Annotated in this window: 51 protein-coding genes (2 of these 51 running past the window's edge); 37 read left to right on the forward strand and 14 right to left on the reverse strand. The window is 63.1% G+C overall.

Annotation, left to right across the window (positions count from 1 at the left end; all coding sequences use genetic code 11):
• A protein-coding gene (locus N4G42_RS09435) for an FAD-dependent oxidoreductase (protein ID WP_108498907.1) crosses the window boundary here: on the reverse strand, positions 1-44 show its start. 1,189 nt of this gene lie to the left of the window's left edge; only the first 44 of its 1,233 coding nucleotides appear in the window; the start codon lies at positions 42-44; its stop codon lies beyond the left edge, outside the window.
• A 52-nt stretch (positions 45-96) separates the two neighbouring features.
• Positions 97-1,452, reverse strand: coding sequence for an amidase (locus N4G42_RS09440; protein ID WP_260666973.1), 1,356 nt, complete (start codon positions 1,450-1,452; stop codon positions 97-99).
• Between the two features lie 187 nt (positions 1,453-1,639).
• On the opposite strand from N4G42_RS09440, the gene rpsB reads away from it, so the two are divergent.
• The 20 genes from rpsB (at position 1,640) to N4G42_RS09540 (ending at position 22,555) form a co-directional block, all read left to right on the forward strand.
• Positions 1,640-2,392 (forward strand): 30S ribosomal protein S2, encoded by a 753-nt coding sequence (gene rpsB / locus N4G42_RS09445; RefSeq protein WP_056067188.1) that lies wholly within the window; start codon positions 1,640-1,642, stop codon positions 2,390-2,392.
• A gap of 106 nt (positions 2,393-2,498) precedes the next feature.
• Positions 2,499-3,425 (forward strand): translation elongation factor Ts, encoded by a 927-nt coding sequence (tsf, locus tag N4G42_RS09450; RefSeq protein ID WP_015013552.1) that lies wholly within the window; start codon positions 2,499-2,501, stop codon positions 3,423-3,425.
• Between the two features lie 56 nt (positions 3,426-3,481).
• Complete coding sequence (gene pyrH / locus N4G42_RS09455) at positions 3,482-4,204, forward strand: UMP kinase (protein ID WP_008906712.1); 723 nt, start codon at positions 3,482-3,484, stop codon at positions 4,202-4,204.
• Positions 4,205-4,253: 49 nt separating this feature from the next.
• Positions 4,254-4,814, forward strand: a complete 561-nt coding sequence (frr, locus tag N4G42_RS09460) for a ribosome recycling factor (protein ID WP_260666974.1) — start codon at positions 4,254-4,256, stop codon at positions 4,812-4,814.
• 23 nt (positions 4,815-4,837) lie between these two features.
• On the forward strand, positions 4,838-5,569 hold the full coding sequence (uppS, locus tag N4G42_RS09465) for a polyprenyl diphosphate synthase (protein ID WP_260666975.1): 732 nt from the start codon (positions 4,838-4,840) through the stop codon (positions 5,567-5,569).
• A gap of 27 nt (positions 5,570-5,596) precedes the next feature.
• Complete coding sequence (locus N4G42_RS09470; RefSeq protein WP_260666976.1) at positions 5,597-6,451, forward strand: phosphatidate cytidylyltransferase; 855 nt, start codon at positions 5,597-5,599, stop codon at positions 6,449-6,451.
• A complete protein-coding gene (gene ispC, locus N4G42_RS09475) occupies positions 6,451-7,629 on the forward strand; it encodes a 1-deoxy-D-xylulose-5-phosphate reductoisomerase (protein WP_260667106.1) in 1,179 nt (392 codons plus the stop codon). The genes N4G42_RS09470 and ispC overlap by 1 nt, the downstream gene beginning before the upstream one ends.
• 29 nt (positions 7,630-7,658) lie before the next feature.
• On the forward strand, positions 7,659-9,023 hold the full coding sequence (gene rseP / locus N4G42_RS09480; RefSeq protein ID WP_056743620.1) for an RIP metalloprotease RseP: 1,365 nt from the start codon (positions 7,659-7,661) through the stop codon (positions 9,021-9,023).
• A 45-nt stretch (positions 9,024-9,068) separates the two neighbouring features.
• Positions 9,069-11,366, forward strand: coding sequence for an outer membrane protein assembly factor BamA (bamA, locus tag N4G42_RS09485; protein ID WP_056067201.1), 2,298 nt, complete (start codon positions 9,069-9,071; stop codon positions 11,364-11,366).
• Positions 11,366-11,887 carry an OmpH family outer membrane protein gene (locus tag N4G42_RS09490; RefSeq protein ID WP_056067203.1) on the forward strand — a complete coding sequence of 174 codons (522 nt, stop codon included), beginning with the start codon at positions 11,366-11,368 and terminating at the stop codon, positions 11,885-11,887. Before bamA ends, N4G42_RS09490 begins: the two co-directional genes overlap by 1 nt.
• 24 nt (positions 11,888-11,911) lie before the next feature.
• Positions 11,912-12,895: a UDP-3-O-(3-hydroxymyristoyl)glucosamine N-acyltransferase gene (lpxD, locus tag N4G42_RS09495; protein WP_260666977.1), complete on the forward strand. Its 984-nt coding sequence runs from the start codon at positions 11,912-11,914 to the stop codon at positions 12,893-12,895.
• Positions 12,896-12,911: 16 nt separating this feature from the next.
• Complete coding sequence (gene fabZ, locus N4G42_RS09500; protein WP_056067207.1) at positions 12,912-13,352, forward strand: 3-hydroxyacyl-ACP dehydratase FabZ; 441 nt, start codon at positions 12,912-12,914, stop codon at positions 13,350-13,352.
• Between the two features lie 21 nt (positions 13,353-13,373).
• Complete coding sequence (lpxA, locus tag N4G42_RS09505) at positions 13,374-14,162, forward strand: acyl-ACP--UDP-N-acetylglucosamine O-acyltransferase (protein ID WP_056743616.1); 789 nt, start codon at positions 13,374-13,376, stop codon at positions 14,160-14,162.
• Positions 14,163-14,172: 10 nt separating this feature from the next.
• A complete protein-coding gene (lpxB, locus tag N4G42_RS09510) occupies positions 14,173-15,336 on the forward strand; it encodes a lipid-A-disaccharide synthase (protein WP_260666978.1) in 1,164 nt (387 codons plus the stop codon).
• Positions 15,302-15,934, forward strand: a complete 633-nt coding sequence (gene rnhB / locus N4G42_RS09515) for a ribonuclease HII (RefSeq protein WP_108498900.1) — start codon at positions 15,302-15,304, stop codon at positions 15,932-15,934. The genes lpxB and rnhB overlap by 35 nt, the downstream gene beginning before the upstream one ends.
• A 20-nt stretch (positions 15,935-15,954) precedes the next feature.
• Positions 15,955-16,728 carry an RNA methyltransferase gene (locus N4G42_RS09520; RefSeq protein ID WP_260666979.1) on the forward strand — a complete coding sequence of 258 codons (774 nt, stop codon included), beginning with the start codon at positions 15,955-15,957 and terminating at the stop codon, positions 16,726-16,728.
• Between the two features lie 265 nt (positions 16,729-16,993).
• Positions 16,994-18,157: a glutamine-hydrolyzing carbamoyl-phosphate synthase small subunit gene (gene carA, locus N4G42_RS09525; protein WP_260666980.1), complete on the forward strand. Its 1,164-nt coding sequence runs from the start codon at positions 16,994-16,996 to the stop codon at positions 18,155-18,157.
• Entirely contained in the window at positions 18,157-21,402 is a 3,246-nt protein-coding gene (carB, locus tag N4G42_RS09530; RefSeq protein ID WP_116749504.1) for a carbamoyl-phosphate synthase large subunit, read from the forward strand. Before carA ends, carB begins: the two co-directional genes overlap by 1 nt.
• Positions 21,403-21,603: 201 nt before the next feature.
• Positions 21,604-22,080, forward strand: a complete 477-nt coding sequence (gene greA, locus N4G42_RS09535) for a transcription elongation factor GreA (protein WP_056067220.1) — start codon at positions 21,604-21,606, stop codon at positions 22,078-22,080.
• 28 nt (positions 22,081-22,108) lie between these two features.
• A complete protein-coding gene (locus tag N4G42_RS09540; RefSeq protein WP_056743714.1) occupies positions 22,109-22,555 on the forward strand; it encodes a DUF4149 domain-containing protein in 447 nt (148 codons plus the stop codon).
• Between the two features lie 79 nt (positions 22,556-22,634).
• Here N4G42_RS09540 and N4G42_RS09545 read toward each other — a convergent pair whose 3' ends face one another.
• Both N4G42_RS09545 and N4G42_RS09550 read right to left on the reverse strand, forming a co-directional pair.
• Positions 22,635-23,366 (reverse strand): glycosyltransferase, encoded by a 732-nt coding sequence (locus tag N4G42_RS09545; protein WP_369804336.1) that lies wholly within the window; start codon positions 23,364-23,366, stop codon positions 22,635-22,637.
• 44 nt (positions 23,367-23,410) lie between these two features.
• Positions 23,411-23,884 (reverse strand): YhbY family RNA-binding protein, encoded by a 474-nt coding sequence (locus N4G42_RS09550; protein WP_056067223.1) that lies wholly within the window; start codon positions 23,882-23,884, stop codon positions 23,411-23,413.
• A gap of 105 nt (positions 23,885-23,989) precedes the next feature.
• Here N4G42_RS09550 and N4G42_RS09555 point away from each other — a divergent pair, with 105 nt between their 5' ends.
• From N4G42_RS09555 to glmM, 4 genes are all read left to right on the forward strand, one after another.
• Positions 23,990-24,655: an RlmE family RNA methyltransferase gene (locus N4G42_RS09555; RefSeq protein ID WP_056067225.1), complete on the forward strand. Its 666-nt coding sequence runs from the start codon at positions 23,990-23,992 to the stop codon at positions 24,653-24,655.
• Between the two features lie 171 nt (positions 24,656-24,826).
• A complete protein-coding gene (gene ftsH / locus N4G42_RS09560) occupies positions 24,827-26,746 on the forward strand; it encodes an ATP-dependent zinc metalloprotease FtsH (RefSeq protein ID WP_056067227.1) in 1,920 nt (639 codons plus the stop codon).
• Between the two features lie 123 nt (positions 26,747-26,869).
• Entirely contained in the window at positions 26,870-27,700 is an 831-nt protein-coding gene (gene folP, locus N4G42_RS09565; RefSeq protein WP_260666981.1) for a dihydropteroate synthase, read from the forward strand.
• A 90-nt stretch (positions 27,701-27,790) separates the two neighbouring features.
• Positions 27,791-29,125, forward strand: coding sequence for a phosphoglucosamine mutase (glmM, locus tag N4G42_RS09570; RefSeq protein WP_116749507.1), 1,335 nt, complete (start codon positions 27,791-27,793; stop codon positions 29,123-29,125).
• A gap of 62 nt (positions 29,126-29,187) precedes the next feature.
• Here glmM and N4G42_RS09575 read toward each other — a convergent pair whose 3' ends face one another.
• The 3 genes from N4G42_RS09575 to N4G42_RS09585 form a co-directional block, all read right to left on the reverse strand.
• Complete coding sequence (locus N4G42_RS09575; protein ID WP_146872343.1) at positions 29,188-31,419, reverse strand: EAL domain-containing protein; 2,232 nt, start codon at positions 31,417-31,419, stop codon at positions 29,188-29,190.
• 188 nt (positions 31,420-31,607) lie between these two features.
• Positions 31,608-34,559: an EAL domain-containing protein gene (locus tag N4G42_RS09580; protein WP_146872344.1), complete on the reverse strand. Its 2,952-nt coding sequence runs from the start codon at positions 34,557-34,559 to the stop codon at positions 31,608-31,610.
• Positions 34,560-34,574: 15 nt separating this feature from the next.
• Positions 34,575-34,757: a hypothetical protein gene (locus N4G42_RS09585; protein ID WP_143227256.1), complete on the reverse strand. Its 183-nt coding sequence runs from the start codon at positions 34,755-34,757 to the stop codon at positions 34,575-34,577.
• On the opposite strand from N4G42_RS09585, the gene N4G42_RS09590 reads away from it, so the two are divergent.
• The 5 genes from N4G42_RS09590 to sixA all read left to right on the forward strand — a co-directional run bounded on the left by N4G42_RS09590 (position 34,756) and on the right by sixA (position 40,252).
• On the forward strand, positions 34,756-35,595 hold the full coding sequence (locus tag N4G42_RS09590) for a GNAT family N-acetyltransferase (RefSeq protein WP_056067235.1): 840 nt from the start codon (positions 34,756-34,758) through the stop codon (positions 35,593-35,595). The genes N4G42_RS09585 and N4G42_RS09590 overlap by 2 nt on opposite strands.
• A gap of 3 nt (positions 35,596-35,598) precedes the next feature.
• Complete coding sequence (locus N4G42_RS09595) at positions 35,599-36,468, forward strand: UDP-2,3-diacylglucosamine diphosphatase (RefSeq protein ID WP_260666982.1); 870 nt, start codon at positions 35,599-35,601, stop codon at positions 36,466-36,468.
• A complete protein-coding gene (locus N4G42_RS09600; RefSeq protein WP_260666983.1) occupies positions 36,465-37,556 on the forward strand; it encodes a glycosyltransferase family 1 protein in 1,092 nt (363 codons plus the stop codon). The genes N4G42_RS09595 and N4G42_RS09600 overlap by 4 nt, the downstream gene beginning before the upstream one ends.
• Before the next feature lie 174 nt (positions 37,557-37,730).
• On the forward strand, positions 37,731-39,791 hold the full coding sequence (gene ppk1, locus N4G42_RS09605; protein WP_260667107.1) for a polyphosphate kinase 1: 2,061 nt from the start codon (positions 37,731-37,733) through the stop codon (positions 39,789-39,791).
• A complete protein-coding gene (sixA, locus tag N4G42_RS09610) occupies positions 39,788-40,252 on the forward strand; it encodes a phosphohistidine phosphatase SixA (RefSeq protein ID WP_056067241.1) in 465 nt (154 codons plus the stop codon). Before ppk1 ends, sixA begins: the two co-directional genes overlap by 4 nt.
• A 64-nt stretch (positions 40,253-40,316) precedes the next feature.
• Here sixA and N4G42_RS09615 read toward each other — a convergent pair whose 3' ends face one another.
• Complete coding sequence (locus tag N4G42_RS09615; RefSeq protein ID WP_260666984.1) at positions 40,317-40,844, reverse strand: hypothetical protein; 528 nt, start codon at positions 40,842-40,844, stop codon at positions 40,317-40,319.
• A 52-nt stretch (positions 40,845-40,896) separates the two neighbouring features.
• The gene (locus tag N4G42_RS09620) at positions 40,897-42,375 is read right to left on the reverse strand and encodes a Ppx/GppA phosphatase family protein (RefSeq protein WP_260666985.1); all 1,479 of its coding nucleotides are present in this window, start codon (positions 42,373-42,375) and stop codon (positions 40,897-40,899) included.
• Between the two features lie 264 nt (positions 42,376-42,639).
• On the opposite strand from N4G42_RS09620, the gene pstS reads away from it, so the two are divergent.
• The 7 genes from pstS (at position 42,640) to phoR (ending at position 49,453) form a co-directional block, all read left to right on the forward strand.
• A complete protein-coding gene (gene pstS, locus N4G42_RS09625; protein ID WP_260666986.1) occupies positions 42,640-43,662 on the forward strand; it encodes a phosphate ABC transporter substrate-binding protein PstS in 1,023 nt (340 codons plus the stop codon).
• Between the two features lie 109 nt (positions 43,663-43,771).
• Positions 43,772-44,761, forward strand: a complete 990-nt coding sequence (gene pstC / locus N4G42_RS09630; protein ID WP_369817010.1) for a phosphate ABC transporter permease subunit PstC — start codon at positions 43,772-43,774, stop codon at positions 44,759-44,761.
• 41 nt (positions 44,762-44,802) lie between these two features.
• Positions 44,803-45,657, forward strand: coding sequence for a phosphate ABC transporter permease PstA (pstA, locus tag N4G42_RS09635; protein WP_056067253.1), 855 nt, complete (start codon positions 44,803-44,805; stop codon positions 45,655-45,657).
• A gap of 61 nt (positions 45,658-45,718) precedes the next feature.
• Positions 45,719-46,501 carry a phosphate ABC transporter ATP-binding protein PstB gene (gene pstB, locus N4G42_RS09640; RefSeq protein WP_056067255.1) on the forward strand — a complete coding sequence of 261 codons (783 nt, stop codon included), beginning with the start codon at positions 45,719-45,721 and terminating at the stop codon, positions 46,499-46,501.
• An 11-nt stretch (positions 46,502-46,512) separates the two neighbouring features.
• Positions 46,513-47,214, forward strand: a complete 702-nt coding sequence (gene phoU / locus N4G42_RS09645) for a phosphate signaling complex protein PhoU (protein WP_010457902.1) — start codon at positions 46,513-46,515, stop codon at positions 47,212-47,214.
• 21 nt (positions 47,215-47,235) lie between these two features.
• Entirely contained in the window at positions 47,236-47,943 is a 708-nt protein-coding gene (phoB, locus tag N4G42_RS09650) for a phosphate regulon transcriptional regulator PhoB (RefSeq protein WP_015013590.1), read from the forward strand.
• Between the two features lie 166 nt (positions 47,944-48,109).
• Positions 48,110-49,453: a phosphate regulon sensor histidine kinase PhoR gene (phoR, locus tag N4G42_RS09655; protein ID WP_260666987.1), complete on the forward strand. Its 1,344-nt coding sequence runs from the start codon at positions 48,110-48,112 to the stop codon at positions 49,451-49,453.
• On the opposite strand, the gene N4G42_RS09660 is transcribed toward phoR, so the two are convergent.
• The 5 genes from N4G42_RS09660 to trxA all read right to left on the reverse strand — a co-directional run bounded on the left by N4G42_RS09660 (position 49,407) and on the right by trxA (position 54,803).
• Positions 49,407-50,774: an MATE family efflux transporter gene (locus N4G42_RS09660; RefSeq protein ID WP_260666988.1), complete on the reverse strand. Its 1,368-nt coding sequence runs from the start codon at positions 50,772-50,774 to the stop codon at positions 49,407-49,409. The two genes, phoR and N4G42_RS09660, sit on opposite strands and share 47 nt — an antisense overlap.
• The gene (locus N4G42_RS09665; RefSeq protein ID WP_260666989.1) at positions 50,774-52,474 is read right to left on the reverse strand and encodes a hypothetical protein; all 1,701 of its coding nucleotides are present in this window, start codon (positions 52,472-52,474) and stop codon (positions 50,774-50,776) included. Before N4G42_RS09665 ends, N4G42_RS09660 begins: the two co-directional genes overlap by 1 nt.
• Before the next feature lie 109 nt (positions 52,475-52,583).
• The gene (locus N4G42_RS09670; protein ID WP_015013594.1) at positions 52,584-52,838 is read right to left on the reverse strand and encodes a type B 50S ribosomal protein L31; all 255 of its coding nucleotides are present in this window, start codon (positions 52,836-52,838) and stop codon (positions 52,584-52,586) included.
• Between the two features lie 92 nt (positions 52,839-52,930).
• Entirely contained in the window at positions 52,931-54,193 is a 1,263-nt protein-coding gene (gene rho / locus N4G42_RS09675; RefSeq protein ID WP_056067265.1) for a transcription termination factor Rho, read from the reverse strand.
• Positions 54,194-54,470: 277 nt separating this feature from the next.
• Positions 54,471-54,803, reverse strand: coding sequence for a thioredoxin TrxA (gene trxA, locus N4G42_RS09680; RefSeq protein ID WP_008906761.1), 333 nt, complete (start codon positions 54,801-54,803; stop codon positions 54,471-54,473).
• Between the two features lie 110 nt (positions 54,804-54,913).
• Here trxA and N4G42_RS09685 point away from each other — a divergent pair, with 110 nt between their 5' ends.
• Positions 54,914-57,216 carry the 5' portion of a PD-(D/E)XK nuclease family protein gene (locus N4G42_RS09685; RefSeq protein ID WP_260666990.1) on the forward strand. Its footprint extends 316 nt past the window's final position, so only the first 2,303 of its 2,619 coding nucleotides appear in the window; it begins with the start codon at positions 54,914-54,916; its stop codon lies off the right edge, out of view.

The following is a 57,216-nucleotide window of genomic DNA, read 5'->3' on the forward strand; positions in this document are numbered from 1 at the left end:
GTGGTGACGCCGACAATGCCGGCGCCCACGATAGCAATCTTCATGAATTTGGGTGTTTTTGGCTTGTAGCGCTAGTGAATCATGCGCTGGTAGCTATTATTTTTGTAGTGTTTGCTCGATCTGCAGGCTGATGTTGAGCACCGTGTCATCCCTGAGCGCCCCGTGCCAGACCATCAGCCCGACCGGGAGTTCCCCTTGCACGTGGCAGGGGAGCGACAGCGCACAGCCGTCCAGCAGATTGACCACACTGGTGTTGCGCAGCAGCAGGTTGTTGACGCGGAAGAACTCGGCATCGCGGGCGGCGTCCCGGGCCTTGTCCGCACCATCTGCAGGAGCGACATCGGACAGCAGTGGCGCCAGGATGGGCACGGTGGGGGACAGCAGGGCGTCGTACGGCTCCATGTCGGCGATCATGCGTGCAATCCATTGCTGGCGCGCCTGCAGCAGGTCGATGTATTCCCAGGCCATCAGCGTGGCCCCTTTTTCGATGCGCATGCGCACCCGGGGGTCGTAGCGGTCGCCTGCGCGCTGCAGCAGCTCGCGGTGCCAGGCGTAGGCTTCTGGGGCGGCAAAGCCGTAGGCGGGCTGCTCCAGCACAGCGGGCAGGGCGATGGTGTCGATCTGTGCGCCCGCCTGGCGCAAGGCTTCCACGCTGCGCTCAAAGGCGCGCGCCACGGGGGCGTCGAGCCCTTCCAGGAAGAGGGTGGTCGGCACCGCCAGCCGGTACTGGGACAGCGGCGCCAGGCTGCGCGTCACGCGCCGGGCGGCCAGCACCTCGTGCGCCACGATGGCGTCGCGCACGGTGCGCGTCATGGCGCAGGCGGTGTCCAGGGTGGTGGACAGCGGCACGGCGCCGGCGGTAGGCACCAGCCGGGCGGTGTTCTTGAAACCCACGATGCCGTTGAGCGCTGCAGGAATGCGGATGGAGCCACCGGTGTCCGACCCCAGCCCGATGAACGCTGCGCCAGTGGCCACCGATACCCCGGCGCCGGACGAAGACCCGCCGGGCACGCGGGGCGCGCCGGGCAGGGCGCCAAAGCGGGCATCCCAGGCAGCAGGCGTGCCGTAGTGGGGGTTGACGCCGACGCCAGAGAACGCGAACTCCACCATGTTGGTGCGGCCGATCAGGTTGGCACCTGCTGCGCGCAGGCGGGCCACGGCCGGGCAGTCCTCGGATGCTGTGGGAGCGTCTGCGAGCGCGGTGGAGCCCGCCGGGGTGGGTTGGCCGGCCACGTCAAACAAGTCCTTCACCGACGCCGCCAGCCCGGCCAGGGGCAACTGGGCCACACCCGGCTGCATCGCCGTGGTGCGTGCCTCGTCAAACAGCGTGCGCACAAAGCTGTGGGTGTTGGATGCGGCCTGGGCGGCGTCGATGCAGCGCTCCAGCTCGGCGGGCGCGGTGGTGGCGCCGTCCCGCAGTTGCTCACGGGTGGCGATCAGGTCAGGGAGCATGGGTGTGCTAGAATCTTTGGGTTTTGCTGGGAGCAGTAGCGCAGTGGTGCAAGGTTTGCACAACCGGCGTGGCCGCTGCGGCAAGACCAATCGCAAAGCAGCCCTGTCAAGGTGTTGCAGTGTTCGTGAGGATCACGGCACTGCAAATATTGGGGCTGATTTTAGACCTAACCTTTGGAGTATTTTTATGTCCGTTACCATGCGCGAAATGCTGGAAGCCGGTGTCCACTTCGGTCACCAAACCCGCTTCTGGAACCCCAAGATGGCCCCCTACATCTTCGGCCATCGCAACAAGATTCACATCATCAACCTGGAAAAGTCGCTGCCACTGTTCCAGGAAGCCCAAAAGTTCGCCAAGCAACTGGCTGCCAACCGCGGCACGATCCTGATGGTCGGCACGAAGCGCCAAGCCCGTGAAATCCTGGCCACCGAAGCGCAACGCGCTGGTGTGCCTTTCGTGGACCAGCGCTGGCTGGGCGGCATGCTGACGAACTTCAAGACCGTGAAGACCTCGATCAAGCGCCTCAAGGACATGAAGGCTCAGCAAGAAGCTGGCCTCGAGAACCTGAGCAAGAAGGAGCAACTGACGTTCTCCCGCGAAATCGAAAAGCTCGAAAAGGACATCGGCGGCATCCAGGACATGGCTGCTCTGCCCGACGCCATCTTCATCATCGACGTGGGTTTCCACAAGATCGCCGTGGCCGAAGCCAAGAAGCTGGGCATCCCGCTGATCGGTGTGGTTGATACCAACCACTCGCCCGAAGGCATTGACTACGTGATCCCTGGTAACGACGACTCGGCCAAGGCCGTGACGCTGTACGCCCGTGGCATCGCTGACGCGATCATCGAAGGCCGTGCCAACGCCGTGAATGAAGTCGTGAAGGCTGCAACCGCCGAGAGCACCGACGAATTCGTGGAAGTGCAAGAAGCCGCTGCCTGATAGCCCGGCTGCGCGATCCGTCGCGAACAAAAGCGGGGCCCCTGGTGAGCCCCCTTTTTTTTAGCCCGAATCTGAACTGACTGAACTGAATACTGAAGGAATAAAGATGGCTGCAATTACCGCAAGCATGGTGGCTGAACTGCGTGGCAAGACCGACGCCCCCATGATGGAATGCAAGAAGGCGCTGACCGAAGCCGATGGCGACATGGCCAAGGCGGAAGAGCTGCTGCGCGTCAAGCTGGGCACCAAGGCAGGCAAGGCCGCATCGCGCGTGACTGCTGAAGGCGTGGTCGCCAGCTACATCGACGGCACCACGGGTGCTCTGGTCGAAGTCAACAGCGAAACCGACTTCGTTTCCAAGAACGACAGCTTCATTGCTATGGCCAACGCCGCTGCCAAGCTGGTGGCACTGCACAACCCCGCCACGGTGGAAGCCCTGGGTGCCCTGCCCTACGAGCAAGACAGCTTCGGCCCCACGCTGGAAGATGTGCGCAAGGGCCTGATCGGCAAGATCGGCGAAAACATGTCGTTCCGCCGCTTCAAGCGCTTCAGCGGCTCCAATCTGGCAGCCTACCTGCACGGCTCGCGCATCGGTGTGGTCGTCGAGTTCGACGGTGACGCCACCGCCGCCAAGGACGTTGCCATGCACGTGGCCGCCATGAAGCCCGTGGCCCTGACCAGCGCCGACGTGCCTGCCGATCTGATTGCCAAGGAGCGCTCGGTCGCCGAAGGCAAGGCTGACGAAGCCAACAAGGAACTCGTGGCTGCCGGCAAGCCTGCACAAAGCGCTGAAATCACGGCCAAGCGCATCGACGGCGCGGTGCAGAAGTACCTCAAGGAAGTCTCGCTGGCCGACCAGGTCTTCGTGAAGGCTGCCGACGGCAAGCAAACCGTGGCCCAGATGCTCAAGGCTGCCAACACCAACGTGAAGGGCTTCACCCTGTACGTGGTGGGCGAAGGCATTGAGAAGAAGGTGGACGACTTTGCTGCCGAAGTGGCTGCCCAGGTGGCTGCTGCCAAGGCTGCTGCCTGATCGTTCCCTGTAACCACCCCACCAAAGCCTCGTACCACTTACTGGAGAAATTTCCCATGTCCAACGCTGCACCAGCCCATAAGCGCATTTTGCTCAAGCTGTCTGGTGAGGCGCTGATGGGGGATGACGCCTTCGGTATCAACCGCGCCACCATCGTGCGCATGGTCGAGGAGATCGCCGAAGTGACCCGCCTGGGTGTCCAGGTGGCCGTGGTGATCGGTGGGGGCAATATTTTCCGTGGTGTCGCCGGGGGCTCGGTCGGGATGGACCGTGCCACCGCCGACTACATGGGCATGCTGGCCACCGTGATGAACGCCCTGGCCCTGGCCGACGCCATGGACAAGCAGGGCCTGGTGGCCCGCGTGATGTCCGCCATTGCCATCGAGCAGGTGGTCGAGCCCTATGTGCGCCCCAAGGCGCTGCAGTATCTTGAAGAGGGCAAGGTCGTGGTCTTCGCGGCCGGTACGGGCAACCCGTTTTTCACCACCGACACAGCAGCTGCCCTGCGTGGCGCGGAAATTGGCGCCGAACTGGTGCTCAAGGCCACCAAGGTGGACGGCGTTTATACTGCCGACCCCCAGAAGGATCCCACGGCGACGCGCTACACCAAGCTCAGCTTTGACGAGGCCATGTCCCGCAATCTGGGCATCATGGACGCGACTGCCTTCGCCCTGTGCCGTGACCAGAAGCTGCCCGTGAAGGTGTTCTCCATCATCAAACACGGCGCCTTGAAGCGCGTGGTGATGGGCGAAGACGAAGGTACGCTGGTTTACGCTTGATCACGATGGAAAGGCCTGCATTGCATGCAGGTCGGCCCGAGGAGAAAACATGACGATTGCCGACATCAAGAAGACTGCTGAAACCAAGATGGACCAGTCCATCACCGCGTTCAAGAACAACCTGCAGAAGATTCGCACCGGTCGTGCCAATCCGGCCCTGCTCGATACGGTGCAGGTCGAGTATTACGGCTCCCTGGTTCCACTGAGCCAGGTGGCCAACGTGGCGCTGATCGATTCGCGCACCATCAGCGTGCAGCCCTGGGAAAAGGGCATGGGCGCCAAGATTGAAAAGGCCATCCGCGAAAGCGACCTGGGCTTGAACCCGGCCTCCATGGGCGACCTGATCCGCGTGCCCATGCCTCCCATGAGCGAAGAGCGTCGCAAGGAAATGACGAAGCTCGCGCGCAATGAGGGCGAGAGCGCCAAGATCGCCGTGCGCAACCTGCGCCGCGATGCCAACGAATCCGTCAAAAAAATGGTCAAGGACAAGCTGGCGTCCGAAGACGACCAGAAGCGCGCCGAAACGGAAGTGCAAAAGTTCACCGACAAGCACATCGCCGAGATCGACGCGCTGGTGACCGCCAAAGAGCAGGAAATCATGGCGGTTTGAGCCCCCAGGGCTTGAACATTCCCATGTCTGTATCTCCGGTGGTGCCACACCACATTGCCATCGTCATGGATGGCAACGGCCGCTGGGCTACGCGTCGCTTTCTGCCGCGTCTGGCCGGCCACAAGCAAGGGGTTGACTCACTTCGCCGCTGCGCACGCGCTTGCGTGCAGCGCGGCGTCGGTGTGCTCACGGTGTTTGCGTTCTCTTCCGAAAACTGGAACCGCCCCGCCGACGAGGTCTCCGGCCTCATGGAGCTGCTGGCGATGGCGCTGGCGCGCGAGGTGCCCCAGCTCAAGAAAGACGGCGTGCGTCTTCATTTTGTGGGCGAACGTGGCAGCCTTTCGCCCAAGGTGCGAGACGGCCTGGGTCAGGCAGAGGCCGCCACGGCGGACAACACCCGCCTGGTGCTCAACGTCTGCTTCAACTACGGAGGCCGCTGGGACATCGCGCAGGCGGCTGCATCGCTGGCTGCCCGTGGCGAGCCCATCACCGAGGCCAGTCTGCACAATGCGATGGGATTGGCCCACGTGCCCGACCCCGACCTCGTGATCCGCACCGGGGGAGAAATGCGGATCAGCAACTTTTTGCTCTGGCAATCGGCATACTCCGAGTTCTTCTTCAGCAACCGACTGTGGCCCGATTTCGATGAGTCCGCCCTGGACGAGGCCATCGACGCCTTCAGCCGCCGCGAGCGCCGTTTTGGCAAAACCTCTGAACAGATTCTGTCCGCGCATCCTGATCCGATGCCGGGTTGAGAACCTGAACAGGTTCTGAAAGCCCCCATGCTTCAACAGCGCGTCATCACAGCCCTTGTTCTGCTGGCCATCTTGTTGCCCACGCTTTTCTACGCCAACACCATACCGTTCACGCTGGTCGTGCTGGTTCTGATGGCTGCCGGGGCTTGGGAATGGGGTCGTCTGAGCGGCTTTGGCCAAGCAGGTTCCGTGGCGGTGGGTGTGGCCTGTGTGGCCTTGTGCGCCGGGTCGTGGGCGCTGGGCTGGGTCGATCGCCCGTTGACTGCCCTGTGGGTGGTAGGCGGCGGGCTGTGGGTCCTGGCGGCTGCCTGGCTGCTCAAGGCCGGGGTGCCCGGCTGGCCCCGCATACCGGCCGGTTTGCGCCTGGTCGCTGGGGTGTTGGCCTTGTGGTTGGCATGGCTGGCGGTGGTGCAGGCACGCAATGTGGGCATCAATTTTCTGTTGTCGGTGCTGCTGCTGGTGTGGGTGGCGGATATTTTTGCTTACTTTGCGGGGCGTGCGTTTGGGTTGCGGTTTACCAAGGGCAAGTTGGCACCCTCGATCAGTCCTGGCAAGAGCTGGGAGGGCGTGTGGGGCGGCCTGGCGGGGGTGATGGTGATGGCCTTCGTCTGGGTGGCGGCCGATGCCCGCTGGCAGGCGGCAGTGCCCAGTTTCTACAGCCGTATGGCGCAGCAGGGCTGGTGGTTGCTGGTGATTGCGGCGTTGTTCATGGTGGCCATGAGCGTGTCGGGTGACCTGGTGGAGTCGCTCATCAAGCGCAGTGCCGGTGTCAAGGACAGCAGTGGCCTTTTGCCCGGACACGGCGGTGTGCTTGACCGCGTGGATGCCTTGCTGCCCACACTGCCCCTGGCCATGATGCTCACGCGCCTGACGACCCCATGATGAAACAACGACTCACCGTTCTCGGCTCCACCGGCTCCATTGGGACCAGCACGCTGGATGTGGTGGCGCGCCACCCTGAGCGCTTTGAGGTGTTTGCGCTGAGTGCGGCGACGCAAGTGGATCTCTTGCTGGCGCAGTGCGCGCAGTTTCGCCCGCGTTATGCTGTGATGGCCAGCGCCCCGCACGCTGCTGCCTTGGCTGAAAAATTGCAGGCCAATGGCCTTCCAACGCAAGTCATTCAATCGCAAGATGCTCTTGAAGTGATAGCGTCACACGATGAAGTGGATGCCGTGATGGCTGCCATCGTGGGGGCGGCCGGTCTTGCGCCCTGTCTGGCTGCGGCCCGCGCAGGCAAACGACTGCTGCTGGCCAATAAGGAGGCCCTGGTGGTGGGCGGCGGGTTGTTCATGCAGACCGTGCGCGACGGTGGCGCCACGTTGCTGCCCATTGACAGCGAACACTCGGCCATCTTTCAGTGCCTGCCAGAAGACCCTGCCACTTGGGCTGACCGTGTGGACAGCATCCTGCTCACGGCTTCGGGCGGCCCGTTCCGCCAGCGGGACCCTTCCACTCTGTCGCAGATCACCCCTGACCAGGCCTGTGCGCATCCCAACTTCTCGATGGGACGCAAGATTTCCGTGGATTCGGCCACGATGATGAACAAGGCCTTGGAGGTCATTGAGGCGCGTTGGCTGTTTGATCTGTACCCAGACCAGATCAAGGTGGTCATCCACCCGCAGCAGATCATCCACTCCATGGTGCAGTTCAAGGATGCTTCCATCCTGGCGCAGTTGGGGACGCCCGACATGCGCGTGCCGATTGCCTGCGGCCTGTCCTGGCCCGAGCGCATTACCAGCGGGGCCAGCAAGCTGGATTTCTCGACCCTGAGCGCCCTCGCGTTTGAAGACGCGGACGCCATTCGCTTCCCGGGCCTGCACCTGTCCTGGCAGGCGCTGAAGGCGGCCGAGGGGACCACTGCCGTGCTGAATGCGGCCAACGAGGTGGCGGTGGGCGCCTTTTTGTCGGGTCGGCTGCGTTTTGACCATATTCATGCGGTCAACCTTGCAACTTTGGATGCAGTTTCGCCCTCCAAGCCCGATTCGCTCGCCGCGTTGCTGGATCTGGACACCCAGGCCCGCCATGCGGCTGAACATGTGGCGGGCCGTCTGGCTGCCTGACTGCCGGCCCACTCAGGAACCAACCATCCATGCTGCTTACTATCGCTGCCTTCATCGTCGCCCTCGGTCTTTTGATCGCAGTGCACGAATACGGGCACTACCGCGTGGCGGTGGCCTGTGGGGTCAAGGTATTGCGGTTCTCTGTGGGTTTCGGCAAGCCGCTATTGCGCTGGCAGCCCCAGGGGTCTCCCACGGAGTTTGTGCTGGGAGCCTTCCCATTGGGGGGCTATGTGCGCATGCTGGACGAGCGAGAGGCACCCGTTGCCGCAGAGGAGCGGCATCTGGCCTTCAACACCCAGCCCCTGCGCTCGCGAGCAGCCATCGTTGCGGCTGGGCCCATCGCCAATTTGTTATTGGCAGTGCTGCTGTATTCGGTGGTGAACTGGAACGGTGTCGAGGAGCCCCGGGCCATTCTGGCAAGCCCGGTCGCAGGCTCTGTCGCACACAGTGCCGGTTTGCGGGGCGGTGAACTGGTAGAGCGCGCCGCGTTGGGAGCAGAAGACCTGGAGCCAGTTCGTTCGTTTGAAGACCTGCGGTGGCTGCTGACCCGCGGTGCGCTTGAGGGGCTGAACGTGCGTCTTGACGTCCAGTCCGCCCATGGTGCGGGCCATCGTGAGGTTGTGCTCGACATGTCCCGGATCGACAGCCGTGAGGCTGATGCCCAGCTGTTTCGCAAGGTCGGCATCCTGGGACCTTGGACCCGCCCTGTGTTGGGCGAGGTCATGGCGCAAAGCGCAGCTGAGCGCTCTGGCCTGCGCCAAGGTGATGTGGTGCTCAAGGTGGGGCAGACCGATGTGGTGGACGGCCAGCAATTGCGCGAGTTGATCCGGCAGTCGGTGCGGGGCAACGAGCCATTGGCGCAGCCTTGGCGCGTTGAGCGTGGTGGTCAGGTGATGACACTGGACGTGTTGCCCGAGGCTGTGACCGAACCGGCTAATACGGTGGGGCGCATTGGCGCCTACGTGGGAGCTGCACCAGAATTTGTCACGGTGGACTACGGGCTGGTCGATGGTCTGTGGGGTGGTGTGGTGAAGACCTGGGATGTGTCGCTGCTGACCCTGCGCATGATGGGTCGCATGGTGATCGGCGAGGCGTCGCTCAAGAACCTCAGTGGCCCCTTGACCATTGCCGACTACGCAGGCCGCTCAGCCAGCATGGGGCTGACGCAGTACCTCATCTTTCTTGCTCTGATCAGTGTGAGCCTGGGGGTGCTGAACCTGCTTCCGCTGCCAGTCTTGGACGGTGGGCACCTGATGTATTATCTTTGGGAGGGTGTCACGGGCAGGGGTGTGTCGGACGCATGGATGGAGCGATTGCAGCGTGGAGGCGTTGCTGTCCTGCTTGTCATGATGTCCATAGCTCTGTTCAACGATATCACCCGGCTCTTTGGCTAACACTTTTGCCGCGCTTGCCCTGCAATTGCGGCTCCCGCTTCATTCATGAAAAAACACATCAATCGCCTGGGCGTGCGTACCGCATCGGCCGTTGCAGCCATGATTTTTGCCGCCAATGCGGCATGGGCTCTGGAGCCATTCAAGGTGCAGGACATTCGCGTGGAGGGCTTGCAGCGTGTGGAGCCGGGTACCGTGTTTGCATCCATGCCCCTGCGGGTGGGTGACGACTACAACGACGAAAAAGGCGCCGCAGCAATTCGTGCGCTGTTCGGTCTGGGACTCTTCAAGGATGTGCGCCTGGAGGCCAGCGGCAACGTTCTGGTGGTGGTGGTCGAAGAGCGCCCCACTGTCGCCGACGTGGACTTTGCCGGTGCCCGTGAATTCGACAAAGATGCGCTCAAAAAAGCCATGCGCGAAGTGGGCCTGACGGAAGGGCGTCCTTATGACAAGGCGCTCACCGACCGCGCCGAACAAGAGCTCAAGCGCCAGTACATCAACAAGAGCCTGTACGGCGCGGAGGTGGTGACCACGGTCACACCCATCGAGCGCAACCGCGTGAACCTGACCTTCACGATCACGGAAGGTGAGCCCGCACGCATCAAGGAAGTGCGCATCGTGGGCAACAAGGCGTTCAGTGAATCGACGCTCAAGGGCCTGTTCGACCAGGACACGGGGGGCTGGCTGAGCTGGTACACCAAGTCCGATCGCTACTCGCGCACCAAGCTCAACGCCGACCTTGAAACCCTGCGCTCGTATTACCTGCAGCGCGGCTACCTGGAGTTCCGTGTGGACTCGACGCAGGTCGCCATCTCGCCGGACAAGCAGGACATCTCCATCACTGTCAATGTGACGGAAGGCGAACGGTATGTGGTGTCGGGCGTGAAACTCGAAGGCAACTATCTGGACCGCGAGGACGAGTTCAAGTCGCTGGTGACCATCCGCCCCGGTGAGCCCTACAACGCGGACCAGGTGACCGAAACTACCAAGGCGTTTTCCGAGTACTTTGCCCGCTTTGGTTTTGCATTTGCCCGCGTCGAGGCTGTGCCCGAAATTGATCGCGAGAACAATCGCGTCAATTTTGTGCTGCAAGCCGAACCAGCACGCCGCGCCTACGTGCGCCGTATCAACGTCAGTGGCAACAACCGCACGCGTGACGAAGTCATTCGCCGTGAGTTCCGCCAGTACGAAGCCTCCTGGTACGACGGCGACAAGATCCGCCTGTCCCGCGACCGCGTGGACCGTTTGGGCTTCTTCACGGAAGTGAACGTGGAAACCCAGGAAGTGCCCGGCTCGCCCGACCAGGTCGATCTGGTGATCAACGTGGCAGAAAAGCCCACCGGCTCGTTGCAACTGGGTGTGGGTTTTTCCAGCGCCGAAAAAGCGTCTCTCTCGTTCGGTATAAAGCAGGAAAACATCTTTGGCTCGGGCAACTACCTGGGCATCGACGTCAACACGAGCAAGTACCGGCGCACACTGGTGTTCAGCACCACCAACCCGTACTTCACGCCCGAAGGCATCTCGCGCACGCTCGATGTGTACTACCGCACCGACAAGCCCTATGAAGACCAGGGGGGCAATTACCAGCTGGTCACCACCGGGACCTCCGTGCGTTTTGGCGTGCCTTTCAGTGAGACCGACACGGTGTTCTTTGGCGGTGGGCTGGAGCAGACCCGCATCAAGCCCGGCACGAACATCCCGGCCACCTACCTGTTTTACGCAGACAAGTTCGGCTACAGCAGCACCTCGATTCCATTGACTGTGGGCTGGTCCCGTGACGACCGGGACAGCGCCTTGGCGCCCAACTCCGGCCGGTACCAGCGCCTCAATTCCGAATGGTCTGTGGCAGGCGATGCACGCTACGTGCGGGCCAACTATCAGTACCAGCAGTACATCCCCCTCAACAAGCGCTTCACCATTGCGTTCAACGGCGAGGCCGGTTATGGCAAGGGCTTGAACGGCCGTCCGTTCCCGGTATTCAAGAACTTCTACTCGGGTGGTCTGGGCTCGGTGCGTGGTTTCGACCAGGGCACCCTGGGACCACGTGATGTGACCGGGGCCTCGTTGGGTGGGCCCAAGAAGATCACGCTGAACACCGAGCTGATTGCTCCTTTCCCGGGTGCTGGCAATGACCGGACCCTGCGTGTGTTCACGTTCCTGGACGTGGGCAATGTGTACGGCGAGAACGACAAAGTTACCTTCAGTGACATGCGTGCCTCCGTGGGCCTGGGGCTGAGCTGGATTTCGCCGCTCGGTCCCTTGCGTTTGGCGTTTGCGCAGCCAGTGCGCAAGTTCGCCGGCGATAGAATCCAGAAACTGCAATTCCAGATTGGAACGTCTTTCTAATGAAATCCTTTTCTCGCCATCTCTCCGTGGCCTTGCTGCTCGGCACCGTTGCCATCGCAGCCCCTGCACAAGCGCAAGAGTTCAAAGCCGGTTTCGTCAACACTGATCGCATCTTCCGAGAAGCCACCACAGCCAAGGCTGCGCAGGCCAAGCTGGAGCAGGAGTTCTCCCGTCGCGAGAAAGAACTGGTGGACCTGGGCAACACCCTGAAGACTGCCAGCGACAAGTTTGAGCGTGAAGCACCCACCATGGCGGAGAGCCAACGCACCGCGCGCCAGCGCCAGCTGGTGGACCAGGACCGCGACTTCCAGCGCAAGCGCCGTGAATTCCAGGAAGACCTGAGCGCCCGCAAGAACGAAGAGCTGTCGCAAGTGCTCGAACGCGCCAACAAGGTGGTCAAGCAGGTGGCCGAGGCCGAAAAATACGACGTGATCCTGCAAGAGGCCGTCTACATCAACCCCAAGCACGACATCACCGACAAGGTGATCAAGGCCCTGAATGCCGCTGCTGCAGCCAAGTAAGCCGCTGCGCAAGACAGGTGGCGCGTGAGCAGCTTGCTTCTCGGGCACATTGTTGATGCGCTCGGTGGTTCGCTGGAAGGAGGTGCGCGGGAAACCGTCATCGCCCGCATTGCGCCACTGGAGGTTGCGGGTCCGGGAGACCTCAGTTTCCTGAGCAATCCCCGCTACCAACAGCAACTGGCCGCCTCCCGGGCGGCCTGTGTCATTGTGGCGCCTGCCATGCGCGATACCGCATTGGAGCGCGGCGCATGCATCGTGGCCGACAACCCGTATGTGTACTTTGCCCGCGCCACCCAGTTGTGGCGCCAGCGCAATACACCCGCGCGGACGTCCGGTGTGCACTCCAGCGCAGTGGTTGATCCCTCGGCGCAGGTCCACCCCTCGGCCACCATCGGTCCTCTGTGCGTGATCGAACGGGGGGCCTCGGTGGGCGCAGATACCGTGCTCAAGTCGCGCGTCACCGTGGGCGAGGGCTGCAGCATCGGCGCGCGTTGCATCGTCCATGCGGGCGTGGTCATTGGCGCTGATGGTTTCGGTTTTGCGCCGGAAAACGGGCAGTGGGTCAAGATCGAGCAACTGGGTGCCGTGCGCGTTGGAGATGACGTCGAGATTGGCGCCAACACCTGCATCGACCGGGGTGCGCTGCAGGACACGGTGATCGAAGACGGCGTGAAGCTCGACAACCTGATCCAGATCGGGCACAACGTGCGCATCGGCAAGCACTCGGCCATGGCTGGGTGTGTAGGCGTGGCGGGCAGCGCCACCATCGGGGCGCATTGCACGGTGGGCGGTGGTGCCATCGTGTTGGGGCACCTGGAGCTGGCTGACAACGTGCACATCTCGGCCGCGACGGTGGTCACCCGATCTCTCACGCGGCCTGGCCAGTACACCGGCATGTTCCCCATCGACGACAATGCGCGCTGGGAAAAAAACGCTGCCACACTCAAACAATTGCACAGCCTGCGCGAGCGCATCAAGGCGCTGGAGCTGGCCCTCAAGGCAGCATGAACGGAAGAACAACTCGATGATGGATATTCACGCAATTCTCAAACAACTGCCCCACCGCTACCCGTTTTTGCTGGTGGACAAGGTGATCGAGTTAGAGAGCAACACCCGCATCAAGGCCATCAAGAACGTCACGTTCAACGAGCCCTATTTCATGGGGCATTTCCCTGGCCGTCCGGTGATGCCGGGCGTGTTGATCCTGGAAGCACTGGCCCAAGCTGCGGGCCTGCTGGCGTTCGATGCCATGGGCAAGGTGCCCGATGAAAACAACATTTACTACTTTGTCGGTATCGATGGCGCGCGGTTCAAGCGCCCTGTGGAGCCCGGCGACCAGTTGATCCTGACCATCACCATCGACCGCGTGCGCGGTGGCATCTGGAAGTTCAAGGGCGTGGCGAGCGTGGGCGAAGAGGTGGCCTGCGAGGCCGAACTCATGTGCACCATGCGCAACGTCGGTTGACCGGTTCAGGCCTGTTGGATCGTGAGCAATATTCACCCCACAGCCATTGTTGCGGACGGCGCCCGCCTGGACCCTACGGTCACGGTGGGGCCCTACACGGTCATTGGCGAGCATGTGTCCATCGGCGCGGGCACCACAGTTGGCGCGCATTGCGTGATCGATGGGCGCACCACGATTGGCGCTGACAACCGCATTTTCCAGTTCAACTCCATCGGCGCCATCCCGCAGGACAAGAAGTACGCAGGCGAGCCGACCGAGCTGGTCATCGGTGACCGCAACACCATCCGCGAATTCTGCACGCTGAACCTGGGCGTGCCCCAGGCCGGCGGCATCACCACTGTGGGCCATGACAACTGGATCATGGCGTACACCCACATCGCGCACGATTGCCATGTGGGCAACCACACCACGCTGGCGAACAACACCACGCTGGCAGGGCATGTGCACCTGGGCGACTGGGTAACGGTGGGCGGACTCACGGGCATTCACCAGTTCGTCAAGATTGGTGCGCACGCCATGGTGGGCTTTGCCAGCGCAGTGTCGCAGGACGTGCCGCCTTTCATGCTGGTGGATGGCAACCCCTTGGCCGTGCGCGGTTACAACGTGGTGGGGCTACGCCGCCGTGGCTTTTCGGCCGAGCGCATTGCCGCGGTCAAGCAGATGCACAAGCTGATTTATCGGCAGGGCCTGACGCTGGAGGCCGCGCGTGCCGCTATTGCAGAGTTGGCGCAGTCCGCACCGCAGGCCGGTGACGATGCGGCGATGATGGAGCGGTTCCTGGCCGACGCCACGCGCGGCATTGCGCGCTGAGGGCTTGGCGATGGCAGATTCCCCCCGCGTCGCCATGGTGGCGGGCGAGACGTCGGGCGACTTGCTGGCGGGCTTGCTCATCGATGGTATGCAGGCGCATTGGCCCGGGCTGCAATCCAGCGGCATTGGCGGGCCGCAGATGGCGCGCCGCGGTTTTACTGCCTGGTGGCCCAGCGACAAGCTGGCAGTGCACGGCTACAGCATGGAGGTTCTGCGCCGGTTGCGCGAGCTGCTGGGCATTCGCAAACAACTGCGCGAACGCCTGCTCAAGGACCGCCCCGACGTGTTCATCGGCGTGGACGCTCCCGATTTCAACCTGGGACTGGAGGCCGATTTACGCGCTGCGGGCATCAAGACCGTGCATTTCGTGTGCCCGTCCATCTGGGCCTGGCGTGCGGATCGCGTCGACAAGATCCGCCGCAGCGCGGACCATGTGCTGTGCATCTTCCCGTTTGAGCCAGAGCTGCTCGCGCAGCACGGCATTGCCGCCACCTACGTAGGTCACCCGCTGGCGGGCGTGATTCCCATGGTGCCGGACCGTGCAGCAGCGCGTGCGCAATTGGGCCTGAAGGATGAGGACGAAGTCCTGGCCATCCTGCCTGGGAGCCGCTCCTCCGAGATCCAGTACATTGCCCAGCCATTCTTTGAGGCTGCAGCGCTAGTACTTCAAGCGCGACCAGCTATTAAATTGATAGTGCCTGCAGTGCCCGCACTGCGTGATCGCATCGAGCAGTTGGCGCGCGCGTGCGGTCTGGGCGATGCCTTGCAAATCACCACGGGCCAGTCGCACACGGTGCTCGCAGCGTGTGATGCCACGTTGATTGCCAGCGGCACCGCGACGCTGGAGGCCGCGCTCTTCAAGCGGCCCATGGTCATCGGCTACCACATGCACCCGCTCAGCTGGTGGCTCATGCGCCGCAAGCAGTTGCAACCCTGGGTGGGTCTGCCCAACATCCTATGCCGCGAGTTTGTGGTGCCCGAGCTGATCCAGGACGCCGCTACGCCCCAGGCGCTTTGCGCAGCCACGCTGGACTGGCTGGACGCAAAGCGCCAAGATCCCCGAAAAATTGCAGCCCTGGAGCAGCGCTTTACGGCGCTGCACGAGAGCCTGCTGCGCAACACCCCCCAACTGGCTGCCGATGCGATCCAGAAAATCCTCGCTCCCGCTGCCTGAGCAGGCCTGCCTGCCCTGGCACCCGCCCGGCCTCGTGGCTGGCGTGGATGAGGCTGGCCGTGGCCCCCTGGCCGGGCCGGTGGTGGCGGCGGCCGTGATCCTGGACGACCTGCACCCCATTGCTGGCCTGGCCGATTCCAAGAAACTCACGGCCGCGCGGCGTGAGAAGCTCTACGACGAGATCCGCGCCAAGGCCTTGTGCTGCAGCATTGCCGAGGCCAGCGTGGAAGAAATTGACCAGCTCAACATCCTGCAGGCCACGCTGCTGGCCATGCGCCGTGCCGTCATGGGGCTGCGGCTCAAACCGGCCATGGTGCTGGTGGACGGCAACCGGCTGCCCGTGCTGGACGTTCCTGCGGAGGCCATCGTCAAGGGCGATGCGCTGGTGCCAGCCATCTCGGCGGCCTCCATCCTCGCCAAGGTGCACCGCGACCGCTGGTGCGCGCAGGTGCATGACGAGTTTCCGCAGTACGGCTTTGCCGGCCACAAGGGGTACGGTACGGCCGTGCACATGGCCGCCTTGCGCGAACACGGTGCCTGCATTTACCACCGGCGCTCGTTTGCGCCGGTGGCCCAGAACCTGCGCGCCGGATCCTGACCGCGCGCTGAAAATTTGCCATGACCTCCTCGTCCGTGACCGCCATCCATTCCCGCGATAACACCTTCGTCAAGGATTTGCGCCGTTTGGCCCAGGATACGACGGCATACCGCAAGCAGGGCCGTGTCTGGCTTGAAGGCGATCATTTGTGCCGCGCTGCGCTCGCACGGGGGCTGCGGGCATCGGTGGCGGTGTTTTCGGAGTCCTTTTGGCCACAAGCGCAGGTGGAATATGCTGGCGCAGCTACAAAATTCATAGTCCTTGCCGATGCACTGTTTGCGGACGTGAGCGGGCTGGAGTCGCCCGCCTCAATGGGCTTTGTCCTGGACTTGCCCGCACCGGCTTCACTCCAGCCCAATGCGCCCACCGTGGTGCTGGACAGGGTGCAGGACGCGGGCAATGTGGGTTCCATCCTGCGCAGCGCCTCGGCGTTCGGATTCCGCCAGGTGGCCGCCATCAAGGGAAGTGCCGCGCTGTGGTCGCCCAAGGTCTTGCGGGCTGGCATGGGGGCGCATTTCGCGCTGGACCTGATCGAGGGGCTGGCGCTGGACGACCTCGTTGCCCTGCAGGTGCCGCTGCTGGTCACCAGCTCGCATGCGGGCGATTTCCTGCACCGCACCGCCTTGCCCTGGCCCTGCGCCTGGGTGATGGGCCACGAAGGGCAGGGTGTCAGCCCGGCTCTGGAAGATAGGGCTTCGTTGCGCATCCGCATCGCCCAGCCCGGTGGCGAGGAGTCGCTGAACGTGGCGGCGGCTGCGGCCATCTGCCTGCACGCGAGCGGAGCAGGGCGCTGAGCCTGCCCATGCCGGCCGCGGTGCCATGGGCGCTCGGGGTGAGTCTTGGTCCTGCAGCTCATAGACGTTGGTATCAGGGTTATGCAAGGCGTGCATTGCGGAGGTGTCAGCGACGGAGGGTATAATCGGGAGCTTTTCTCGCAACAGCGTCGCCCGACCGCACCCAAAGCAACAACCCATCTGAGAGCAGCCATTGGCACCATCGCGCTTCGAGTGTGCGAGTGGTCTGCAGGCGCCGGGCGACCGTAACCATCCGGAGAACCCAGTGCTTTTGTCTCTCAAGGGAAACTTCCCGCCCGCCATCCTGGCGCTCGCAGACGGCACGGTCTTTATCGGTAACTCGATCGGTGCCACCGGCACCACGGTCGGTGAAGTGGTGTTTAACACTGCCATCACCGGCTACCAGGAAATCCTCACCGACCCCAGCTACTGCCAGCAGATCGTCACCCTGACGTATCCGCACATCGGCAATTACGGCGTCAATGCGGAAGACATCGAAGCCGACAAGGTCCATGCTGCAGGCCTGATCATCAAAGACCTGCCCCTTCTGGCCAGCAACTTCCGATCCACCGAAACGCTTTCGCAGTACCTCGTGCGCGAAAAGACGGTGGCCATTGCCAACATCGACACCCGCAGACTCACCCGCCTGCTGCGCGACAAGGGCGCGCAGAACGGCGCCATCCTGGGCCTGGCGGCTGGTGAGGCTGTGACGCAGGCGCGCATCGACGAAGCCCTGGCGGCTGCCAAGGCCGCGCCCAGCATGAAGGGTCTGGACCTCGCCCAGGTGGTGACCACCCCTGCGACCTATACCTGGGACCAGACCGAGTGGAAGCTGGGCGAAGGCTATGGCACACAGGCTGCCCCGCGCTTCCACGTGGTGGCATACGACTTCGGCGTCAAGAAGAACATCCTGCGCATGCTGGCCGAACGTGGCTGCAAGCTCACCGTGGTGCCCGCCAAGACGCCCGCGGCCGACGTGCTGGCCATGAAGCCGGATGGCGTGTTCCTGTCCAACGGCCCTGGCGACCCAGAGCCCTGCGACTACGCCATCGAAGCCACCCGCCAGATCGTTGACGCAGGTGTGCCCACCTTCGGCATCTGTCTGGGCCACCAGATCATGGCACTGGCCAGTGGCGCCAAGACCTTCAAGATGGACAACAGCCACCATGGTGCCAACCACCCGGTGAAGGACCTGGACAACGGCCGCGTGAGCATCACCAGCCAGAACCACGGCTTTGCCGTGGACATGGCCTCGCTGCCCGCCACGCTGCGCCCCACGCACATCAGCCTGTTCGACGGCACGCTGCAAGGGCTGGAGCGCACCGACAAGCCTGCGTTCTGCTTCCAGGGCCACCCCGAGGCATCGCCCGGCCCGCACGACATCGCCTACCTGTTTGACCGCTTCACCGCGCTGATGGAGAAGAAATAATGCCAAAGCGCACAGACCTCAAATCGATCCTCATCATTGGCGCCGGCCCGATCATCATCGGCCAGGCCTGCGAGTTCGACTACTCCGGCGTGCAGGCCTGCAAGGCCCTGCGTGAAGAAGGCTACAAGGTCATCCTGATCAACAGCAACCCTGCGACGATCATGACCGACCCGGCCACCGCCGACGTCACCTACATCGAGCCCATCACCTGGCAGACGGTCGAGAAGATCATTGCCAAGGAACGCCCCGACGCCATCCTGCCCACCATGGGCGGCCAGACTGCGCTGAACTGCGCGCTGGACCTGTGGCGCAACGGCGTGCTCGACAAGTACAAGGTCGAGTTGATCGGTGCCACACCCGAAGCCATCGACAAGGCCGAAGACCGCCTGAAGTTCAAGGACGCCATGACCAAGATCGGTCTGGGCTCCGCGCGCTCTGGCATCGCCCACAGTATGGACGAAGCCTGGGCCGTGCAAAAGACCGTGGGTTTCCCTACCGTGATCCGCCCCAGCTTCACGCTGGGCGGCACCGGTGGCGGCATTGCCTACAACCCCGAAGAGTTCGAGACCATCTGCAAGCGCGGCCTGGAAGCCTCGCCCACCAACGAGTTGCTGATTGAAGAGTCGCTGCTCGGCTGGAAGGAGTACGAGATGGAAGTGGTCCGCGACAAGGCGGACAACTGCATCATCATCTGCTCCATCGAGAACCTGGACCCCATGGGCGTGCACACAGGGGACTCGATCACGGTGGCCCCCGCGCAGACGCTGACCGACAAGGAATACCAGATCATGCGCAACGCGTCGCTCGCGGTGCTGCGCGAGATCGGCGTGGACACGGGCGGCTCCAACGTGCAGTTCTCGGTCAACCCGAAGGACGGCCGCATGATCGTCATCGAGATGAACCCGCGCGTGTCGCGTTCGTCGGCGCTGGCCTCCAAGGCCACGGGCTTCCCGATTGCCAAGGTCGCGGCCAAGCTGGCCGTGGGCTATACGCTCGATGAGCTCAAGAACGAAATCACGGGCGGCGCCACGCCCGCTTCGTTCGAGCCTTCGATCGACTACGTGGTCACCAAGATCCCACGTTTTGCGTTCGAGAAATTCCCGACTGCCGACAGCCGCCTGACCACCCAGATGAAGTCCGTGGGCGAGGTCATGGCCATGGGCCGCACCTTCCAGGAGTCCTTCCAGAAAGCCTTGCGTGGCCTGGAAGTGGGCGTGGACGGCATGAACGAAAAGACCCAGGACCGCGAAGTGCTCGAAAAGGAACTGGGCGAGCCCGGTCCCGAGCGCATCTGGTACGTGGGCGACGCGTTTGCCATGGGCCTGTCGGTGGACGAGGTGTACGACCTCACCAAGATCGACAAGTGGTTCCTGGTGCAGATCGAAGAGATCGTGAAGATCGAACTCGAACTCGACCAGCTCGCCGCCGACAAGGGCGATGCGGCATTGGCTACGCTGGATGCCGACACGCTGCGCACGCTCAAGAAGAAGGGCTTCTCCGACCGCCGCCTGGCCAAGCTGCTCAAGACCACCGAGAAATCGGTGCGCGAAGCACGCCGCGCGCTGAACGTTCGCCCCGTGTACAAGCGCGTGGACACCTGCGCTGCCGAGTTCGCCACCAACACGGCCTACATGTATTCGACCTACGAGGAAGAGTGCGAAGCTGCGCCGACGGACAAGAAGAAGATCATGGTGCTGGGCGGTGGCCCGAACCGCATCGGCCAGGGCATCGAGTTCGACTACTGCTGCGTGCATGCCGCACTCGCCATGCGCGAGGATGGCTACGAAACCATCATGGTCAACTGCAACCCTGAAACGGTTTCGACCGACTACGACACCTCCGACCGCCTGTACTTCGAGCCGCTGACGCTGGAAGACGTGCTCGAGATCGTGGACAAGGAAAAGCCACACGGTGTGATCGTGCAGTACGGCGGCCAGACGCCGCTCAAGCTGGCACTGGGCCTGGAAGCCGAAGGCGTGCCGATCATCGGCACCAGCCCCGACATGATCGACGCAGCCGAAGACCGGGAGCGTTTCCAGAAGCTGCTGGGCGACCTGGGCCTGCGCCAGCCGCCCAATGCCACCGCGCGTACCGAAGCCGAGGCTTTGGAAAAGGCCGCCACGCTGGGTTACCCCCTGGTGGTGCGCCCCAGCTACGTGCTGGGCGGCCGCGCGATGGAAATCGTGCACGAGCAGCGCGACCTGGAGCGCTACATGCGCGAGGCCGTCAAGGTGAGCAACGACTCGCCCGTGCTGCTGGACCGCTTCCTGAACGACGCCATCGAGTGCGATGTGGATTGCCTGCGCGACCCCGAAGGCAAGACCTTCATCGGTGGCGTGATGGAGCACATCGAACAAGCCGGCGTGCATTCGGGCGACTCGGCCTGCTCGCTGCCGCCGTACTACCTCAAGCAAGCCACGGTGGACGAGCTCAAGCGCCAGTCTGCTGCCATGGCCGAAGGCCTGAACGTGGTGGGCCTGATGAACGTGCAGTTCGCCATCCAGGAAGTGGATGGCAAGGACGTCATCTACGTGCTGGAGGTCAACCCCCGCGCCTCGCGCACGGTGCCGTTTGTCTCCAAGGCCACCGGCATCCAGCTGGCCAAGGTCGCAGCGCGCTGCATGGCGGGCCAGTCGCTGGCTTCGCAGGGCATCACCAAGGAAGTGACACCGCCTTACTTCAGCGTGAAGGAAGCCGTGTTCCCCTTCGTCAAGTTCCCGGGCGTGGACACCATCCTCGGCCCCGAGATGAAGTCCACCGGCGAGGTGATGGGCGTGGGCAAGACCTTTGGGGAAGCGTTCGTGAAGAGCCAGCTGGGCGCGGGCACCAAGCTGCCGACGTCGGGCAAGGTGTTCCTCACCGTGAAGAACAACGACAAGCCCCGTGCGGTGGACATTGCCCGCCAGCTGGTGGCGCTCGGCTTCGACCTGGTGGCGACCAAGGGCACCGCTGCGGCCATCGCCGAGGCGGGCGTCCCGGTGGTGGTGGTCAACAAGGTCACGGAAGGCCGTCCGCACATCGTGGACATGATCAAGAACAATGAGATTGTCATGGTCATCAACACGGTGGAAGAGCGCCGCAATGCGATTGCAGACTCGCGCGCGATCCGCACCTCGTCGCTGCTGGCCCGCGTGACCACCTTCACCACCATCTTTGGTGCCGAGGCGGCCGTCGAGGGCATGAAGTACCTGGACAAACTCGACGTGTATTCCGTGCAGGAACTGCACGCTCAACTGGCTGCCTGACCGGGTTTTTGCGGTGGCTTTTGCCGCCGCAAACACGGCATAATTGCAGCCGAACTAACACCGCCGCGCGGCAACGTGCGGCGGTTTCCTTTTGTAGATGTGCCATGTGCACCCGCCAGTGTTTTGCGGGGCGCAGCGTGGCGACAGATCGGTGGAAGTGCATTGCACTTTCACCGTTTTGACTTGTGGAGACTCAATCTCATGGCCACCATTCCAATTACCAAACGCGGCGCCGAAATGCTCAAGGAAGAGCTGCACCGACTCAAGACCGTGGAGCGTCCCGCTGTGATCTCGGCCATTGCCGAAGCGCGTGCGCAGGGCGACCTGAGTGAAAACGCCGATTACGACGCAGCCAAGGACCGCCAGGGCTTTATCGAAGGCCGCATTCAGGAGATCGAGGGCAAGCTCTCGGTGGCCCAGGTCATCGACCCCAGCGCGGTGGATGGTGGCGGCAAGGTGGTGTTTGGTGCCACGGTCGAGCTGGAGGACGAAGAGTCGGGCGACACGGTGAAATACCAGATCGTCGGGGAAGACGAGGCGGACCTCAAGCGAGGCCTGATCAATATTTCCAGCCCCATCGCGCGTGCCCTCATTGGCAAGGAGGAGGGCGACACCGCTGAGGTGCAGGCCCCCGGTGGCATCCGCCGTTATGAAGTGGTGGCGGTCAGCTACCAGTGATGGTGTGATGGCTGCCATGTGGCTGGGCATGCGCCCGCGACTTCCCGTTCTGGTGGCGGCCTTGTGGTGGGGCAGTCTTACCACCATCGGCTTTTTGGTGGTGCCGCTGTTGTTCGCCTATCTGCCATCCCCTTCCCTGGCGGGACAGATGGCGGCCCGGCTGTTTGCGGCGCAAACCTGGGTGGCTGTGGTGTGCTGTGTGGTGCTGCTGCTGCTGTCCAGACCTCGGCATGGGGTGACCCAATATCCGTGGGCACGCGCTGCCATGCTGTTCGTTCTGGGCGGCCTGTTGCTGGCGTTGCTCAACCAGTTTGGTGTGGCGCCCCGCATTGTGGCCCGGCAGGACTTGCGTCTGTGGCACAGCGTGGGAACAGTGATGTACGCGGTGCAATGGGGCTGCGCCTTGGCAGTGTTCTGGCAAACGCTTCGGCCAGGAGCGCACACGGCAGTGGAAGAGCGGTCCGCCAGCGATTGACGGTCAGGCAAGCGACTCGCTGACAGACCTACTGCGGCGTGGACTTTTCTTTCGAGGACAAGCCTGCCCGCCGCCGCGCCTATTCGTGCCAGTGTTCCGCCACCCAGGTAGCTGGGCGGATGTAGCGGAAGCGGCGGTTGCGCCTCCCCGCCAGCGCATCCGGGGGATTGCATTCCCCATGAAAAATCACGATGCGTGCGCCTTCGGGCACAAACGGTGCGCGCCAGTAATTGGTGGGCCACGGCGGTATCCCGTGGTACTTGAAACTGGGGCACCATGCAGCGGGCCAGTATTGCAGCTTGCCCTGCTTGTGCAAGAAGTCGGACAGGTAGGCCTGTTCGTTGCGAAACTGTGCGCGGATCTCCGCGAAGTGTTCGCGAAAATACGCCAGCACATCAGGATGGGCGCCAAGCTCGAAGCGGTAGACCGACGAGTTTCCCGTGATGCGCCATGGGCGTTTGTAGTCGTGAATGATCAGGAATTCGCCGGGCTGGGTGAAAAAATCATCCAGGCTGCCGGTGACGACCACATCCACGTCCAGAAACAGGGCGGTGCCCCGCAGGCCATGCAAGTCTGCGCTGAACGTGGCCAGCTTGGTCCAGCCCCGCTCGGGAATGCCGGGCGGTAGATCCAGTGCAGGAATGGGCAGGCATTGCACTTCGCTACGGATTCCGGTGCTGTCATCGGTGAGGCAGACAAAACGGAAGTCTCCGCTCAGATGCCGGCGCACCATGGCGTACAGCCGGTTGACGTATTCGGGGCCGTATTTCGTGCCCCATTTCATGCAGAGGATGTGGCGCGTCGGCGCCATGCCGGCAGGTGCTGCAATGGTTGCAGATGCTGCTTCAGCGGTCATCAGTCAGCCTGGCGCTTCTTGATGGATTTTTGCTTGGGCTTGGCGCGCTTGATTTGGCCGCCTGACGTGAGGCGCTGGTTGCCGAGCACACGCAACTGCTTGATCTCGGGGCGCTGACCACCCCGTTTGCTGTACTTCAGCACCTTGACATCGCGTGGGCCGGGCATCCGGTCTTCGTCGATGGTTCGCTCTTTGACAGGCTGGGGCCGCCACAGCACCAGCAGTTTGCCGATGTGCTGAATGGGTGCAGCGTTGAGTTCGGCGGTCAGCTCCTGGTACATCAGCTCGCGCGCCACGCGGTCGTCGTTGAAAACACGCACCTTGATCAGGCCATGGGCGTTGAGGGCGGCGTCGATTTCCTTCTTCACGGCAGGGGTGAGGCCATCGCCGCCGATCAGGACCACGGGGTCCAAGTGGTGGGCATTGGCGCGTTGTTCCCGGCGCTCGGCAGGAGTCAGTTGAATTTGGGGCATACCCGTATTATGTCTGCGGCCCGTGGTGGGGTGACTCCACCTCCCAAGTGCGGCAAGGCTTTCAAGTCACCAGCTACAGCGATTGTCGAGAGACAATACCGCCATATGAAAGTCAAAACCCAGAGCAAGAAGGTGAACAAGGCGTGGCTTAACGACCACGTGAACGACACCTATGTCAAATTGGCACAGAAGGAGGGTTACCGCGCCCGTGCCGCCTACAAGCTCAAGGAGATTGACGAGCAACTGGGCCTCATCAAGCCTGGTTATACGGTGGTCGACCTGGGCTCCACACCGGGGGCGTGGAGCCAGTATCTGCGCAGGCGCATGTCGCCCGCTGGCGCCGCTGCGGGGCAGCTCAACGGGGTGATCATTGCGTTGGACATTCTGCCCATGGACCCCATTGAAGGCGTTACCTACTTGAACGGAGACTTTCGCGAGCCCGAGGTGCTGGAGCGCCTGGAGCAGGCGCTCGACGGCCGGGTGGTGGACGTGGTGGTGTCTGACATGGCGCCCAACCTGTCGGGCATCGAGTCGGCCGATGCAGCACGGATTGCGCATTTGGTGGAGTTGGCTGTGGATTTTGCGTGCAACCATTTGAAACCGGAAGGCGCCCTGGTGGTCAAGCTGTTCCATGGCAGCGGATACAGCGATCTGGTCACACTGTTCAAGCAGACCTTCAAGGTCGTCAAACCCTTGAAACCCAAGGCGTCGCGCGACAAGTCGTCAGAAACCTTCCTGGTGGGCATGGGGCTGAAAAAGCAGCCTGTCTAGGCTTGCCTCAGGTCAAGAATCCGTGAACTTTGGCTGCAAAGCCCGTGCTGATTCCATGGGCGTGAGGGGGAATAGAGCTGGTCCCGTGGCTTGAAAGACCTAAAATGGGCCGCACATGCGTGCCATGACGGCAGTGTGTCCGTTTTCTGTTCCCTGCAACTGGAGCCCCGCTTGAACAATCAGTGGTTTTCAAAAATTGCCGTATGGCTGGTCATTGCCATGGTGCTGTTCACGGTGTTCAAGCAGTTTGACACTCGCAGCGGCGCCAGTGCAGGCCACGTCGGGTATTCCGAGTTTCTGGACGAAGTCCGCAACAACCGCATCAAAAGCGCCACCATTCCCGAAGGGCTGAGCGGTGGCGAGATTGTTGCGGTCACCACCGATGATCGCAAGATCCGCACAAACGCTTCGGTGCTGGACCGTGGTCTGGTGGGTGACCTGCTGAATCACAACGTCAAGTTCGACGTGAAGCCTCGTGAGGAAGGCTCCTTGCTCATGACCCTCCTGGTCAGCTGGGGGCCCATGTTGCTGTTGATTGGCGTGTGGGTGTACTTCATGCGCCAGATGCAAGGTGGCGGCAAGGGCGGCGCGTTCAGCTTTGGCAAGAGCAAGGCTCGCATGCTGGACGAGAACAACAACCAGGTCACGTTCGCTGACGTGGCCGGCTGCGACGAGGCCAAGGAAGAAGTCAAGGAAGTGGTGGACTTCCTCAAAGACCCACAAAAGTTCCAGAAGCTCGGCGGCCGTATTCCCCGTGGCCTGCTGCTGGTGGGGCCTCCCGGCACTGGCAAGACCCTGCTGGCCAAGTCCATCGCTGGCGAAGCCAAGGTGCCGTTCTTCAGCATCTCCGGCTCCGACTTCGTGGAAATGTTCGTTGGCGTGGGCGCGGCGCGCGTGCGCGACATGTTCGACAACGCCAAGAAGAATGCTCCCTGCATCATCTTCATCGATGAAATCGACGCGGTGGGCCGCCAGCGTGGCGCTGGCCTGGGCGGTGGCAACGACGAGCGCGAGCAGACCTTGAACCAGATGCTGGTCGAGATGGACGGCTTTGAAACCAACCTGGGCGTCATCGTGGTGGCCGCCACCAACCGCCCTGACATTCTGGACGCCGCCCTGCTGCGTCCTGGCCGTTTTGACCGCCAGGTGTATGTGACGCTGCCCGACATCCGTGGCCGCGAGCAGATCCTGAACGTGCACATGCGCAAGATCCCGATTGGTCAGGATGTGGCGCCTGGCATCATCGCCCGTGGTACCCCCGGCATGAGTGGTGCCGACTTGGCCAATCTGTGTAATGAAGCCGCCCTGATGGCTGCCCGCCGCAATGCGCGCACCGTGGAGATGCAGGACTTCGAGAAGGCCAAGGACAAGATCCTCATGGGCCCCGAGCGCAAGAGTATGGTCATGCCCGAGGAAGAACGCCGCAACACGGCTTACCACGAGTCAGGCCATGCGCTGATCGGCAAGTTGCTGCCCAAGTGCGACCCCGTGCACAAGGTCACCATCATTCCCCGCGGCCGTGCTCTGGGCGTGACGATGAGCCTGCCCGCGCAGGACCGTTACAGCTATGACCGCGAATACATGCTCAACCAGATCAGCATGCTGTTCGGTGGCCGCATTGCCGAAGAAGTGTTCATGAACCAGATGACCACCGGCGCCAGCAACGACTTCGAGCGCGCGACCCACATCGCCCGCGACATGGTCACGCGCTACGGCATGACCGATGCCCTGGGGCCGATGGTTTACGCCGAGAACGAAGGCGAAGTGTTCCTGGGCCGCTCGGTCACCAAGACCACCACCATGAGCGAACAGACCATGGAAAAGGTGGACATGGAAGTGCGCCGCATCATCGACGAGCAGTACAACCTCGCCCGCCGCCTGATCGAAGAGAACAGTGACAAGATGCACGCCATGGCCAAGGCCTTGCTCGAATGGGAAACCATCGATACCGAGCAATTGGACGACATCATGGCGGGCAAGGAACCTCGTCCTCCCAAGGACTGGACGCCACGCACCCCTCCCTCTGGTGGTGATAACTCCAGTGGCGGCACTCCAGCTGTAGCCACGGATACTGCACCGACGGCAGCCTGACCGGGCTCGCGGTCCAGCCGTTTGAACGGGGCCTTGTGCCCCGTTTTTCATGGGGACCATCGTTTTTTCTTGCGGAATGCTTTGTCGAGCCGCTATTTCGAAATCTGCACGGGTGTGATCGGCATGATCTGGCAAACCTCTCGCTTCGCAATTGACTTGGTCCGTCCCCAGGTCATGGGCATCGTCAACGTCACTCCTGATTCTTTCTCCGATGGTGGGCGCCATGGCTCCACGGTTGCTGCGCTACGGCATTGCGAACAGCTGTTGAAAGAGGGCGCAGATATCCTGGATATCGGTGGTGAGTCCACCCGCCCGGGCAGCCCTGCTGTGCCGCTGGATGAGGAGCTGTCTCGCGTCGTTCCCTTGGTGCGTGAGGCTGTGGCGCTGGATGTCCCGATTTCGGTGGACACCTACAAGCCGGAGGTCATGCGTGCTGTGCTGGATCTGGGGGCTGACATCGTCAACGACATCTGGGCCCTGCGACAGCCAGGAGCTGCGGCAGCGGTGGCTGCGCACCCGCAGTGTGGTGTGTGCCTGATGCATATGCACCGCGACCCGCAGACCATGCAGCAGGCGCCTATGGGGGGGGATGTGGTGCCCCAGGTGCTATCATTTTTGCAGCTGCAGGCGCATAATCTACTAGCGCTTGGGGTCGAAAAGGCTCGTATCCTGCTGGATGCGGGCATTGGGTTCGGCAAAACGGTGGAACAGAACTTTGCGTTGCTGGCACGACAGTCCGAGCTATTGGCCGCTGGCTACCCGCTGCTGGCGGGATGGTCGCGCAAGTCATCGCTGGGCACGATCACAGGGCTGGAGGTGAGCCAACGCATGGTACCCAGTGTGGCCGCCGCCTTGCTCGCGGTGGAGCGGGGCGCGTCGGTAGTGCGTGTGCACGATGTACGCGAGACGGTGGCGGCACTGGCAGTGTGGTCTGCGATGCAGCGATCTGGCTGAGAGGCCAGTGATTCGAGAGCAGGTAGTTGGGCACCAAGTCCTCGCCTTTGACAACAACATACTGAGATCCGTACGAGGAGACGCCAGAACATGACACGCCAATACTTTGGAACCGACGGCATTCGCGGCACTGTGGGGCAGCCGCCCATCACACCGGATTTTGTGCTGCGCCTTGCCCATGCTGTGGGTCGCGTGTTACGCCGCACGGAAGAGCGGCCCACAGTGTTGATCGGCAAGGACACCCGCATCTCTGGCTACATGCTTGAAAGCGCGCTGGAGTCTGGCTTCAACTCGGCAGGGGTGGATGTAGTGCTGCTGGGGCCGTTGCCCACGCCAGGCGTGGCTTACCTGACCCGCGCCCAGCGCGCCAGTCTGGGCGTGGTCATCAGCGCCAGCCATAACGCCTACCCTGACAACGGCATCAAGTTCTTCAGCGCGCAAGGCACCAAGCTGTCGGACGCCTGGGAGCTGGCGGTGGAAGCCGCACTGGCCGAACCACCCGTCTGGGTCGATTCGGCCAGCCTGGGCAAGGCCCGGCGCCTGGATGATGCGGCCGGGCGCTACATCGAGTTTTGCAAGAGCACGTTTCCCCAGGACCTGACGCTCAAGGGCCTGAAGATTGTGGTGGACGCTGCCCACGGAGCCGCCTATCAGGTGGCGCCCAAGGTATTCCACGAGCTGGGTGCGGAAGTGCTGTCGATTGGCTGCGCACCCGACGGCCTCAACATCAACCACGAGGTCGGTGCGACACACCCCGACGCGTTGGTGCGCGCTGTGCGCGCGAACCGTGCCGACTATGGCATTGCCCTGGATGGGGATGCAGACCGGCTGCAGATTGTGGACGCCACTGGGCGGCTGTACAACGGTGACGAACTGCTGTACCTGATGGCCGCAGACCGCATGGGCCGTGACGAGCACGTGCCTGGCGTGGTGGGTACGCTGATGACCAACATGGCGGTAGAGGTGGCGCTACTAGCCAAGGGAGTGAAGTTTGTACGCGCCAAGGTCGGTGATCGGTACGTACTGGAAGAACTGGCGCGCCACCACTGGGTGTTGGGCGGGGAGGGGTCCGGGCATCTGCTGGCCCTGGACCGACACACCACCGGCGACGGTTTGGTCAGTGCCCTGCAGGTGCTGCAGGCTTGTGTGCGCAGTGGCCGCACGCTGGCGCAGCTGCTGGCAGGCATTACGCTCTACCCGCAGGTCTTGCTCAACGTCCGACTGGCGCCAGGGCAGGACTGGAAGGCCAACCGTTTACTGGCAGAGGCCACGCAGGCGGTGGAGCAGCAGTTGGGCTCCTCGGGCCGCGTACTGATCCGCGCCAGTGGGACCGAGCCTCTGCTGCGTGTGATGGTGGAGGCGCGCGACGCGCAGTTGGCCAGCTCTTGTGCTCAGCGCCTGGCCGACGCAGCCCGCGCGGGTTGAGGTCTTGGTCTATCGGCGGAGTGCAGCAGCGTCCGTCGCGCTGGAAGGGGTCTTGAGGCCGCTCAGTGTGCTGGTGTGTGTTGCCGCATGAAGCGTTCCAGCTGCTCCGCGGGCAGTGGCGTGCTGAAGTGGTAGCCCTGCGCTTCGTCGCAACCTTGTTCGTGTAAAAATGCCAGTTGCCCCTCGGTTTCCACACCTTCGGCGGTAGTACGCATGCCCAGCGCCTGCGCCATGCGGATGATGGCGCTGACGATGGCGCGGTCGTTGCTGTCGTTGCCCAAGTCGCGCACAAAGGATTGATCGATCTTGAGCTTGAAGATCTGGAACCGCTTGAGTTGGCTGAGTGACGAATAGCCCGTGCCGAAGTCGTCCATCGACATCCGCACTCCACGCGCGTGCAACTGGTCCATGGTGGCCACCGCCGCATGGGGGTCGTCCACTGCCACCCCCTCCGTCAGTTCCAGTTCCAGCGAATCGGGGGGCAGGTCAAACTCCGCGAGCACCCGGCTCACCAGCTCTGGCAGCTGTGGCTGGCGAAATTGAATGGCTGACAGGTTCACTGCCATTGTGAGTTCGGGAAACCCGCAGCTGCGCCATGCCTTGAGCTGGGCCAGCGCTGTGCGCAGCACCCACTCGCCGATCTGCAGAATCTGGCCGCTGTCTTCGGCGATGGGGATGAACTCTCCCGGAGAAATCGCACCGAGCTGGGGGTGTTGCCAGCGCAGCAGGGCTTCCACACTGCGCACAGTACCCGTGGCCAGGTTCATCTGTGGCTGGTAGTGCAGGTGGAACTGTTCGCGCTCCAGCGCACGGCGCAATGCGTTTTCGAGCTGCAGGGCCCGTACCGACTGGGCCTGCATCTCGGGGGTAAAGAAGCGAAAGGTGTTGCGTCCGTCCAGCTTGGCGCGGTACATGGCCACGTCTGCCGACTGGGTCAAAGTATCGAAATCGTGTCCGTCCTGGGGGAACAGCGCAATGCCCATCGACGGGGCCATGGTCAGCTCGTGGTGATCGATCTGGTACGGCTGACGGGATGCCTCCTGCAACTTGCTGGCGACCCTGGCTGCACCCCGCGCGTCGGCGCCTGGCAGAAGCAGGATGAACTCATCCCCTCCCAGGCGCGACACCGTGTCCTTGTCGCGCACCACCGCACGCAGGCGCTTGGCAATTTCGACCAGCAGCACATCGCCCACCCGGTGGCCCAGAGAGTCGTTCACATGCTTGAAGTGATCCAGGTCCAGGAAGATGACGGCCAGCGGCGTCTGGTTCTCCTGCGCCACCCGAATGGCCTGCTGCGCACGTTCTGCCAGCAGGGCACGGTTGGGCAGACCGGTCAACGCATCGTAGTGGGCCAACCAGTAAATGCGCTCTTGGTCGGCCTTGCGGTCATTGATTTCACGGTGCAGGTTTTCCACTGTCTCGCGCAGCTCGCGCGTGCGGTCTTGCACCTGCCGCTCCAGCTCCTCATGGGCCTGGGCCAGCACCGCCTGCGCGCGTTTGCGGTCGGTGATGTCCATGGTGATCCAGATGGTCCCCTGGGCAGGGTCGGCGGGATCGATGCATTTGCTGCGTACTTCGCAAATCACAGGGGTGCCGTCCTTGCGGCATAGCTCCACCTCGCCCTCGTACGACTGTCCGGCCACCAGCGAGGGGTAGCAGCGGTCGCCCACTTCTTGCCAGGCAGCATCGCTGGCGTACCAGCGACGCGACGAGCTGCCAATGAGTTCGCCCGGATCAAAGCCCAGCATCTGCTCAAAATGGTGGTTGCAGCGGGTCAGATGCCGGTCTCGCAGAAAGACGATGCCGACCATCGCGCTGTCAAACAGCAACTGCTTTTCCCGCACAGCAGCATTCAGCGCGGCGTGGGCACGCTTTTGCTCATCGATGTCGTCCACGATCCAGATCGAGCCTTCTCCGGTGTCGTGCGGATTGATCAGGCGCCCCGTGAGGCTGCCCCAGAATAGTGTGCCGCCCTGACGACGCAACTGGCGTTCAATCCGGAATGACTGCCCCTGGGCCAGCGCGGGATAAGCCGTGCGCCCGAGGTCGCGGAATGCATCCCGGTCTGGATAGAAGGCTTCGGTGTTGAGCCCTACCAAGTGGGCGGGGCTGGCATAGCCGAAAATTTCGGCATACCGCTGGTTGCAGCGCACCACGCTGCGCTGGCGCAGGAACACGATACCCACTCCCGCGCTGTCCAGGAGGGTTTGTTGTTCACGCAAGGTGCGTTGCAGGGGGGTGTCAGGGGGCACTCCGGCGCGCTGCGAGGGCGGAGTGCTGAACAGCGAATACATAAGACCAGAACAGGCGGCAGGGCCAGACGGCCTCAGAAAATTGTGCCAAAGTGTAGCAGCGGCAGCTTACAAGCCGTTTGAGGGTATGCCTCAGGTACTGCGCTGCAGGTTCTGCCGTACGGCTGATGCAAGTGCAGTCGCCAGGAGCTCTGGCGCGAGAGGGTGCAGAGACGCGTTGCCCGGCGTTTTTAGCGTCCCAAGTGTTCCCGCAGATAGGCCTCAAAGGCATCGGCTGCCAGGGGGCGACTGAACAGGTAACCCTGGCCTTCGTCGCAGCCCTGCGCGCGCAGAAACTCCAGCTGGCCATCGGTCTCCACCCCCTCGGCGGTCGTTTGCATGCCCAAGGCCTGCGCCATGCGGATGATGGCGCTGACAATGGCGCGGTCATTGGCGTCGTCGTCCAGGTCGCGCACAAACGACTGGTCGATCTTGAGCTTGTAGATCTGGAAGCGCTTGAGGTAGCTCAACGACGAATATCCCGTGCCAAAGTCATCCATCGACAGCCGGACGCCCCGGTCATGCAATTGGTCCATCATGGCCAGTGCAGCAGCGGGGTCGTCTACCGCAGCCCCCTCGGTCAGCTCCAGCTCCAGCCGACGCGCAGGCAGTCCGGCTTGTTGCAGGCAGCGTGTCACCATCTCGGGCAACTGGGGGTGGCGGAACTGCACCGCCGACAGATTGACTGACACAGCCCGCAGTGGCAATTGAAGGTCCAGCCAGCGCTTGGCGTCATGCACGGCAGTGTTCAGCACCCACTCGCCAATTGCGACGATCATGCCGCTGCTTTCTGCCACGGGGATGAACTCCGCCGGGGACACCATGCCCAGCTCAGGGTGGCTCCAGCGCAGCAGCGCCTCGGCACCGACTACTTGGCGCGTGGTGAGCGACACCTGGGGTTGGTAGTGCAGCTCGAACTGGTTGCGTTCCAGTGCCCGGCGCAGTGCGTTTTCGATCTGTAAGGCTCGGGCAGTCCGCGCCTCAAGGTCGGCGGTGAAAAAGCCAAAGCGGTTGCGCCCGCTTTGCTTGGCACGGTACATGGCGGCATCAGCGCGCTGGTACAGGGTGTCGAACGAGTCTCCGTCCGCCGGATACATGGCAATGCCTACGGACAGGGTGGTGGTGAGTTCGTAAGGCTCCACCTGAAACGGCTGCGCCACGGCCATCAGCAAACGGTTGGCTACGTCGGCCGCCTGCAGGGCCGAGGCAGCGGGTAGCAGCAGCAAAAATTCATCCCCTCCCAGGCGCGATACGGTGTCCTGTGTGCCCAGCAGGGACTCCAGCCGTCGCGCTACTGCCACCAGCAGGATGTCGCCAATGCGGTGCCCCAGCGAGTCGTTGACGTTCTTGAAGTGGTCCAGGTCCAGGAACAGCAAGGCCAGCGTTCCGCCCCGCGCTTGCTCTTGTTCGATGTGGCGTTGGGCGCGCTCTGCCAGGAGCGCACGGTTGGGCAGGTCAGTGAGGGGGTCGAAATGCGCGAGGCGCTGGATGCGGTCCTGAGCCTCGCGTTGCAGGGTGATGTCGCGGAACAGCGTGATGGAGTGGGTGGTGCTGCCATTGCCATCGCGCACGCGGCTGACGGACAGCCACTGGGGGTAGGTCGATCCGTCCTTGCGGCGGCCCCAGGCTTCGCCTTCCCAGTGCCCTTCTTTGGTGAGATGGGTGTACACCAGGTCGGCGTCGAAGTCTCGGGTGGACTCTGCCACCGTGAGCAGGCGCATCGACTGACCTACGGCCTCCGCTTCGGAGTAGCCGGTGATGCGGCTGAATGCCCGGTTGATGCGCACGATGGTCTGGGCCGCATCGGCAATCACGATGGCCTCGCCGCTCTGGTCAAACACCTGGGCCGTCAACTGCAGTTGTTCTTGCGACCGCTTGCGTTCTGAAATGTCGCGGGACAGCACGATGAACCTGGGTTTTCCTCCCGCTGATCCCGCCTTGCGGGCCGCAGAAAGTTCGAACCAGGTGGCCCCCAGGCCAGGCAGGTCCAGCATGATCTGGCGTCCAGTGGACCATCCCTGGGATTGCGCTTCATTGAGCACATCCATCACCGTCAGTGCAGCCAGGGCAGGTAACACCTCGGTGACATTGCGGCCGATCAATTGCTCAGCAGGGCCCATGAGCAACTCGGCACGAGGGCTGTGCACGCTGCAATAGCGGCCGTCCTGGTCGATTTCAAACAACGGATCGGGAATTGCATCGATGGTGGCGCGCAGCTGCTGCTGTGTGGCCTGGATCTCGGAGGTCCGCTGGGCCACCTGTGTCGCCAGACCGCGCTCGTGCACCTTCAATTCGACCAGCAAGCGCGCCAGGTAGCCCATCAGCAACGCAAACAGCAAGCCCAAGGCACAGCGCAGAGCCAGCACACCTGGCGCGCCCCATCCCTTGGCGGGTGTCAGGCTGAGCGTCCACTGGCCATTGGGCAGGGTCAGGGACCGGCCAACAGCGTCACCGGTGGGCGGAGGGTCAGACGTCGCGATGGTCTGCTCCTGGTTGTTATCCGGGCGGACACGCCACAATCGATAGTGAAAACCCCGTTCCTTGAGCTGGGGCAACCGGGCGGTGGCCAGCACCTCGGGCAGACGGATGGTGACGTAAGTAAAACCCCAGAAGCTCCGGCGCCCCAGGTCATCTTCCAGGTACACCGGTTGGCGCCCCACGACGCCCAGGCCGCCCTGGACCAGCTCCATGGGCCCCGCCAGCGTCAACACGCCGGACTCGCGGGCACGCGCGGACTCCGCCCCTTGGCGGGGGTCGTTGAGCTGGTCAAAACCAATCGAATTTTCGTTGCCTGCACGGGGAACAACCTGCTGCACTACCCCTCCCGGGGACAGGCCCATGGCCGCGATGCCCGGGTAGAAAGGCAGCATCTGCACGCCGATTTCTTCGAACTGGGGAACGTTCCCGTGGCCCTGGCGCACCAGCGCCACCAAAGTGTTGTTGGCCGACAGTGCCAACTCGATGGCGCGCTGCAGGGCCTGGACATGATCGCCCGCCACATCGGCGGCTTGGGTGCGCTGCTGCGCACGTTCCTGGCGTTCCAGCGTCCAGATCAAAGCACCAGCGCAGGCGGCTGCCAGCACAAACACAGCCACAAAGGCTGCGATGGGGCTGCGTGTGGGGGGCAGGGCGGGGGACGGCACGGCGGAGTTCCTCAGTCAATTATGCAGGCCATCGGTGAGGGCCCGTGCCAATGGAAAGCGCGCATTGTCATGGCGTTGACACGCCGAAGACATGGGCATGTCATGCGCGGCTTTCACACTCCCGGCCAGGAAAGCGGATTCCCGCTCTGTTTGGAAATTCCAGCTGTGCCCGTTCTTACCGAAGGAGACGTTGTCCATGAACGACCTGCCCACTTTGATGCAGTTGTCCACATCGCCGGAGGCTACAGGTACCGGTATTGTTCAGCCTTCTGGTGTTGTGCCGGGCGCTGTGCATGCTATCCCGGCGCGTGGTGCTATCGAGGTGACTTGGGCCAGGCATCTGGATGAGGTCCGTGAGGCACAGCGCTTGCGGTTTGAGGTGTTCGCGGCAGAGATGGGCGCTCGATTGACGACCCCCATTCCTGGCCACGACGTGGACCTGTTTGACGACTATTGCGAGCATCTTCTGGTGCGCGACGCTCCGAGCCAGCAAGTCATTGGGACTTACCGGGTGCTGACGCCCGCGCAGGCCAAGCGGGTGGGCGGAACTTACAGCGACACCGAATTCGACTTGACGCGCTTGCGCACGCTGCGCCCGCGCATGGTGGAGCTGGGCCGCAGCTGTGTACATCCCGACCACCGCCACGGCGGCGTGATCATGGCGCTGTGGAGCGCGCTGGCGGACTTCATGGTGCGCAACGAACTCGACACGATGATCGGCTGTGCCAGCATTCCCATGCTTCACAATGGCGTGGTTAGCGGCGACGCTGCGGCCAGCATCTGGCAGCAAGTGCGAAAGACCCATCTGGCACCCATCGAATACCACGTGCTGCCGCGCCTACCGTTGCCCGTGGAGCATCTGGACGGATCCATTGCCGTGGACCCACCGGCCTTGATCAAAGGCTATCTGCGACTGGGCGCCCGTGTACTGGGTGCACCGGCGTGGGATCCGGACTTCAATACCGCCGACCTGCCCATGCTGATGCGGCTGGCCGACCTGCATCCCCGCTACCGCAAGCATTTTCTGGGGGCCTGACCGGTGCGTGCCGCGTTCGACGCCCTGGGCCCTTGGTTGAACGAGTCCCAGGTGCCGCAGGATGCAGAGCCCGACGCCCTTGCGGCGTTTGCCGGTCAACGCCGGTTCCGTGCGGTGTTCATTTCGGATTTGCACCTCGGCACGCCTGGGTGTCAGGCTGAAGCGCTTCTGGATTTTCTGAAGCACCATCCCAGCGATCATCTGTACCTGGTGGGAGACATCGTCGATGGGTGGCAGTTGCGCCGCCGGTGGTTCTGGCCACAGGCGCATAACGATGTGGTGCAAAAGCTGTTGCGCCGCGCGCGCAAGGGGTGCCGCGTGGTGTTTGTTCCTGGCAACCACGACGAATTTGCCCGAGCCTTTGTGGGGCATTCTTTTGGCGGTATCGAGGTGGTGCCCGATGCTGTGCACACCACTGCAGATGGGCGCAGCCTGTGGGTCACGCATGGTGATCACTTCGATGGTGTGATCCAGTGTGCCAAATGGCTCGCCTACGTTGGTGACAACCTCTATGAATTCACGCTCAAGCTGAACCGCCATCTCAACATCCTTCGGGCGCGGATGGGGCTTCCGTATTGGTCTTTGTCAGCTTACCTGAAAGGCAAGGTAAAAAAGGCGCTCAACTACGTCACCGATTTTGAAGTGGCGGTGGCCGCAGAGGCCCGTCGCCGCGGGCATGACGGAGTGGTCTGCGGACATATCCACCGCGCGGAGATGCGCGAGATTGGTGGCACCTTGTATTGCAACGATGGCGACTGGGTGGAGAGCCACACAGCACTCGTCGAGCACCTTGATGGTCGGCTGGAGCTGTTGCAATGGCCCGCTGTGCCCGCAGCCAATCTGTCCAGCCAGGCCACACGGGTGTCCGCATGAAGATTGCGCTGCTGACTGATGCATGGCTGCCGCAGGTCAATGGCGTGGTGACCACTTTGGTCGAGTTGGTGCGAGAGCTGGAAGATGCCGGGCATGACGTGCAGGTGCTGCATCCTGGTCAGTTTTTTACCCGTCCTTGTCCCGGTTACGCTGGTATTGATCTAGCGGTGCGACCCTACAAGTCACTCGCCCAGAAGTTGGACGCGCTGCAGCCCGATGCCATTCATCTGGCGACCGAGGGGCCTCTGTGCTGGGCGGGGCGTCGTTACTGTCTCAAGCGTGGCCTGGCGTTCACCACAGCCTTTCATACAAGGTTTCCCGAGATTCTTCAGGCAGCCTTGCGCATACCACTGGGTTGGGGTTATGCGCTTTTCAGGCATTTCCATCGCCCTTCGTCGGGGGTGATGGTTCCTACGCAGGGTGTCTTGCAAATGCTGCAGCAGCGGGGCTTTCGCCAACTGCGGTTATGGACGCACGGTGTGGACACCCAGGCGTTTCGCTTTCATGGTGAGGTCTGTCAGAGTCCGCTCACTGGCGTTCTGGCGCATCCTGTGGCGCTTTATGTGGGGCGCATTTCATATGAAAAGAACATCGATGCCTTTTTGCAGATGGACATGCCGGGCACGAAGGTGGTGTGTGGTGTAGGCCCGCTCGAGGCACGGCTGAAAGCCAAGTACCCGCAGGTACGCTGGCTTGGCATTCTGGACCGGGAGGCGCTGGCACAGGTCTACGCCTCGGCCGATGTCTTTGTGTTTCCGAGCCGCTCCGAAACCTTTGGGCTGGTCATGCTGGAGGCAATGGCTTGCGGCACGCCGGTCGCTGCCTTTCCTGAAGATGGTCCGCGGGAGGTCTTGGGTGCAGGGGACGGCAGGGTGCCGATGGGCGGCGTGTTGCACGCGAGCCTTCTGGCGGCCACGCAGCAGGCCTTGTCCATACCCAGGTCCGAAGCACGAAGCCGGGCGCTGGAGTTCACCTGGGCACATGCGGCCAGGCTGTTTCAACAGTACCTGGTGCCAGCCCGCTCCAGCTCGCAGGGAGTTTTCGTGTCTGTCACAAAGTCTGTCACGCAGTTGTCATCTGGGCGTTAAATACTGCAGCGATTCCGCAATTGCTGTACGCGCGTATCCATGCTGCCCCTGCCTCCTGTTGATTCCATCCCTTTGCAGCGCGAGCACCCCGATGCTGTCGCGGACTCCTCGCACGCCGTGTCACATGACAACGATTTTGCGGCTGTGGGGGCTGTCACGGGCGTCGCCCCCCACATGTTTCTGGACCGCGACCACAGCATCCTGGCATTTAACGAACGCGTGTTCGACTGGGCGGTTCGCACAGATGTCCCGCTGCTGGAGCGGCTGCGCTACCTGTGCATCGTGTCATCCAACCTCGACGAGTTTTTTGAAGTACGTGCTGCAGCGCACATCACGGCGGCCAAGAAGGGCGAGACCAAGGGGCTCTACACCGCGGCGTCGTTCGAGGCCCTGTCCGCTCAGGTACACGACCTGGTAGAGCGGCAATACGCGCTGTACAACGAAGCACTGGTTCCCGCATTTGCAAAGCATGGGATACGTATCGTGGCGCATGGTGACCGCTCCGCAGAGCAGAGGCGCTGGGTGCACGAGTATTTTGCGCGCGAGGTCCGTCCCCTGTTGATTCCGGTGGGACTCGACCCGGCCCACCCGTTTCCGCAGGTGGCTAATAAGTCGTTGAACTTCATCGTGCGTCTCAAGGGGCATGATGCCTTCGGCCGCGAGAACGAAATCGCCATCGTCAAGGTGCCGCGTGCACTGCCCCGTCTGATCCGCATGCCAAAGAAGGTCGCGTCCGACGGGGCGTTGTTCGTCAGCTTGTCCAGCATCGTGCGTGCCCATTTGGAAGACCTCTTTCCTGGCCGCGAAGTGACGGAGTTTTCCCAGTTTCGTGTCACACGCCATTCCGATCTGGCACTGGATGAAGAGGATGTGCGTAACCTGCGCACCGCCTTGCGGCAAGGCCTGCAGCACCGTCATTACGGGCAGGCAGTGCGCCTGGAAGTCTCTGCGGGTTGCTCTCGCTTCCTGTCCGACTTCTTGTTGCAGCAATTTGATCTGCCCAACGCGGCCTTGTACCGTGTACATGGTCCTGTGAACTTGGTGCGCCTGAATCAGCTGGTGGACTTGGTGAACGATCCCGCGTTGCTGTTCCCGCCATGGAGTTCCGCTTGGCCACGTCAGCTCCAGTCAGGGGTGTCCATTATGGGCCAACTGTGCGAGCGCGACGTGTTGATCCACCAGCCGTTCGAGAGCTTTGATGGTTTGCTTGCGTTCCTGCGGGAGGCTGTGAACGACCCGGACGTACTGGTCATCAAACAGACCATTTACCGCACGGGCGCCGACTCCGAACTCATGGACCTGCTCAGCGAGGCGGTACGCCGAGGCAAGGAGGTGATGGCGGTGGTGGAGCTGAAAGCACGCTTTGACGAGGAGGCCAACATCAATTGGGCAGAGGCGCTGGAGTCGATTGGGGCGCAGGTGGTCTATGGCGTCGTGGGCCTCAAGACCCACGCGAAGATGCTGCTCGTCACACGCCGTGAAGGGCGGCAGTTACGCCGGTACGGCCATCTCTCCACGGGCAACTACAACGTGCGCACGGCCAAGCTGTACACCGACCTGAGTTACCTCACGGCAGATGAAGAAACCACTGCCGATATGGACGGTGTTTTCAATCACCTGGCCAGCCAGAACCGGCCTCCCAAGCTGCGCAAGCTCATGCTGGCACCGTTCCATTTGCATCGCCGCATGATCGAGAAAATCGAGCGCGTGGGACTGGCGGCCAGCCGCGGGGAAGACGCACGGATCGTTGCCAAGATGAATGCCCTGACCGACGAGGGATTGATGCGGGCGTTGATCCTCGCTGGGCAGCGCGGCGCACGCATCGATCTGATTGTGCGCGGGGCCTGCATGCTGGCCCCGCAGGTGCCGGGAGTGACTGACAACATCCGGGTGCGCTCGGTGATTGGTCGGTTCCTGGAGCACACGCGTGTTTTCTATTTCCGCGCGGGGGGCGAAGAAGACCTCTATCTGTCGAGTGCCGATTGGATGAACCGCAACATGATGCGCCGCGTCGAGCTGGCGTGGCCAGTGACTGACCCCAAGCTGCGCCAGCAGATCATTGATGAATGTTTGGTGGCCTACCTGTGTGATGACCGCGATGCCTGGACGTTGAATGCCGCCGGCGTCTACGACCGCGCTGTGCACCCGGTGGACGGTAGTGGTGCCCAAAACGCGTTGATGGTGCGCTATGGGCCACGGCCTGCTCTGGGTCGCGAGGAGCCAGGGGTCGCATGATGGATTTGATCCTTTGGCGTCATGCCGAGGCGGAAGAGGCAGAAGACGGTAGCGATGATCTTGCACGCCCGCTCACGGCCCGGGGCGAGAAGCAGGCGGCGCGCATGGCGGCCTGGCTTGATCGTCAACTGCCGGAAGGCCTGAGGGTGGTGGCAAGTCCAGCGCGGCGGACTGAGCAAACTGCCCACGCTTTGGGCCGCAAATTCAAGATGCGCGCCGAGTTGTTGCCTGGCGGTACACCACAGGATTTGCTAGAGCTCGTGCAATGGCCGCGTGCCAAGGGCGCTGTTCTGGTGGTGGGGCATCAGCCCATGCTGGGCCAGACCGTTGCCCAGTTGTTGCAACTACAGGCCCCCGAGTGCCCTGTGCGCAAGGGCTCCGTGTGGTGGTTGCGCCAGCGCCAGCGCTGGGACCACAGCCAGACCGTGCTCATGGCAGTGCAGTCACCGGAGTTTCTTTAGCTTACCCGGCGATGTCCGAGGGCCCGAAGCCGTGCCCCTGGACACGCCGTGTCTCGGGACAGATTTACTTGCGTCCTGCTTTGCCGTTGGTCTTGGTCGTTGCCTTTGCAGTGACAGATAGCGCGGCTTCAGCTGTGTCGGCCTTTGGGCGACCGGTCTTGATGGAAGGCACAGCTTGCAAAGCGCTGCGCAACGCGCTGTCTGACAGACCTGCCAGCACCTTGAGCCCTGCGCGCAACAGCTCGCTTTTCTTGACGGGGTGGGCCAGTGCTGTGGCACGGTCTTTCAGGGTGTCGAGCACCGCGTACTCGTCTTTGGGGATGGTGAAGCTGTCACGGACCAGCTTGGGCTTTTTGCCCTTGGGCTCGGTGGCCTTGGTGGGTTTCACTACGGAAGCTGCCTTGGTCGCGGTGGCTGGCTTGGAGGCTGGCGCCTTTTCTGCCACGGCCTTTTTTGCGGGCTTTGCAGCCTTGGATGCCTTTGGAGCCTTGGGTGCCGTTTCCGGCTTGGTTGGCTTGGCTGCCTTGGCGGGCTGGGCAGCGGGCGCGGCGGGGGTGACGACGGGGCTGGGGGTTGTGGTGGCAGCAGTCATGACAGAAGATTGATAAACGGTATAAACAGTTTATATCGTTTATTGTTTTCCCTCAAGGCATGCCCACAGCCAGCTCCCAGGGGGTTTTTTGCCAGGCTTGAATTTCTTCGCGCAGAAGGTGGGCCGACTGTGGGTATGCCATGGCCCATCCCGGGCGAGCGCTGACCTCAAATCGCTGCCTGTCCAGCTGCAACGACAGTCCTTTGGTATCGGGCTCCCGGCGTGCATGGCAGAGCGCCACGGCCAAGCGCAAGCACAAGAGCTGCAGCACAAAAATCGGATCGTCGAGTTCCACCCCCAGCTTTCGTACCTTGCCCCGCTGCCCCTGCACCAGCACTCCCAGGCGGTGCAGTTCTGGCACCGCAAAACCAGCGGCGTCAGTGTTGTCGAGAATGTAAGCGCCGTGTCGGTGGTAGTCGCTGTGGGAAATGCGGCAGCCAATCTCATGCAGGCGGGCTGCCCAGTCCAGCTTGCGGCTGGCACGTTCGCTCCCGGGTGGAGCAGCCTGGTCAAACAGTGCGCAGGCGGTGCGCGCCACGCGGTCTGCATGCTCCATGTCCACGCCAAACCGCTGCATCAGCCCTTGGACGGTGGTGGTGCGAAGGTCGGTGCCGGGTTGCTCCCGATCCAGAAGGTCATACAAGGCGCCCTGGCGTAGTGCTCCTTGCGCTACCTGCATCTCATGGATGTCCAGCAGGTCAAACACGGCGCGCAGCACGCTGATGCCCCCCCCGATGACTGCACGGCGCTCTTCCTTGAGTCCGTCCATGCGCAGCCGGTCGGCACTTTGGGCGCGGAGCAAACGCTCCCGCAGCCAGTTCAGCCCATCGCGGGTGATCAGACCCGGCGAACCTCCTGCGGCGGACAGAATGTCCCCCACGGCGCCCGCCGTGCCAGACGACCCATAGGCAACATCCCATGCATCGGGGCGAAAAGTCTCCAGCGCCTCATCGAGTACGGCCTTGGCAGCAATCTCCGCCGCCAGGAAGGCCTGGGCAGAGAACTCTCCCTTGGCAAAGTAGCGTTGTGACCAAGCGACGCTGCCAACCCGGAAAGAGGCCACCGCGTGGGGCGTGAACTGCTCGCCGAGGATCAATTCGGTGGACCGACCTCCGATATCCACCACCAGGCGGCGCTCGTCCGACTGAGGCAGCAATCGGGCTACGCCCTGGTAAATCAACCGGGCTTCTTCGGGGCCAGACACCACATCGATAGGGTATCCCAGCACCTCACTGCCGCGTGACAGGAATTCTTCGCGATTGCGTGCTTCACGCAGTGTTTGAGTGGCCACTGCACGGACCTGCGCGCGGGGAAAGCCCGCCAGGCGCTCGCCAAAGCGCGCCAGACAAGCCCAGCCGCGCTCCATGGCGTCGCGAGTCAGGTTGCGGTCTTCATCCAGCCCGTTGCCTTGGCGCACGGTTTCCTTGAGGTATTCCACCCGCTGGACGTGTCCGAACTCATAGCGCCCGATTTCCAGGCGAAAACTGTTGGAGCCGAGATCGACTGCGGCGAGGCGTGTGCCGTTCTGCATGTGTGTTTGGTGGGAGCTGCGTGCGGCATCGTACCGCGATGCGCTTGGCCTGACCCGAAGCGCGGGCCGCCATCGGCTGGGCGGGCAAGTGACCGGGAGATGGCGGGAGTGTGACGAGGTTGTGTGACGCATTCATGACGCCAGCGACGCCGCGTCATGAGGGGTGTTGCAATGGTCTGAGGATGGTCTTTTGTGTCACTGAATTGTCACGATAGGCCTCTAGAGTTCGCTCTGTTCCTGTTAACCCCTGCCGAAAGGTACCTCATGAAACGCGTATTTCTCAAAACCGTCGCAGTAGCTCTGGCCGCCCTGGCAGTGGGCAACGCCTTTGCGGCAGACATCACCGGCGCCGGCGCTACGTTCCCCTTCCCGATGTACGCCAAGTGGGCTGAAGCCTACAAGAAGGAAACCGGCGTGGGTCTGAACTACCAGTCCATCGGTTCCTCGGGTGGTATTCGCCAGATCCGCGCCAAGACCGTGGCTTTTGGCGCTACCGATGCCCCCCTGTCGGGCGCTGAACTGGAAAAAGACGGCATGGTGCAGTTTCCTGCCATCATCGGTGGCACCGTGCCTGTGGTGAATCTGGACGGTTTCAAGCCAGGCGAACTGCGCGTGACCGGCGCCGTCCTGGCCGAAATGTATCTGGGCAAGATCACCAAGTGGAACGATGCCAAGCTGGCAGCCCTGAACCCCGGCAAGACGCTGCCCGACCAGAACATCACCATCGTGCACCGCGCCGATGGCTCTGGCACCACATTCAACTGGACCGACTACCTGAGCTCTGTCAGCAAGGAATGGGCTGATACGGTGGGCAAGGGTGCTGCAGTGAAATGGCCTGCTCAGTCTTCGGTGGGAGGCAAGGGCAATGAAGGTGTTGCAGCCAACGTGACCCGTGTGAAGGGTGCCCTGGGCTACGTGGAGTACGCCTACGTCAAGAAGAACAACATGACGTTCTTGCAACTGCAGAACGCTGATGGCAAGTATGTGGCGCCCGACGATGCCACCTTTGCAGCGGCTGCTGCGAGCGCTGACTGGTTCAGCGTGCCTGGCATGGGTATTTCGATGGTGAACGCCAAGGGTGCCAACAGCTGGCCCGTGAGCACGGCATCCTTCATCCTCATGTACGCCGACCCCGCAGACAAAGCCCAGTCAGCCGAAGTCCTGAAATTCTTTGACTGGGCCTTCAAGAACGGCAAAACCATGGCTGCTGACCTGGACTACGTGCCGCTGCCTGACGCTCTGACGGCGCAGATCCGTTCCAAGGTCTGGTCGCAAATCAAGAAGTAAGCGGTTTGCCCCAGAATAGTGCCCATCGGCCGGCTGGTCTGACCGATGGGCGCTGGTTTGTGGGGTCTCCAGAAGCCAGATGGGAGTCAACATGAGCGTGGGAACCACCATGAGTTCGCAACCCGTGTCCGTCAAGATGACGGACGCCCCCACACCGTCCATGGTGTCGATTGCCAAGAGGCAGCGCCTGCAGGACATCGTTTTCCATCGGCTGACCCAGAGCCTGTCGCTGCTGGTGCTGGTGGCGCTGCTGGGCATCATCGTTTCGCTGTTCATCTACGCGTGGCCAGCTTTTCACAAGTTTGGCATCCAGTTCATCTGGCGCGCTGAGTGGGACATCATCAATGAAGAATTTGGTGCGGCGATTGCCATCGTCGGCACCCTGGCCAGCGCAGGCATTGCACTGCTGATCGCCGTTCCACTGGCATTCGGCATTGCGCTGTTCCTGACCGAAACCTGCCCTGTTTGGCTGCGCCGCCCGCTCGGCACGGCGGTGGAATTGCTGGCGGCCGTCCCGTCCATCATCTACGGCATGTTCGGCCTGTTCGTGTTTGCGCCATTGTTTGCAGACCATTTCCAGGTACCCGTGCAAAAGCTGCTCGGCTCCATGCCGCTGATCGGCTTCCTGTTTGGCGGCAGTACCAACGGATTTGGCATCCTGGCCGCGGGCATCGTGCTGGCCTTCATGGTGTTGCCTTTTGTGGCTGCAGTGATGCGCGATGTGTTCGAGATTGTTCCCCCCATCCTGCGCGAGTCCGCCTATGGCCTGGGTTGCACGACCTGGGAGGTGGTGCGTCGCGTGGTGCTGCCCTACACGCAGAAGGGCGTGATTGGCGGAGTGATGTTGGGTCTGGGCCGGGCCTTGGGCGAGACCATGGCCGTCACTTTTGTGATCGGCAATGCCAACCGCATGCCCACCTCGCTGTTCTCGCCAGGCACTTCCATCGCATCCACGCTGGCCAATGAGTTTGGCGAGGCGGCGGACTTTCATTTGTCCACGCTGTTTGCCCTGGGCTTCCTGCTGTTTGTGATCACGTTTGTGGTGCTGTCGGCCGCCAAGATCATGCTGCTGCGCGCCGAGAAGGCCAAGGGCCTGTAAGCCCTGCAGCCCGCTCCCGACCCTCTTCAGAGACGAGCTCCATGGAATTCAATCAACAACTCTACAAAAAGCGCCAGCGCTCCAACGCCATTGGCCTGACCCTGTCACTGGGCGCCATGGCACTGGGCCTGTTCGTGCTGCTCTGGATCCTGAGCGTGCTCCTGTCCAACGGTTTTGCCGCTTTGGACTGGAACATGTTCACGCAGTCCACCCCGGCGCCCGGCTCCGACGGCGGTGGCCTGGCCAACGCCATCGTGGGCAGCCTGCTGATGGTGGGCTTCACCGTGCTGGTGTCCACGCCCATCGGCGTGCTGGCGGGGGTGTACCTGGCCGAATACGGGGACCAGAGCAAGACCGCCGAACTGACCCGCTTTGTGACGGACATCATGCTGTCGGCCCCTTCCATCGTGCTGGGCCTGTTCGTATATGCCATTGCGGTCGCTACCGTGGGCAACTTCTCGGGCTGGGCGGGCAGCCTGGCGCTCTCGCTCATCGCCGTGCCGGTGGTGGTGCGCACCACCGAGAACATGCTGCGCCTGGTGCCCGGCAGCCTGCGCGAAGCAGCCTTTGCCCTCGGTGCACCGCGCTGGAAGGTCTCGACCATGGTCACCCTGCGTGCTGCTCGCAGCGGCGTGATGACTGGCCTGCTGCTGGCTGTGGCCCGCATCAGTGGCGAGACCGCGCCCCTGCTGTTCACCGCGCTCAACAACCAGTTCTTCAGCACCAACATGAATGCGCCCATGGCCAACCTGCCGGTCGTGATCTTCCAGTTTGCGCTGAGCCCGTACGAGAACTGGGTTCGCCTGGCCTGGGGCGGTGCGCTGCTCATCACGCTGTCGGTGCTGATCCTCAACGTCGTGGCGCGGGTGTTCCTGCGCGAAAAGAACCGCGTGTGATTTCGTTGGCTGATGCGGCCAACGCCATCGACAAGACTGCCTCCATTTTCAGGAATTGACAATGAACGCCACTGCTACCGCCACTGCCAGCAAAAACGCGCTGGAGCTGCGTAACCTAAGCTTTTTCTACGGCAAGTTCCAGGGCCTGCGCAACGTGAGCCTGGACATCGCCGAGCACAAGGTCACTGCCTTCATCGGCCCCTCGGGCTGTGGCAAGTCCACGCTGCTGCGCACGCTCAACCGTATGTACAGCCTGTATCCCGGCCAGCGCGCCGAGGGTTCCATCAGCTTCTATGGTCAGGACATCCTGGACCCCAAGCAAGACATCAACCTGCTGCGCGCCCGCATCGGCATGGTGTTCCAGAAGCCCACGCCGTTCCCGATGTCCATCTACGACAACATCGCGTTTGGCGTGAAGCTTTACGAGACGCTGAGCAAGAGCGAGATGGACGACCGCGTGGAGTGGGCGCTGTCCAAAGCCGCTCTGTGGACCGAGGTGAAGGACAAGCTGCACCAGAGCGGCCTGTCGCTCTCCGGCGGCCAGCAGCAGCGCCTGTGCATTGCGCGCAGCGTGGCGGTGAAGCCTTCGGTGCTGTTGCTCGACGAGCCCACCTCGGCGCTGGACCCGTTGTCCACTGCCAAGATCGAAGAGCTGATCGACGAGCTCAAGCACGACTACACCATTGCGATCGTGACCCACAACATGCAGCAGGCCGCCCGCTGCAGCGACTTCACCGCCTACATGTACCTGGGCGAGATGATCGAGTTCGGTGCGACCGAGCAGATCTTCTTCAAGCCCGAGCGCAAAGAAACCGAAGACTACATCACCGGCCGTTTCGGCTAAGGAGACAGCAGATGCCCGATAAACATCTTTCGTCCCAGTTCGACAGCGAACTCAACAGCGTCTCTGCCCGCGTCATGGAAATGGGCGGCTTGGTGGAGTCGCAGATTCGCCAGGCGGTGTACGCGCTGTCGCAATTCAGCCTGGAGGCCGTGGAAACGGTGGCTTCGATGGAGACCCGCATCAATGCGATGGAGGTCGAGATCGACCAGGAGCTGTCCTCCATCATCGCCCGCCGCCAGCCCACCGCGCGTGACCTGCGCCTGCTGCTGGCCTTCTCCAAGGCCACGGCCAATCTGGAACGCATGGGCGACGAAGCCAACAAGATGGCGCGCATGGTGCGCTCCATCATCGAAGGCGGCGCCCCGCGCTCGTTGCCATCGAGCGACCTGCGGGTGGCGGCCGAGCTGGCCTCGGGCCAGCTGCGCAAGACGCTGGATGCGTTTGCAAGGCTGGACGTGAAGGCGGCGGTCGCCATCCTCAAGGAGGACGACCTCATCGACAAGGAGTTCGACGGCTTCGTGCGCAAGCTCATCACCTACATGATGGAAGACCCCCGCACCATCTCGCCCAGCCTGGATCTGCTGTTCCTCGCCAAGGCCATCGAGCGCATTGGCGACCATTCCAAGAACGTGGCCGAGCTCATCATCTATCTGGTCAAGGGCAAGGACGTGCGCCACACAGCCCTCGACGAGATCGAGTCGGCAGTGCTGTAAGTGCGGGGCGCTGACATCACCATGAGAAAGCTTCCCCGTGTCCTTATCGTGGAGGACGAACCCGCGATTGCCGAACTGATTGCAGTCAACCTGCGCCACAACGGTTTCCAGCCCTTCTGGGCGGAAGACGGCGACAGCGCGCAGCGCGAGCTGGATGCCGTGCTGCCCGATGTGATCCTGCTCGACTGGATGCTGCCGGGGCAGAGCGGTCTGTCGCTGGCGCGCAAGTGGCGTGCAGACAGCCGCACCAAGCCCATCCCCATCCTCATGCTCACCGCGCGTGGGGATGAGCCGGACAAGGTGGCCGGGCTGGACGCCGGTGCCGACGACTACATCACCAAGCCCTTTTCCACGCAGGAGCTGCTGGCCCGCATCCGCGCGGTCCTGCGCCGCCGCGCACCTGAGCAGGTGAGCGACAGCGTGAGCATTGGCGAGCTGGTGCTGGACGCCGCGACCTACCGGGTGACCTTCCAGGGTCAGCCCCTGAAGGTCGGGCCCACGGAGTTCAAGCTGCTGCATTTCTTGATGAAGCATGCCGAGCGCGTGCACAGCCGCTCACAGCTGCTCGACAAGGTGTGGGGCGACCATGTCTTCATCGAGGAGCGCACGGTGGACGTGCATGTCAAGCGCCTGCGCGAGGCCCTGGGTGCAGCGTCCGTGATGGTGGAAACGGTGCGCGGCGCGGGCTACCGGCTCACTGCACAACCCCAGGTGCCGCTGTCGGCCTGATGGGGCAGGCGGGCTGCCGCCTGTGAGTGATGCGACGCGCTCGATGGCTGCTGTGCAGCGGGCCACTGCGGTCGGCGTGCATCGGTGGTGGCGATGGATGGATGTGATGGATCAATGGGCGCGAGTGTCGCGCCCCTGGCGTTTCTGAGAAGGCTTTGCAATCCGCATGCTGTGGCGTATTTCGTTTTTCCTGCTGTGGCAGTTGGCGGGTGGTGGCCTGGGGTGGTGGCAAGGCGGGCCCTGGGGTGTCGCACTGGGGGCCGCCATTGCTGCCTGGGCGTGGTTCGTGTGGGACTTGCTGCGGGGGGTGCGGGTGCTGCGCTGGTTGCGCACGGGCGACCTGGCATCGGTGCCGTCCATGCGTGGCATCTGGGGCGAGGCGGCGGACCGTGCGCGGCGTCTGCTGCGCAAGCAGGAGGCGCAGATACGCGACAGCCAGGACCGTTTGCAGGAGATCCTGGCCGCCCTGCAGGCCTCCCCCAACGGCGTGGTGCTGCTGGATGCGCAGGGCCGCATCGAATGGTGCAACCAGATGGCAGCCAACCAGTTTGGCTTTGACGCGCAGCGCGACGTCATGCAGTCCATTGGCAATCTGCTGCGCAACCCTGAATTCACGGCTTACTTTGCTGCCAAGGACTTCACCAGCGATGTGGTCCTGGAGGGGCGCCTGAGCACGCCGTCGCGGCCCGTACGCATCTCGGTGCACCTGCACCCCTATGGTGATGGCCGCACGCTGCTGCTGTCACGCGACGTGACGGCGCTGGAGCAGGCCGACGCGATGCGGAGAGACTTTGTGGCCAACGTGTCGCACGAGATCCGCACACCCCTCACGGTGCTCACCGGTTTTGTCGAAACCTTGCAGACCTTGCCGCTGAGCGCCGACGAGCGCTCGCGCTACCTGGGCATGATGGCGCAGCAGGCGCAGCGCATGCAAAGTGTGGTGCAGGACCTGCTCACGCTGTCGCGGCTGGAGGGCAGCCCGCTGCCCGGCATGGCCGAATGGACACCTGTTCAGTCACTGATGCAGCGCTGCGAGGAAGAGGGCCGCGCCCTGTCGACGCTGCTCACACAGAACCAGCAGCGTCCCCATACGATGCGCTTTCCGGCGGCCGATTTGCTGCGGGCCGAAGGCGAGATTGCTGGTGTGCCTGCCGAACTGCAAAGCGCCTTGTCCAACCTCGTCAACAACGCGGTGCGCTACACACCCGGCGGTGGTTCCATCGAGGTGCAGTGGCTGCGCAAGGAGGATGGCAGTGCCGTGTTCTCCGTGCATGACACCGGCCCCGGCATTGCGCCCGAGCACATCCCGCGCCTGACAGAGCGCTTTTACCGGGTGGACCGCAGCCGTTCGCGCGAGACCGGGGGCACCGGCCTGGGCCTGGCCATCGTCAAGCATGTGCTGCAGCGCCATGGCGCCACGCTGGACATCGCGAGCACGCTGGGCAAGGGCTCGGTGTTTTCGGTCACTTTCCCGGCCAACCGTTTGCGGGGTTTTTCCTTGCCGGGTTGATGGCTCGCCAGAGCATGGCGACGAACAGCAGTGCGGTGACTGCGAGCGCCGCCGCGCTGGCCGCCCAGAAGGGAGTGGGCGAAGCCACACCCGACCAAGGCCCGCTGCCCCCATAAGCCAGCCAGTAGCCGCCCGCCAGGCCAGCCCCCCACAGCAGCGCGCAGTACACCACCAGTGGCGCCAGCGTGATGCGGTAGCAGCGCAGCACAAACACGCACAGCGTCTGCACCGCATCGGCAGCGTGGTACGCCGCCACCCAGACCAGCACCGTGCCGGCCACGGCTGCCACGCTGGCGTTGTCGGTGTAGATCTGGCTGACCGAGTGTCTTGCTATCAATAGAGTAGCTGCCAAGGCAATACCCACTAGCGCAGCAAGCGAAAAACCCATCAAAACCACCTGACGGGCTCGCTGGGGCTGCTGTGCGCCCAGCCAGTAGCTCACCCGCGCGCTGGTGGCGATGGACAGCGACAGCGGCACCATGTAAAGCACGGCAGCCATGTTGGCGGCGATCTGGTGGGCGGCCGCCGAGGTGGTGCCCTGGCGCGCGATGAACAAGGCCATCAGGGTGAAGGAGGTCACCTCCACCATCACGGCCAGGCCTGCTGGAATGCCGAGCCTGGCAAAGCCTGCAATGGTGGGCCAGTGCGGGGGCTCCATGCGGCGCCACAGCCCCAGGGGGGTATAGATGTCCTGCGTGCGCAGCAGCCACACAGCCAGGGCCAGCATGCTGCAGTTGACGACCAGCGTGGCCCAGGCGCAGCCCACCACCCCCTGCGCGGGCAGGCCCCCGCCGCCAAAGGTGAACCACACCGACAGCGGCAGCTTGATCAGCAGCGAGCCCACCTGTAGCCAGGTGACCAGACGCGGATGGCCCAGGGCCTGGTTGAGGGTGCTGTAGATCCGGAACAGCAGGGCGGGTGGGAGTGCCAGTGCCAGCACAGCCAGGTAGTTTTCTACCTGCGGGCGAAGCGCAGGGGGGACCTCCGTCCAGCGCAGCAGCGCGCCTGGCGATAGCAGCACCGCCATGCCCACCACTGAAGCAGCAGCGCACAGGTACAAGGCCTGTCGCAGTGATCGGCCTACGGCCTCAGGCTGTTGCGCGCCGCGCTGTTCGGCCCACACGGGGAGGAGTGCCTGCAGCACGCCGATCAGTGCGACGTACACACTGATGAAGATGGCCGACCCCACGGACAGCGCGGCCAGCGACGATTCGCTGTAGCGCCCCGCCACGATGGTGTCCGTCACCCCGAAGGCCATGACCGCCAATTGCCCCGCCAGTACGGTCACGGCGTGCCGGGTGATGGTGGACAGCTCCGACATCAGCGGGCCGGGGCCGCACGGCGGAACAGCAGCAGGTTCTCGTTCTTGTCGGTGGGGCGGGGCAGGGTGGCCCGGGCTTCCCACAGCTCAGCGCGGACCATGCGCTCGGACGCGGGCCAGGAGGCGCTGTCCACCAGCAGCCACTGGCATTCATCCTGCAGGCCCGCGCGCTGCAGCGACAGCTGTCCATGGAACTGCAGAGCCGCCACCTGAGCGCGGTTCAGCCCGACGGTCTGAATGCACCCGGGCTCCGGCCCCAGGGCTGCCACCACACTGCGCACCTGCGGACCATAGCTGCGTGCGTAGTCCAGCAGGGGCAGCCACAGGGTCATCAGCAAAAGCCAGCCCAGGGCAGCACCACCTGCGGGCAGCACCAGGCTCTTCCAGATGGGGGCCCGGTTGCGGGATGCGCGCCACCACGCCAGACCACACCAACCCACGGTGGCCGCCACGGCCACCAGCAAAGCCAGTGCAGAAAACTGCGGCACGAACCCGGGCGCCAGCTTGGCCACGTTGGCGGCAGGTTTGGCAGGCACCCCGGTCTGCATGGCAATCCAGATCACCCAGATCGCGAGGGCCGATGCGGTGAAGAACAGCAGCGTGAACCAGTCGATCAAGGCCCCCACGCTGCGGCGCAGCGTAGGCAGGGCAAAGGCTGCCAGCGCAGCCAGGGCGGGCAGGCCCAGCAGCAATGCCCGGTCGGCCGGCTGGGTGGTGATGGTGGCGCCAATCGACACCATAGTGAACCACAGGGGCAGCAGCAGGTGCCGTTGGCCAGGGCGGCTGAAGATCTGCTGGCGCCAGCGCCACAAGGTCCACAGTGCCAGTGGCCAGGCCGGCCAGCCAAACCACAGCAGCAGGCGCGCCAGACTCAGCCAGTCCTTGCCACCACCATCGAACCCCACAACACGCCAGCGCCAAAGGTCCAGACCCTGGGCCAGGGCGGCAGCCGCCAGTGTGGCTGCGGCCAGCACGGCGGCCCAGCGCCAGCGGCGGTCGGTGTTGCCAGCGGGTGCAAACAGCGCCAGCAACGCGCCACCCATACCCAATAAGGCCGTAAGGGCGGGGGCTCCGGACAGCGTGAGCCCGGCCATGCCCAGTACCAGGGCCACGGCGGGCGCCACGGTACGGTGGGGCATGGCGGCCACCGCAAAAAACAGCAAAGCGGTGCAGCCAAGCTGAGCCAGATAGCTCGTGACCTCATGCGAGAGCTGCGCCAGACCCAGGCAGGCGATCAGCGCCAGCAAGGCGCCATCGGCAATGGCACGCGCATAGTCCAGTGGGGAAGCCTCGCCGCCAAAAGCAAACGCAACCGGTTGGGCGCCCGGGCTGCGGGCCAGGTAGTACACGCCATACCAGGTGGCCATCAGGGTGATGACCAGGAGCGCGATGAACGGTATGCGGGCCGCCATCTCCGGCGACAGCCAGGCCGGTGCCATCTGCACAGCCCAGGCCCCCAGCCAGTAGGGCAGCAGCCCTTCGGTTTCGGGGGGCATGCCACCGAGCAGCGGACTGAGCCAGGGAGTGCGTCCCTGGGCGAGCTCCAGCATGTAGCCAAAAGCGGTGACGTCTGCGTTCTTCCACGGATCCCGGCCCACAAAGCCGGGCACTACGTAGGCAATGCACAGCAGCAGCAGCGCCCAGCGGGGCAGTGGGCTGACGGCGTTCTGGGTAACGATGGCGGGTGTGGGTGGAGTCACGCGGCAGTGGGCGGCTGGGCAAAGGAGCCACCGAGAATAAAGGCAAAACCCATGAAAAAAGGCAGCCCGGTTGCCCGGGCTGCCTTTTTGGCGGGATCGCAGGGGCGATTTACTTCGCTGCGGTCTTGCCGAAACGGTTGCGGAAGCGCTCCACGCGGCCACCCATGTTGTCCACGGACTTTTGCGTGCCGGTGTAGAAGGGGTGCGATTCAGAAGAGGTATCCAGCTTGAACAGCGGGTATTCCTTGCCTTCGTGGGTTTCGGTTTCCTTGGTGTTCACGCACGAGCGGGTCACGAACTTGAAACCGTTGGACAGGTCCACGAACAGAACTTCGCGGTAGTTGGGGTGAATGCCTTCTTTCATGATCTTCCTTTGAGTCAACTGCGGGAGCCGCACCGGCCAGTCCGATGTACTTTCCGCAAGAAAAAGCCCTCTATTATTGCACAGGCTGAGAATTAGCCCCCGCGACGCATCATGTCGAAGAAGTCCACATTGGTCTTGGTGGCCTTCATGTTCTTGATCATGAGCTCCATGGACTCGATCTCGTCCATGTTGTACATGAACTGGCGCAGGATGCGGGTCTTTTGCAGGATCTCGGGGGCCAGAAGCAGTTCTTCGCGGCGGGTGCCGCTCTTGTTGAGCTCGATGGCAGGGAACACGCGCTTTTCGTACAGGCGGCGGTTCAGGTGGATTTCGCAGTTGCCCGTGCCCTTGAATTCTTCAAAGATCACTTCATCCATGCGGCTGCCGGTATCGACCAGCGCCGTGGCGATGATGGTGAGCGAGCCACCTTCCTCAACTTTGCGCGCAGCGCCAAAGAAGCGCTTGGGGCGCTGGAGTGCGGCGGCATCCACACCCCCAGACAGCACCTTGCCGCTCGACGGCACGACGTTGTTGTAGGCGCGGGCCAGGCGGGTGATGGAGTCCAGCAGGATCACCACGTCCTTCTTGAGCTCGACCAGGCGCTTGGCGCGCTCGATCACCATCTCGGCCACGTGCACGTGGCGGGCGGCGGGCTCGTCGAAGGTGGAGGCGATGATCTCTCCCTTGACCGTGCGCTGCATTTCGGTCACTTCTTCAGGGCGCTCGTCCACCAGCAGCACCATCAGGTGCACGTCGGGGTTGTTGGCCGTAATGGCGTGGGCGATGTGCTGCATCATCACCGTCTTGCCGCTCTTGGGCGGCGCGACGATCAGCGCACGCTGGCCGCGGCCAATGGGCGCGATGATGTCGATGATGCGGCCGGTGATGTTCTCTTCGCTCTTGACGTCGCGCTCCAGTCGCATCTGCTCCTTGGGGAACAGGGGCGTCAGGTTCTCGAACATGACCTTGTGCTTGTTTTGCTCTGGGGGGCCGTCGTTGACCTTGTCGAGCTTGGTCAGTGCAAAGTAGCGCTCGCCGTCCTTGGGCGTGCGCACTTCGCCTTCGATCATGTCTCCGGTGTGCAGGTTGAAGCGACGCACCTGGCTGGGGCTGATGTAGATATCGTCCGTGCTGGCGGTGAAGCTGGTGTCCGGGCTGCGCAAAAAGCCGAAGCCATCAGGCAGGATTTCCAGCACGCCGTCTGCAAACACTTGCTCACCCGCCTTGGCGCGCTTCTTGATGATGGCAAACATCAACTCCTGCTTGCGCATGCGGCCCGTGTTTTCGATTTCGAGTTCTTCGGCCTGCTTCAGGACTTCAGACACGTGCAGTGCCTTGAGTTCGTTTAAGTGCATGGATTGACTCCTTGGCGGAGCTGGTATGAATCTTGGGGGAGATGGGCTGATGCCGAATGGGCTGCTGTTTGCAGGTCCGGCTCGCCAGGGATCTTGGTCCGGCTGCCAATGCATGCAGCCCGGTGATCTGTGGGAATTATGACAGGAAAAAATGCGGGGGCCTCAGGGGCGCAAGGTGTGAGGTTGCGCAACTGCCAGCCTGTTGTTTCCCCGCAGGTCTATCGCTTAACAAAAAAGCCCCATCGGCAGTCGTACCGAGGGGGCTTGGGGCAGTGGGTCAGGCCAGTTGTTGGTCGATGAAGGCGGTCAACTGGGCCTTGCTCATCGCGCCGACCTTGGTGGCTGCCAGTTGGCCATCCTTGAACAGCATCAGGGTGGGGATGCCGCGGATGCCGAACTTGGCGGGGATTTCGCGGTTTTCGTCCACGTTCATCTTGGCGATCTGCAGCTTGCCTTGGTAGGTGCCTGCGACTTCGTCCAGGATGGGAGCAATCATCTTGCAGGGACCGCACCACTCAGCCCAGTAGTCCACCAGCACGGCGGAGCCCGGTTGGAGCACGTCGGCTTCAAAGCTGGCGTCGGAGACATGTTTGATGAGTTCGCTGGCCATGGCGGAATTCCTTGATTTTGGGCGGGTTGCGACCGGTGTACGTTTAAAGTCTGGGCATTGTGACAGAAACCAATCCCACGTTCACCGGTGTGGCCGGGTCTTGCGACGCTATGACAGTCATAGCGAAAAGCGATCAAACCAGTGGATTTGCGGCCGCAAGCACCGCCCTCTGGCAACGCGCACTGGCCCGGGTGGCCGCGCATGCCCAAGCCCATGGTGCCCATTTGGCGCGCACGGTGGTGCTGGTGCCCTACGCCCAGCTCATGCCCTGGGCGCAGCGCCATTGGGTTCAGCAGTTCCCGCAGAGCTTTGCACCACGTTTTGAAACCACCCGCAACTGGGCTCGCCAGCTGCAAGCTTTCGAGCCCACGGGCGACGACCTGGCGGGCGACGTTGCGCGCGACACGCTCACGGCCCGCACCTTGCTCGACCGCGTGGGGCAGGGCGGGCAGCGCGAGGTGCTGGCCACGCCACTGCAGGAGGCTGCAGCCCAATTGGCCCCGGTGATTGCTGCCGTGCCCCCAGCCCTACGCGCTGCCTGGGGTGACGAGGCACGGAAGCTGCTGGCCACGCCGGAAGAAGGTACCGCCCTGCATTACGAGGCCCTGGTGGCTCGCCTTGCGCTGGAATGGGCACTGGCATCGCGCTACGCGACCGATGTGCTGTTTGAGCCCGGCGTTCGCGGGGCGGTGGATGCGCTGGTGGTGTTGGAGGGATTTCAGTCTGACACGCTGACCCGGGCCCTGCAGGCGCATTGGGGCGAACAATGTTTGTGCATTGCGCTCCCCGCGTTGGTCGGTGATGCGGGTTCACCACCGCAGTGGGCCCTGCACGCCGCAACGGACGCCGAAGACGAGGCCCACCGTGCTGCGGCCTGTGTGCTGCGTCATGTCGAGCAGGGGCGGGTGCCCGTGGCCCTCGCGGCCACTGACCGCGCACTGATCCGTCGTGTCCTGGCCAACCTGGACAGCAGTGGCGTATTGGTGCGCGACGAAAGCGGCTGGATTCTGTCCACCACGCGCGCCGCTTCACGGGTCATGGCCGTGCTGCAGGCCGCTGCGTGGAATGTCTCTTCCAACGAGGTGCTGGACTGGGTCAAACACACCCCAGCGCTGATGACTGGCGAGGTCAATCGCCTTGAGCAATGGCTGCGCAAAGGTGTGGTGCAGCACTGGAGCGCCGCCGCCCAGTGGGGTTTGAAGGGCGACGTGGGTGCGCAGCCCCACCTGGCCCGCACCGTGGCCACCGTAGAAGCATGGCGCAACACCCTGCGCGCTGCACGGCCGCTGGCGCAGTGGCTACCCGCTTTGCGCACGGTGCTGGAGCAGGCCGGCCAATGGCAGGGTCTGCAGGCCGACCCTGCTGGCATGCGGGTGTTGGCAGCCCTGCGCCTTCAGGACGGTCAGCAGTCAGAGCTGGACGGCTGGGGCGACAGTGCGGGCCGCCGCATGACATTGGCCGAATTCACCCGTTGGGCCAAAGACGTGCTGGAGGCCGGGCGCTATGTGGCCGCGCAGGCGGCTGGTGCCCCCGTGGTGGTGGTGCCCATGCCGCAACTGCTGGGCCGCCCCTTCGCCGCCGCAGTGTTGCCGGGTTGCGACGAAAAGCGACTGCAACCTGCTCCCGAACCCGCTGGCGACTGGACACAGGCCCAGCGCGAGGCCTGGGGCCTGCCTACGCGCCAGTCGCTGGAGGCTGCCCAGCGTGCCGCCTGGGCCCATGCACTGCGCACGCCGGTGGTGGATGTGCTGTGGCGCACCGGTGACGAAGGCGGTGAGCCCCTGCTGGCCAGCGCGCTGGTGCTCGCCCTGCAGCTGGATGGTGCCGCCCTGCCGGGATCCGATGAGCGCGGTGCGCGCGAGGTGGTCGCCACTCCCACGCTACGCCCCTTGCCTGTTGGCCAGGCGCTGCCGGTGACCCACCTGTCATCCACGGCGTATTCCGATTTGCGCCACTGCCCTTACCGCTTCTTTGCCCAGCGCCAACTGGGCCTGCGCGAGGCCGACGAGCTGGATGCCGAAGTGGACAAGCGGGACTTTGGCACCTGGCTGCATGCGGTACTGCAGCATTTTCACGAAGCCTTGCTGGCGGAGCCGACCGATGGTCTGCATGAGCGCCGCGTGCGCATGGACGCCGCCGCCGAGGCCGTCACCCGCGAGCAGCGTTTGCAGGACGGCGACTTTCTGCCCTTTGCCGCAGGCTGGACGCAACTGCGCGACGGCTACCTGCAATGGCTGGCAGGGCATGAGCAACAGGGCGCCACCTTCCGCCAGGCCGAGGTCAAGGCCCGCCAGCCGCTGGGCGATCTGGAACTCATCGGCACCATCGACCGCATCGATGGGGTCTCGTCCACCGGCGAGCCTGCGGTACTGGTGATTGACTACAAGACCGAAAGCGACAGCGTGACCCGCCA

The sequence above is a fragment of the Acidovorax sp. K2F genome (assembly GCF_025246485.1).
GTDB classification, from domain to species: domain Bacteria; phylum Pseudomonadota; class Gammaproteobacteria; order Burkholderiales; family Burkholderiaceae_C; genus Acidovorax; species Acidovorax delafieldii.

Bases quoted from the DNA above. Each gene is read 5' to 3' on its own strand.
- N4G42_RS09440 (WP_260666973.1), bottom strand. From the start codon at position 1,452: ATGCTCCCTGACCTGATCGCCACCCGTGAGCAACTGCGGGACGGCGCC.
- rpsB (WP_056067188.1), top strand. From the start codon at position 1,640: ATGTCCGTTACCATGCGCGAAATGCTGGAAGCCGGTGTCCACTTCGGT.
- tsf (WP_015013552.1), top strand. From the start codon at position 2,499: ATGGCTGCAATTACCGCAAGCATGGTGGCTGAACTGCGTGGCAAGACC.
- pyrH (WP_008906712.1), top strand. From the start codon at position 3,482: ATGTCCAACGCTGCACCAGCCCATAAGCGCATTTTGCTCAAGCTGTCT.
- frr (WP_260666974.1), top strand. From the start codon at position 4,254: ATGACGATTGCCGACATCAAGAAGACTGCTGAAACCAAGATGGACCAG.
- uppS (WP_260666975.1), top strand. From the start codon at position 4,838: ATGTCTGTATCTCCGGTGGTGCCACACCACATTGCCATCGTCATGGAT.
- N4G42_RS09470 (WP_260666976.1), top strand. From the start codon at position 5,597: ATGCTTCAACAGCGCGTCATCACAGCCCTTGTTCTGCTGGCCATCTTG.
- ispC (WP_260667106.1), top strand. From the start codon at position 6,451: ATGAAACAACGACTCACCGTTCTCGGCTCCACCGGCTCCATTGGGACC.
- rseP (WP_056743620.1), top strand. From the start codon at position 7,659: ATGCTGCTTACTATCGCTGCCTTCATCGTCGCCCTCGGTCTTTTGATC.
- bamA (WP_056067201.1), top strand. From the start codon at position 9,069: ATGAAAAAACACATCAATCGCCTGGGCGTGCGTACCGCATCGGCCGTT.
- N4G42_RS09490 (WP_056067203.1), top strand. From the start codon at position 11,366: ATGAAATCCTTTTCTCGCCATCTCTCCGTGGCCTTGCTGCTCGGCACC.
- fabZ (WP_056067207.1), top strand. From the start codon at position 12,912: ATGATGGATATTCACGCAATTCTCAAACAACTGCCCCACCGCTACCCG.
- lpxB (WP_260666978.1), top strand. From the start codon at position 14,173: ATGGCAGATTCCCCCCGCGTCGCCATGGTGGCGGGCGAGACGTCGGGC.
- rnhB (WP_108498900.1), top strand. From the start codon at position 15,302: ATGCGATCCAGAAAATCCTCGCTCCCGCTGCCTGAGCAGGCCTGCCTG.
- N4G42_RS09520 (WP_260666979.1), top strand. From the start codon at position 15,955: ATGACCTCCTCGTCCGTGACCGCCATCCATTCCCGCGATAACACCTTC.
- carB (WP_116749504.1), top strand. From the start codon at position 18,157: ATGCCAAAGCGCACAGACCTCAAATCGATCCTCATCATTGGCGCCGGC.
- greA (WP_056067220.1), top strand. From the start codon at position 21,604: ATGGCCACCATTCCAATTACCAAACGCGGCGCCGAAATGCTCAAGGAA.
- N4G42_RS09540 (WP_056743714.1), top strand. From the start codon at position 22,109: ATGCGCCCGCGACTTCCCGTTCTGGTGGCGGCCTTGTGGTGGGGCAGT.
- N4G42_RS09545 (WP_369804336.1), bottom strand. From the start codon at position 23,366: ATGGCGCCGACGCGCCACATCCTCTGCATGAAATGGGGCACGAAATAC.
- N4G42_RS09550 (WP_056067223.1), bottom strand. From the start codon at position 23,884: ATGCCCCAAATTCAACTGACTCCTGCCGAGCGCCGGGAACAACGCGCC.
- N4G42_RS09555 (WP_056067225.1), top strand. From the start codon at position 23,990: ATGAAAGTCAAAACCCAGAGCAAGAAGGTGAACAAGGCGTGGCTTAAC.
- folP (WP_260666981.1), top strand. From the start codon at position 26,870: ATGATCTGGCAAACCTCTCGCTTCGCAATTGACTTGGTCCGTCCCCAG.
- glmM (WP_116749507.1), top strand. From the start codon at position 27,791: ATGACACGCCAATACTTTGGAACCGACGGCATTCGCGGCACTGTGGGG.
- N4G42_RS09575 (WP_146872343.1), bottom strand. From the start codon at position 31,419: ATGTATTCGCTGTTCAGCACTCCGCCCTCGCAGCGCGCCGGAGTGCCC.
- N4G42_RS09590 (WP_056067235.1), top strand. From the start codon at position 34,756: ATGAACGACCTGCCCACTTTGATGCAGTTGTCCACATCGCCGGAGGCT.
- N4G42_RS09585 (WP_143227256.1), bottom strand. From the start codon at position 34,757: ATGGACAACGTCTCCTTCGGTAAGAACGGGCACAGCTGGAATTTCCAA.
- N4G42_RS09600 (WP_260666983.1), top strand. From the start codon at position 36,465: ATGAAGATTGCGCTGCTGACTGATGCATGGCTGCCGCAGGTCAATGGC.
- ppk1 (WP_260667107.1), top strand. From the start codon at position 37,731: ATGTTTCTGGACCGCGACCACAGCATCCTGGCATTTAACGAACGCGTG.
- sixA (WP_056067241.1), top strand. From the start codon at position 39,788: ATGATGGATTTGATCCTTTGGCGTCATGCCGAGGCGGAAGAGGCAGAA.
- N4G42_RS09615 (WP_260666984.1), bottom strand. From the start codon at position 40,844: ATGACTGCTGCCACCACAACCCCCAGCCCCGTCGTCACCCCCGCCGCG.
- N4G42_RS09620 (WP_260666985.1), bottom strand. From the start codon at position 42,375: ATGCAGAACGGCACACGCCTCGCCGCAGTCGATCTCGGCTCCAACAGT.
- pstS (WP_260666986.1), top strand. From the start codon at position 42,640: ATGAAACGCGTATTTCTCAAAACCGTCGCAGTAGCTCTGGCCGCCCTG.
- pstC (WP_369817010.1), top strand. From the start codon at position 43,772: ATGAGTTCGCAACCCGTGTCCGTCAAGATGACGGACGCCCCCACACCG.
- pstA (WP_056067253.1), top strand. From the start codon at position 44,803: ATGGAATTCAATCAACAACTCTACAAAAAGCGCCAGCGCTCCAACGCC.
- pstB (WP_056067255.1), top strand. From the start codon at position 45,719: ATGAACGCCACTGCTACCGCCACTGCCAGCAAAAACGCGCTGGAGCTG.
- phoU (WP_010457902.1), top strand. From the start codon at position 46,513: ATGCCCGATAAACATCTTTCGTCCCAGTTCGACAGCGAACTCAACAGC.
- phoB (WP_015013590.1), top strand. From the start codon at position 47,236: ATGAGAAAGCTTCCCCGTGTCCTTATCGTGGAGGACGAACCCGCGATT.
- phoR (WP_260666987.1), top strand. From the start codon at position 48,110: ATGCTGTGGCGTATTTCGTTTTTCCTGCTGTGGCAGTTGGCGGGTGGT.
- N4G42_RS09660 (WP_260666988.1), bottom strand. From the start codon at position 50,774: ATGTCGGAGCTGTCCACCATCACCCGGCACGCCGTGACCGTACTGGCG.
- N4G42_RS09670 (WP_015013594.1), bottom strand. From the start codon at position 52,838: ATGAAAGAAGGCATTCACCCCAACTACCGCGAAGTTCTGTTCGTGGAC.
- rho (WP_056067265.1), bottom strand. From the start codon at position 54,193: ATGCACTTAAACGAACTCAAGGCACTGCACGTGTCTGAAGTCCTGAAG.
- trxA (WP_008906761.1), bottom strand. From the start codon at position 54,803: ATGGCCAGCGAACTCATCAAACATGTCTCCGACGCCAGCTTTGAAGCC.